Here is a 57,671-nt window from a genome sequence, read left to right on the forward strand (position 1 = left end):
CCATAGGTCAATCGTATTGCGACTAATTTGGAACACCTGTGCGGCTTCACTTTTCTTCATGCCGTCTAACTCGATCGCTTGGATCACCTTCTGACGCAGGTCATAACTATAGGAGTTTGCCATGAGCAGCTTGAATAACTTCAGGACAATAGGTGCTCTCTACTCTACGTCCTAACTATCTTGGCGGTTGCTATACTGCTAGTTTTACTGAAGCCCTAGCGACTGGAAGCCACGGCTAAATAAACTAAGTCCGGCTTGCGGGGACTCATGGAATCATAAGTTTTGAACCGGAGAAGGCAGGTTTTGTCTGTATCGCGGTGGTTTCAACCGCTAAGCCAATCTTAAGTTGACACCTGACGGGTTCTGATATTAGACCGAATTTCCGCTTTCTTCCAAAATGACGCATTGGCAACCTAATTCTGGAGGGCACGAGCGAATTGGAATTTTAATCATGAACTCCGCCCCCTGTCCTGGTGCTGAAATACACGTCATCTGACCACCATGTTTGTTGACTACAATCTGGTAGCTAATCGATAATCCCAAACCCGTACCTCTACCCTCTGCTTTCGTCGTAAAGAAGGGATCGAATAGGCGAGCGCGTACTTCCTCTGCCATACCGGGGCCAGTATCCCCAATCCAAATCGTCACAAACTCATTGTCAGTTACTTCGGTACGAATCCGAATCGTGCTGCGGCAAAAGAAAATCTCCTCAGGCGATCGCTTTTTGTCATACTCCTCCAAAGCGTCAATTGCATTCGCCAGTAGATTCATAAACACCTGGTTGAGTTGACCTGCATAACACTCCACCAGAGGCAGATTGCCATATTCTTTGACAAGTTGAATACCTGGATGGTTAGCGCTATCTTTGAACCGACTATGCAAAATCAGCAGCGTGCTATCTAGCCCAGCATGAATATCCACAGGCTTCATTTGGGTTTCATCCATGCGGGAAAAAATCCGCAACGACAAAATAATCTCGCGGATGCGGTCAGATCCAACTTTCATCGAACTCAGCAATTTGGGCAGGTCTTCAATTAAAAATTCTAAATCTATTGCCTCAGCGTGTTCCTTAATTTCAGGTGGCGGTGCAGGAGTGTACTTCATATAGAGGCTCAAGAGGTCGAGCAAATCTTGGCTATAGTGATGGGCGTGAGTAAGATTCCCATAGATGAAGTTAACGGGATTGTTAATTTCATGGGCGACACCCGCTACCAGTTGCCCCAAACTAGACATTTTTTCACTATGAACCAGTTGGCTTTGAGTTTCTTGAAGTTGGCGGAAGGAAAGTTTAAGCTGATGCGCTTGTTCTCGATAGCGTGCTTCTGATTCTTGCAAGGCTGCTTCAGTAGAGATGCGCTCTTGGATCTCCTGTTGCAGATGCTGATTTGATTGGGTCAACAGCTGATTGGATAGGAAAAGTTCAGCCGTCCTTTCTTTTACCCGCCCTTCTAACTCAGATGTAAGTTTTAAAAGTGCTTTCTCTGCCTTAGTTCGCTCTTCAATCTCCTGTTCCAGATGCACATTTTGTTTCTGCAATCTTTTAGTCAGATTTCGCAAGCTTAAATGGATTTTGACTCGGGATAAAACTTCTTCATGTTGAAGCGGCTTAGTAATGTAATCAACCGCCCCAAGATTCAATCCCCGGATTTTATCCACAGTCTCAGAAAGCGCTGTCATAAAAATTACGGGGATGTCTTTCGTTGATTCCTTCGCTTTCAATTGCTGACAAGTTTCAAACCCATCTATACCGGGCATGAGTACGTCTAATAAAATCAGATCGGGCGGGGAATAATCAACCTGAGCAATTGCATCCTCGCCATCCTGCGCTACCAATACTTGAAAGCCTGAATTCACTAAAAAATCGAACAACACTCCTAAATTTGTAGGGTTGTCATCAACGATTAAAATTACCCCATTTTCAATATTTGAAGGATTCATTAATTTTTTCCTACAGCCCTTAAAAATTCGCGGATCTTTTTAACTTGAAAGCTTTTAGCTAATTGACGCAATTCGCCTGAAAAAGGTGCATATTTAATATCTAATTCTTCTAGTTGATCGCTTCGCTCTACAATGCTTTTGAGATCTCCCTTCATTGCTAAATCAAATAAAGCTGCAATTTCCTCTGCTGATGGAGTAGCTAATGAATGCTGATTGCTTCGGTTTTTGGGCTGATAATTTTCTTCTTTATCGTCTTTTTCTAGTTGATTTTCGTTTTCTTCATAAACCCACTCCAGCCCTAAGTGAAGTCGTAACTTTTCTAAAAGCTCTGGTATTCGGATTGGCTTGGGTAAAAAATCATTGCAGCCTGCTTCCTTACTTTTGTTCTGATCGAAATCAAAAACGCTGGCAGAAGTTCCAATCACTATCACATCTTTTAGTTCGGGCGATCGCCTAATACGCCGAGTCGTTTCAAAGCCATTCATTTCAGGCATCATCAAGTCCATTAAGATGCAATCGGGATTAAATTCAGCCGCCTTCTTCAGGCAGTCTTTGCCATCTATCGCTTCCAAAATTTCAAACCCTAAAGGCAATAGCATCTTGAGCAAAATTGAGCGATTTTCTCGCTTATCGTCTGCTACGAGGATTTTCCGCTTATAGCCTTTAAATCCTACGATATTTTTTTGATCTTGTTTGACACTTTCAGCATATTGAAAAACTTCAGGCAAATCTAAATCAAAGAAGAAAATACTGCCTTTTCCTAAAATACTTTGGACTTGAATTTCGCCACCCATCATCTGAACTAATTGGCGGGTAATTGCCAATCCTAATCCGGTTCCCTCAGATTTGCGATGGTTTTCTCCCACCTGCTGAAACGGCAAAAATATCTCTTCTAATTGCTCTGGTGCCATGCCAACGCCTGAATCTTCCACATGGAACCGGATTTTGCCTTTGTAATAGCCGACTTTAAAAGCCACGCCTCCAGTTTCAGTAAATTTGACAGCATTGCCGAGTAAGTTTAGCAAAGCTTGCCGCAATCGTTTCTCGTCAGCCCTAACACCTGTGGGAAGTTGAGTAATCTGCTCGTAAATTAAAGAAATGCCTTTTTGTTCGGCACGGATGTTACAGATTTCGGCAATGCCTTCTAGAAACTCTGGAAAATGAAAATCTGTTGGGTGGAGTTCCATTTTCCTAGCTTCAATTTTGGAAAGGTCTAAAATATCATTAATCAGGTTTAGCAGATGGTCACCGCACTGGTGAATAATACCTAAACCTTCTTTTTGCAAATCGGTTAAATTTTTGCCCCGTTTGAGGATTTGAGCATAACCTAAAATGCCATTGAGCGGTGTTCGCAATTCATGGCTCATGTTGGCAAGAAAATCACTCTTGGCGCGGTTGGCTGATTGAGCGATTTCCTGGGCTTTTTGTAAATGGACATTCTTTTCCTGTAACTCCAGCGTTCGCTCTTCTACTTTCGCCGCCAGAGTATTGCTGTATTCTTCTAGTTGTTGGTTGGCAGATTCTAAATGAGCATAGAGTCGTGCATTCTCTAGAGCGATCGCAGCCTGTCCCGATAACATCCGCAATACTTGCACCCGTTGCTGAGTGAAAGCTCCCACAACCAGATTATTTTCTAGATAAAGTATAGCAGCGAGCTTACCTTGATTGAGAATCGGAGTACAGAGCAGTGACTTGGGTTGATGTTGGCTAATGTAGGGATCGGCGTTAAAGATTTGCTCGTGGCTGGCATCATTTAAAACAACATCTTTTTGGGTTCTAGAAACATAATTCAGTACCGAAATAGGCAACTGCTGACTGGTTAATTGTGCCTGGGATTCCAGCACTTGGATCTCATCTTTAGTCCCCAATGCTTCTAGGAAGAATTGACCGTCTCTTGATAAAATCAACGCTCCAGTTTCTGCACCAGCATTCTCTATCAAAATTTTCATCAACTTATCGAGCAAGTTGGCTAGCACAATTTCGCTAGAAATCGCTTGGGATGCTTTCATCACTGTTGCCAAATCTAGAACCTCTGAAACACCGGAAGTGCTAGAACTAATGGTTTTCTGGCGCGTCTGTTTAATCGTAGTGCCTGTCTTTTTGCTCAATTTTTGGTTAAGGACAGAGGCGAGTAATTGGGAGTAGTGTTTTGCTAAATCCTCAACTTTGGCTGTTGCTCCCCAGCGCATATAAGCGTAGTAGGCATTTGTCATGTAAGTTTGAGCAATAGTTTCTTTACCCCATGACAGATAGAATTTAGCAGCTAGTTCGTGAGCCAATGCTTCTTCGTTGATATACTCGTTTTCTTTAGCGAGTGCGATCGCCCGATCGTACATCTCCATCGCTTCTATTTTTCCGCCTAAAATCCGAAGCCGCTCTGCCTCTACTAGATAGAATTTGTGCAGATGATTGATTGGGGCATGATGCGCCCATTTTTGCATTTTTTCTTGATTAGCTTGTACTCGATTAAGAATATCCTGTTGTTCAGACTGTGAATCAGAATATACAGCTAGCCGTACTAAAGAATCATAGAAATAGAAGATAACAACCGTTAGCTGTCCTGTAGACGAACCGAAAGAACTTTCTATCTGAGGAATAGTTTTTAAGGCTTCCGCGTAATTTTCAAAAACATAACTAAGCGCAAGCTTGTGCAAGTATAAGTAATGAATTGCTAGTTGGTTGTTGGTTTGCTGATATAGGGATAGCATTTTATCTTCGTCATAGGCTTCCCCCTTTAACTGGTATACATTTTGGGTTATTCCCATCATGTTTAAGACGGCTTGCCAACAAATTTTTGTATTATTAAGTGCTGTTTTTTGGCTAATTTTATGAAGGGCATCGGTGTAAGTTGCTATCTCTCGTTCGAGTTGCATTAGTTCCTTGCCAACAAAAAACGAGTAATGACTCCACACCATGATGGCATAGCCAGCATATTCTAAATCTCCGGTTTCCAACCCGCTAGAGAAAGTTGACAGGAAAAGTTCTAGAATATTCCTGACGTGTTCCTTCCAATGTTGAACGGCAGCATAGACCAAGTGGCACGTCTTGGCCTCGATTTCTTTAGCATTTAACTTAGATACTAAACGCAAAGCTAATTGACCGAATTCATAACCCCCTTCAATATCTCCTACAGCCCCGCAAAGAAGAAGACTATATACGGCATATGCAAAGGGAGACACAGAAGCATTGCCATATTGAACGGATAAATCGACCTGTTTACATACTGTTAAAGGCACCAGTGAGGGCATCGCAGAATAGCAAGCAGAAAATATACTTGACAGAATCCTTATCGCTGCTAGTTGATGAGGATCGGTCATTTCAGGGAGATCGATTAATTCCTCAGTTCGCTTTCCGCTCAAAATTGCCGCAGTTTCCCCCAGCGCCTGCCCAATATCAGACGGGTTTGGCGAGTCAGGAAGCTCTACCCCCAAATGCTTTAAGACTTGCAGCCCCGTATTCAGTGCTTCCAGCAGCTTGTTCTGCCCCATATAAGCTTGAATCTGGACTTCGGATATCTTCACTTTGTCCAATAGCGTTTTGGCGCAGTTTTGCACGATTTCAGCCAATCTCTGCATTTGAGCAAAGTCACCGCTTAAGTATGCTGCTTCTGCTGCTTCGGTATGCAGCGCTAATGTTAGGTCATACTGACTCTCCCAACTAGAATCTGCCAACAGTCCCAAACCTACTTGCAAGTATTTAACAGCCGAGTCATACGCTGTAGCTGCTTTGGCTCTCTGACCGGCAATCAGGTTGAGTTGGGCTAGTTCATATTTTTTTGCTTCAGTTTTTAGTAAGTCAGTACCGTAATTGAGTTGGTTAACTAAAGCGAAGATATTTTCTTTTCGTTCTTCTGGCGTTGTGGAGTGTAGCAGTAATTGACCAATCCTCAAGTGTGTTGCTTTCTTCTCTTCATCTGGAATCAAAGAATAGGCAGCTTGCTGCACTCTGTCATGTAAAAACTTGTAGTCAACTTTGACATCACTTAAAGTAAATTCCCCAGATTCTTCTTGACTAAATACCAACGGAATTTTGTACTCATTGCTCAAAGGTAAAATTAAACCAGCCTGAAGCGCTGACCACAACTGTGCCGCTGTAACCAAGGAGGATTCTTCATTGATAACGCTCAAAACTTCTAAATTAAAAGTGTTGCCAATACAAGCAGCCAGTTTTAACACTTTCTGGGTGTCTGAATGCAGCTTGCGAATATTTCTAGCGATCAGTTCGACAACATTATAATCGGTGATGCCGATCGCTTGAATTTGCTTAATATTCCAGCGCCATGTTCTAGAATATAAATCATAAGTCAATAAATCTTCTTGATAAAGGGTTTTGAGCAGTTGATTTAAGAAGAAAGGATTTCCCTGAGTTTTGTTGAAAAGTAGAGAGGCTAAATTTCGCGTCTCTACTGATTCATTTAAAGTATCGGCAATTAATTCTTCGACATAAACCAGTTTTAAGGGTTGAAGGACAATATCATTTACTGCCGCCCCAGTTTTGCGGATCTTGTCAATCGTTTGAATTGTTGGATGCGTGGGGAAAACTTCGTTATCTCGATATGCCCCAATCAGCAATAAATACTTGTTATCGGTATCTATCATTAGCAGTTCGAGCAATTTCAGCGATGCTGAATCCGCCCACTGCAAGTCATCAAGGAAGATAACTAGGGGATGTTCAACAGTTGTAAATACGCCAATAAATTGTTTAAATACACGGCTGAAACGATTTTGAGCTTCAGTCGCCCCTAGTTCTGCTACGGGTGATTGTTTGCCGATAATCAGTTCAACTTCGGGAATTACATCAACGATTATTTGCCCGTTAACGCCTAAAGCACCTAAGAGTTTCTCTCTCCAAAGTTGAATTTCTGCTTCGCCTTCGGTTAGAAGTTGTTGAGTTAAGGATTGGAATGCTTGAATCAAGGAAGCATAAGGAATATTGCGCTTAAACTGGTCAAATTTTCCGGTAATAAAATATCCCCGTTGTCGAACAATGGGTTTGTGAACTTCATTAACTAAAACAGTTTTGCCAATGCCGGAATAACCAGAAACAAGCATCATTTCCCCAGTACCATCGGAGACGCGCTCAAAGGTATTTAACAGGGTAGTAACTTCCGCCTCACGACCATAAAGCTTTTGAGGAATCAGTAGTTGACCTGCCTTGTCAGCACTGCCGGAAATAAAGTCAGAAATCGTTCCGGTAGTCTGTAGCTTCATTAGACAGATTTCTAGGTCAAACTTTAAGCCATCTGCACTTTGATAGCGGTCTTCAGCATTTTTAGCTAACAATTTCATTACAATATTGGAAATTGCCTCTGGAATTTCCGAATTTAGTTGATGAGGTGGAAGTGGCATTTTAGCAATATGGCTGTGTACCAATTCCAGAGGTTCGGTAGCATTAAAAGGCAATTCACCTGTGAGCATTTCATAAAAGGTAACACCTAGAGAATAGAAGTCGGTGCGGTAGTCAAGCGACCGATTCATTCTCCCGGTTTGTTCCGGTGACATATAGGCGAGAGTGCCTTCGAGTAAGGTGGGGTTGCCAAGGGTTTGGTTTTCTCTTTCTAGACGAGAAGCAATGCTAAAGTCGATTATTTTAACTTGCTTTGTCTCTGGATTAATGATGATATTTTGAGGTTTAATATCTTTATGAATAATTTGGGCTAAATGCAGTTGAGCAAGTGTGGATGCTAGCTGAATGGCTATGTTTAAAAATTCGCTTAAGTCTAAAGAGCGATCGCTAATATAATTTTTTAGCGAGATTGCCCCAAAATCTGACAAGATAAGTGTTAGACCATTCTGATAATTTTCTAAAGCTAGGGGCTTGACAACTCCTTCTATATCTACTAGCATTTCTAAAATTTTATATTCATGTTTTAGCCGGGTCAGCTCTTCTAAGGTGGGATACTCGGCTTTGATCGCTTTAACGATCGTTGGTGTTTTATCCAACTGCCTAGAAGCACGATAAATAACGGTATCGGTGCCTTCATGTAGGGCTTCAACGAGTTCGTAACCGGGAAGGGGAAGAATCATTTTTATAAGAGTGTGGGTAGCGTTAATTGGGAATAAATTTATGGGAATCCCTAAAAATAAGGATAATTCGCCAGTCGATTTATCGTTCCCAAACCCCCCTACAAATTCTCGAATCCTAAATAAAGCTCAATATTCAGACATACAAGTTAGTATTTCCACACTACCCAGCTTGATGACGCAAGGGATTGGATAAGATGAACCACAAAGCTACTCAGACACTCAGGAAACACGAAGTTCTTCATCTTGGTGTCTGAGTGCCTTTGTGGTTTAAAAAAGCAATTTTTTGGTAAAAGGATTTAGAAATGGAGTTTCTGCTCGCTTCTAAGTCGTTACTTTACGTAGCAGAGTTTACCGCCATAAATACAAATCTCAGTACAAATACTCCAGCTAAAATCCACACAGCTAAACTGACTTCGTGCGCTTTTCCTTGAAACGTTTTTACCAGTGGATAAGTCATAAACCCAATTGATAAACCTTCGGCAATTGAGTAAGTCAAAGGCATCAGGAGAATCGTCAAAAAAGAGGGAATTGATTCGGCAGGATCGTCCCAACGAATTAGACGGACATTTCCTGCCATCAAGACGCCAACAACGAGCAGTGCGGGTGCTGTAGCAAAGGCGGGAATTGCTGCCAACAAAGGGATAAAAAATATTGACAGAGTAAATAAGGCGGCGACGACAACGGCAGTAAACCCGGTGCGTCCTCCTTCCGAGACGCCAGCGGCTGACTCGATATAGGTGGTGACGGTGGAAGTTCCCAGAATTGCCCCTACCGTAGTTCCCACGGCGTCTGCCATCAGCGCTTCACTTGCGCGGGGCAGTTCCCCATTTTCATCAATGTAGCCTGCCTGGATGCCAACACCGGCGAGAGTGCCGATGGTGTCGAAGAGATCGATGAACAGAAAGACAAAGGTGACAGCGATCAAATTCCAGATGTTGGTTTGGTTAATCTGACTCAACCCCTGAAAAGCTTGACCGAGCAAAGCTCCTGGCCACTGGGGAAGTGCGATAATTCCAGAGGGCGGGGGTGTAATGCGAAGAATCCATCCCAACAAGGCAGTCGCGAGAATTCCCCATAATAGCGCTCCTTTGACACGGCGAGCGACAAAAGCAAAGGTGATGAGAATCCCCGCGATCGCTACCAGTGTTTGCGGCTGTTGCAAGTTTCCCAAGGCGGTTTTCGTGACGGGGTTCGCCACAATAATCCCCGCACCCCCCGTTTTCGGATCGCCAGCCAAGCCAATATAAGCGATAAATAAACCAATTCCCGCCGCTGTCGCTTGTTTGAGGCATTCAGGAATGGCGCGGATAATTTGGCTGCGAATACTTGATAGGGTCAAAGCAATGAAAATTAGCCCCTCGATCAAAACGGCGCTGAGGGCAACTCGCCAATCAATTTTCAGTGCCAAAACGACAGAAAAGGCAAAAAAGGCATTGAGTCCCATTCCCGGTGCCAAGGCAAACGGATAATTAGCCGTTAATCCCATCATCAAGGTCGCAATGGCGCTGGAAATCGCGGTTGCGATCGCCAACTCCCCAAATAAATCTTGCGGTTTTTCCAGAAAAATGGCATTTGACAAAATTCCCGGATTGACTGCCAGAATATATGCCATTGTCATAAACGTGGTCACGCCTGCCAACACTTCGGTGCGAAAGTTGGTGTGGAATTCCTCAAATTTAAAAAATCGCGCGATCGCACCCTGCCACCCGGTCGGCGGGGGCGAAGATCCTTGACTGGCAACGACTTCAGTTTTGCTCAACTCATCCTTGTTCATTTTTTTGTCTGACACGCACTCTACTCAGAGTAAAGTTTTATTGAGAAATTTTTGGGATGATGCTACACAGTTTGGAAATGCCTTGAAGCGTTTGAGCAGGTTTTTATGTTCTTGTTTAACAAACGTTCTATCAGCCAACGGTGGTTCTGGATTGGAATGGCTGGCGTATTCTTGGTTTCGCTTGCCCTGCGTTTTTGGGGGCTGGAACGATTTAATACTTTAGTGTTTGATGAAGTTTACTATGCAAAGTTTGCCAACAACTATTTAACCCGGACTCCCTTTTTTGATGGGCATCCCCCTTTGAGCAAGTACATCATCGCTGTGGGGATGTGGATAGGCGATCGCTTACCCTTCGGGAAAGATACGATGAACGGGCTGACGGGTTCTCTACATTCGCCTTGGAGTTACCGTTGGCTAAATGCGCTGACTGGCTCATTTATTCCCCTAGTGCTGGGGGGAATCGCCTATCAACTCACTTATCGGCGCAGCTATGCGTTAATCGCTGCTATCTTTGCTGCCGCCGATGGTTTATTTCTGGTAGAGTCGCGCTATGCCCTGAATAACGTTTATCTGGTTATTTTTGGACTGCTGGGGCAGTGGTTTTTCTTATTAAGTCTCGCGAATCAAGCGATGCGACGCTGGTTTTGGCTAGCGCTAGCCGGTATTTTTTTCGGGGCGTCAGTGGCTATCAAGTGGAATGGCTTGTGGTTTCTGTTAGGTGCCTACTTTATGTGGGGTTTTGCCTGGGCGATGCAATGGGTGCAACAGGCATCCGACAAAGCGAGCAAAAAAACCGGAGAACCTGGGAGTCAAGGATCGGAGGAGCAGAGGCGATTTTTTCCTAATTCCTCAGTCCTGGCTCCTGACTCCTCAGTCCTCAGCCCTCAGTCCTCAGTCCTAAATCCTAGCTCCTCAGCCCTGACTCTGACCCCGTTACAAAACCTGACGCAGCTAAATTTACTGCACATTTTAGTGAATTTAGCAATCATCCCATTCCTTTTTTACGCCGTTATTTGGATTCCTCACATTCAACTCAACCCAGAATTTGGATTTTGGGAGGTGCAAAGACAAATTCTGGCATACCATCAACGAGTGGGTGATGGGCCGAAAATTCATCCTTACTGCTCTAGATGGTATACCTGGCTGTTGATGCTGCGCCCGGTGGCGTACTTTTACCAAACGGCTCAAAATACGAATACGACGGTACCCGCACTTCCGCCTTTACCGAAAGGGGTAGGTAACGTGATTTACGATGTGCACGCGATGGGGAATCCAGTGCTGTGGATTCTTTCAACGGCGGCAATTTTACTGCTGCTGTTTTTGCTAGCTCAATACTTTTTGACTGGGAAAGGGTGGAAATTTACTCCAAGCGTTTCAACTTGGATTGCCTTGTACTTGGTTCTAAACTGGTTGGCGAATGTGCTGCCTTGGGTGCGGGTAACTCGCTGCACGTTTTTGTACCATTACATGGGAGCGTCTGTGTTTGCGGGGTTGGCGCTTGCCTGGATTGTTGATAGGTGGCTGCAAAGTCCGGCGCGTGAATTAAGAGCGATCGCACTGACGGTAATTTTTGCGATTTTGGCAGCTTTTGTGTTCTGGATGCCAATCTATTTAGGTTTGCCCTTATCTCCCAGAGATTATCAAATCTTGATACCGCGCTTCAATATTCGGTCTGTGCCACCTTGGTTACGCCAGTGGGTGCCGAATTGGATTTAGGAAAGTCTGAAAGGTTTAGGGTTGAGTAATGAGTTTGAAAATGCTCTCTTTTTCTAATCATTAAAAACTCAACCCTCAAAATTCAAATTCTGATAAATAAAGAGCGATAAACGGGTTCGCCGCGAGAAAGAGTAGTGATTTCGCGTTCAGTTGGCACTGGCAGGGGATTCGTGTCTAACCAAACGTCACCTCCCTGTCTTTGGAAAGCTGGGGAAGAAGAGAAGCGATCGCGCATTTCCACTGCGATCGCCTCAACATCTGACTGAACAAAAACCACTCCTCCAGTAACCAGGTACTTTGCCAAAACTTCGAGCATTTCTGGCTGCACCACGCGGCGTTTGGCGTGTCGATTTTTAAACCACGGATCGGGAAATTGAATGGTGACGCGCTGCAAGGTGCCGACTGGCAAAGAACTCAAAATAGGATTTAATGAGTTATTGGCATTACAAAATAAGTAGTGAAGATTTTCTAATTGCGCCTGCTGTTTCCATTCATTGGCTTCTTCTACTAAGGTTTCTCGAATTTCCAAACCCAGATAATTCCAATCGGGTTCTACCGTCGCCATTTTCAATAAAAACCGCCCCTTAGCACACCCAATATCTAAATGCAGCGGCTTTGTCGGATCGACATAAATAGTCTGCCAGTCGGGAGGATTTACCGGCGTTTGATACTTGGCGGAAAGTGGATTAACGTGTTGGCGAACTCGGACGGGTGACAATATGAAACTCCTTTTTTGGATGTTAGCGATTTAGTAACTAATATCATTCAACACAAAGTTTTTCCCTCTCCCTAACTCTCTCCTACAAGGAGAAGAAACAGGCATATTTTAGCCTCCAGAGCGCATTTCGCTCCCTTTCCTGGTAGGGAAGGAGGTTGGGGGTTAGGTTTTGATGCGAACTTGGCGCACTAACTGCTTCGCGTGCGGAAGAGAATGTACCAAAGGTTATGATCGACGGGGATTGCTATTATCACATTCCCTCATCCATTTTTGCGTTGGCGCTATGAGTCTCAATTTTCGTTTTGCTGTCATCAGCGACTTACACATTGCACTTCCTGACACGATTACGGATCATCCCAGCCGTTTTCACATGGTAGAAGTCAGCATCCCAGCATTGGAGATTGTACTGAGACATCTGGAACAACTTAACTTAGATTTTCTGTTGATACCAGGAGACTTAACGCAGGATGGGGAACCAGAAAATCATGCTTGGCTGCAAAAACGCCTCTTGAAGCTCCCTTTTCCCGTCTACGTGGTGCCGGGGAATCATGATGTACCCAGTTTACTCCCTACTGATAGCGCCATTGGACTCCAAGAGTTTCCCCGCTATTACCAACAGTTTGGCTACGAGCATCCGGAGCAACTGTATTACACGACTCAAATTCTACCCGGAGTGCGTTTAATTGGGCTGAATTCCAATAATTTTAGCGATCGCGGGAAACAGATAGGGCGTTTGGATGATGCTCAGTTGGCATGGCTGCAACAACATCTCAAAGAGGTTGATGATGAGTTAGTGATGGTGATGGTGCATCACAACGTCGTCGAGCATCTACCCGGACAATCCACCCACCAGCTAGGGCGTCGGTATATGTTAGAGAATGCGCCAGTGCTGCTGCAAATGCTCCGCGAGGCGGGGGTAAATCTAATTTTTACAGGGCATTTGCATATTCAGGATATTGCTTGCGATCGCGGTGTTTATGAGATCACCACAGGTTCTCTGGTTAGCTATCCTCATCCCTACCGGATCTTGAACTTCCGCACCGATAACCAAGGCAAAAAATCCTTGCAGATTGAGTCGCATCGGGTGGAATCTGTCCCTCATTTCCCAACGCTGCCACAATTCTCACGAGATTGGATGGGCGATCGCTCGCTTCCCTTCATGCTCAAGTTGCTGACTGAGCCACCCTTAAATATCCCGATGACAGAGGCAGAGGGACTCGCCCCCAATTTACGCTATTTCTGGGCAGATGTTGCCAAGGGGGATGTTTTATTTGATTTCTCCCACTTCCCCCCAGTCGCAAAGCGCTATTTCGAGTCATTTGGCGCGATCGCTCCCGATGGCACCCCCGCCCTCATTGACAATTACACAACTTTATCTCTATAACCTAATTCATCAGCTCTTTGATCTATCTTTAGTAAGATGCTGTTCAATCTTTACCTTCAGTAAAGTGTCTCTAAAGTGCCATAGCATTGCTTAAGCTCATTCTCAGTCTAGATACAAGTCTCTAAATCCACGCTCTACATCGTGACCTTAGTAGTAGACCAACGAAACTGGATAGAAGAAAGTCGTCATAGCCATCGCGGAAGTGCCATGTTGTTTGCACCGATGGTGGAATTTAATGTGATGGCTGAAGTTGGAGATACTCCTCCTTAGTTAAGGCGGTTTAGAGGCGAAGCCAGACGATTAGGCGATCGCAGTGAAAAGAAACTAAGCTAGTTTCCTAAAATTTTCAGGATTTTGGCAAGCATAGATAAAAATTTTGCTTGCTCATAGTAACTATCTTTAAAGCCTATAGCTTAGGCTTCTAAGCTTCCTTGGGTTTGGAGGCATTGAAACTAACACGAGTAAGAGTCTGTTGTATCGAGCAGGTATTACTTTTGAAATGGCTGTAAGTTAACAACAACTCCAGCTTTTTTGGAGAATCTTGCCTCTAATCGTTGCCTTAGGTTGATGGCTTGAAGTCAAAGACAAGCTTGCTGAAGCTGTACTGATTTCGCTCAAGAGATAGTTACTCCTACAAATCATCAAATGTTAGTTTTCCTTAGGATGATTTTGGAGTGCATTTGCCATGACTAATAACATAAGTGCGGAAAAATCCCAACCTTTATCACAAAAATATTTAGAACCTTCCCGATGGTCGCGGATGAACGAATTCCTCTTAATTACCTTAATAGGGGGAATTCGGCGACCGTTGGGTACGATGCTGCGAAGACTACTCTACCCAACAATTTTAGGTCGGGTAGGTAAAGCTCTATACATTCAAAGTGGAGTTGAATTGTTGAATGCTTCTTCTATTGAAGTTGGAGACAATGTCAAAATTCTTCGAGACGTTCGCCTAAACGCTAGCGGCGAAAACAGTAAGATTTCTCTGGGAGATTTAGTATGCCTCGATCGAGGCGTTGATATTAATGTTACCGAACGAGGTAACTGCAATATTGTAATTGGGGAACGAACGCATATTTCTCCCTACACCTGTTTAGGTGGCCCAGGTCATATCAAAATTGGCAAATTCTGTTTAATCGCATCACACGTAGGAATTTATGCCAACAATCATAACTTTGCAGATCCTACAGTTTATATCTGGAAGCAAGGTATCACTTGCAAAGGAATTGTGATTGAAGATGACTGTTGGCTAGGCAGTGGAGTCAAAGTCCTCGATGGAGTCACCATTGGGAAGGGAAGCGTCATCGGCGCAGGCGCAGTTGTAACCAAAGATATTCCCCCTTACTCAGTTGCCGTTGGTGTCCCTGCTAGGGTTATTTCTCAGCGAAATAGCGTTTGCGAACGCGAAATAAAACAGGGAATTTTAGTTGCAGAATCTTAACAATTGAATAGAGAAGGCTATTTTAAATAGCCTTCCTGCTGCTGAGCAAAAACTCAATTCCTGTTACAGAGCGCTTGATATCTGTTATTACCCAAATCAGACTTGACAGAAACAGCAATGGACATTCAAAATTACCGTTATCCTTCCCAATGGAACCGTCAGAAAGAATCTTTATTCATTACATTTTTTGGGTGGTTCCCCTTATCAATCGGTTTAAAACTGCGAAACTTTTTTTACCGGAGTATTTTAGGACGCATAGGTACGTCTGTTTTGATTCAACCAGGTGTTGAGTTTATTCGCGCTTGTTGTATTGAAATTGGAGATAAAGTTAAAATTTTTCGGGGAACTCTCTTAGAAAGCGGCGACCAGAATAGTCGAATTTATCTTGAAGAGGAGGTGTCCCTAGGCAGAAATATTTATTTATATGCTGGTGGTCAAAACAGTAAAATTTGTCTGAAAAAGCGGGTTAGGCTCGACCGTGGTGTTGATATCAAAGTTATGCCCGGAGGTTGTATTGAAATTGGAAACAATACGTATGTTGGTCCATACACTTGTTTATCTGGCAGTCAAATCAAAGTTGGCAAAGACTGTTTAATTTCCTCGCATACCACCATTTATGCTAGCAATCATAACTTTGCCGATGCCACAAGTCCGATTGTCAGCCAAGGTGATACCTGCAAGGGAATTGTGATTGAAGATGATTGTTGGCTGGGAAGCAAAGTAACCGTCGTGGATGGAGTCACGATTGGGAAGGGTAGTGTCATCGGTGCAGGCGCAGTCGTAACTAAAGATATTCCTCCTTATTCGGTTGCTGTAGGTGTACCGGCTAAGGTTGTTTCCAAACGCAATGGTACGGCTGAGAATTTAGTAAAAGTTGGGGGTCTTAAACTTACCGATTCCAGCAACATTTAATCTAACTGTGCCGGAATTGTGAAACAAATAGTTTGGGAACTGGTAATCGGTAATTGTTTTTTCAGGAATTACCTGTTCCCCGTCTTGAGGTATAAAGTTTCCAAACTGTAATCAATTTATTTTTGGCGACAAATACCAAAGACTGAAGTGTATCCATGCAGGAAGGTACTTCCTCCTACAGGGCCAATTTCACCATTACAGAAGAAACCCGCCAGGGGGATGTCTTTTAGATAGCGACGAAATAGCTCGGAGTCAAAGTTAGGCTGCCCATAAAGCCCTTCTCCTCGCCCCAGGCAGGAGAACATCAAAGCACCGGCAGATGGAGAATCGTTAGGTGCCTGTTTTTGATAGCGCTGGAGGAGGAGTTCTAAGTCTTCTGCGGAGGTTAGGGCGTCTCGGAGGTGGAATTGGATGCGCTGACCGGGGCGGACGCGATCGCCAATTGCGATCGCCCCCACTCTAGGATCTACGCCCAGTAAGTTGCGGATCAAAAAATCTCCCGGCTCCAGGTTTAACTTAAATTCGTCCCGCACTAAGCCTACAAACAGCGAATGCTGTGCTAACTGTCGGTCTGCCTCGCTCAAATTCTCGATTAAATCCTGTAAGATTTCCAGAGGCGTCCCAGACTTTCCGACACAGTCATTCACCTCGGCACTATCCTCTTGGGGAGCCAGTTCCAAAAGAATATTCCGTTCTCCTTTCGTGATTCGATAAGGCTTCCCAATCGGGCGACAGCCCTGTGCCACAATTGTTTCCAGTACAATATTGCCACTTAAAGCGACGCCAACCGTTCCTTCGCGGTAGAGCTGGTAGTTACAAAATAAACCCGTGTTGTTACCCAAACTGCCAGTGCTAGCCAGTCCCCCCACTTTCACCGAGCCTGGATAAGCAAAATCCAGTCCTTGAAGTAAGTCATTAATCTTGGAAGAGAAAGGATCGGCTAACAAGATGAACTGGGGTTCATCAGCGGGTGATACGCCAATCAGGTCAACCCAATTATCCGGTGAGCTATCCAGGTCAGGCAGAGCATCACTAGAAATCTCAAATGCGCGAACATTGACTCCAGGAAGATGAGCCAAGCTAAGGCTTAATGCGGCTTCTTGTTCGACTTCTTCCACTTCGTCCTGCGAATTCATGCCAATAATGCCGCCGCCACCACAGCCAATCAGCGCTTTGATATTAAGTTGTTCTTGTAACAATGGCATCAGCCGTGAATATTCACTCGCATAGGCAGACGAGATGAACACCAGCCCCAAGTCAGCCGGTGCCTGCAACGCCAGAGTCGTACGTTCAACCACTTCTGCCACTGCCGCTTCTAAAGACGGACGGGTTGATAAGGCGTTCGTCCACTTGATCTGCTTAGCCATAGGGATTACACAAAAATGCGCTTTTGTAAGCCAATGCTCTTGGGCGGATTGGCAGGGTATCAAAGCCTTATCATTACCCTAACACTCGCAAGGCACAGGTTGTAGAGTCCCTTACTTCAACCCTAGGGGAGGAGTTGGCGAGTGGCAGTAGCGCCTTAACATTAGTTAATATGGTGAAGATAACCATAGATTAGCCGGTTAAGTGTATACTGGCACCTCGGTGAGTCAGAAACGACCAAATCTTAAAAGATAAAGATCGATCCTGTTCAGGTGCTGTCACTTGCTGATATGACAAAGAAAGAACGACTGAAAACTTAGAGTCAGCGAGCAGAACACCTGATTGGAGATTACCGATAACGGTCGAAATTCACCAGGTTTCCTGAATTAAAACAAGAAACGGGGACGAGAATTATGAGCAACATCCAAGACCAAATTGAACAAGAGCGCGAGCAAGCCCGGACTGTGTGCGATACAAAGGGCGCAGGTTCCGGTGAGTGTGCGGCTGCCTGGGATGCCGTTGAAGAATTGCAAGCAGAAGCATCCCATCAGCGGGAAACCAAGCCGAAGAATTCTCTGGAGCGGTATTGTGACGCTAATCCAGGAGCCGATGAGTGCCGGGTCTACGAAGAATAAACTTAATTGAGTGCTAAATGCCGCCAGTTCAAGCTGGTTTTCGCTGCACGAATTCACCGGATAAATTTCTGGCACTTACAAGCAACAAGAACCTGATTGAAGTCGTTCGAGTTGCTTGTTTTTTCGTTTTGCGTAGCTATCTATACCGATATTTGTTTTGATGCGACAGATGCGATCGCTCTGAAGCGGCTTCTCGCGTAAGCCAAAAAAGTAGCGGAGGGGCTTCCCTGCCCCTACTGAGCAATCGGGAAACGAATCTAAGCTGCCTGCCCCCACAAGTAAAAGAGAAGCAGTTTTGGAGCGGGAAAGTAAAGATAAGGGAAAGAGGTAAAATTTCCCTTTCCTCAAGTGTAGGGAGCTGTTACAGACAATTAGAGTAATGAGATTCGTTGAGTGGCAGTCGCACCTAGACAGTTAAAATGAGTGGGTAAAATTTCCCTTTCTGCCATACACAGCCAATGGACAATGACAACCTCTGGTTTCGACCGTTAGTTTGGATGGACTACCGACTAGCGCTACTATTTACTGTTATCATTCCGCTGATTCTGCTGATCTGGGCTTTTATCCAGAAAGCGGATGCAATGGTGCGCTTGTTAATCATCTACTGGCGGGTTTCTAGTCTACTGGCGATTACAATTTACTTGATGATTGCTGGATGGCCTATTTCCTACGTGTCTTCTTTCTTTGCCCGCCTGTTGATTCCCATATCACTCTGGTTTTGGGTAGATATCAACGATGAAATTGACGATCAACCACTGCGTCCTCTAAAGCTAGTGCTAACAGCGTGGCGTTGGGCTGTCAGTGTTTATTTAACATTGGGCGCTTTAGCTTTCCTTCCTTTCCTGTCTTGTGCATTTTCCCCAGGAGCAATCCAGAAACCATTTTGTGACGTTTGGTTAGAAGCACCTAGGATGTACAAACAGTATTTCCATCCCAGTTATACACCTCGATTTTTAGGCTTTTTGGCGATGGTGGGATTGGTGATTTATGTACTTTACTTGAGTTATTTTGTCTTGATCCGGCTGGGCAAAGAGGGACGCTCAGCAATGGAACAGTAAAAACAATTAAAAATTAAAAATTAAAAAATATTGATTTTTTAATTTTTAATTTTGGCTTTTTAATTGTTTGTCCTTAACCTTTTACACCCCGCATCAAATATGAGTAATGCTGTTGGGCAGCGTCTAGAGCGATACACCGCCAAGCGCCCTCATGAAGTCCTGGTTGTTACGGCTGAAATTGCTGGTGAAGAAGACAAAATTGCCATTTTCAAAGGGTATTCTAGTTCTTTGATGCGCCCAACAGCGTTCGATCCGGATGTGCCGGTGCTACCAGATAAAGCATCGATTATCTCTATTGATAGAGTTCTTTCCCCTTACAATCCCGAAACTCCCCATTATATAGAGCAAGGATTAACTTGGGAGACAATCCAACCCTTGTTGTTAGAGGCGGGAGTTTAATCGACCAGTTAGTTTAGCTTTGCGAAAGCTAAGGAAGTAGGTAAGAAATAAACATTAGCGGCTTAGGTCAGACAAAATCTAATATTTATCTATTGTTAGATTAAATATTTTTAAGGGAAAACTATCATTGAGTATCCCACTGGAATTTCGACTATGCCATCTCCAGACGCTAGCTTTACCCCACACGAACGGGTCGTTGCTGCTAAGTCTGAGCCACAAAGCCAACTCAGACCCCCAGAACCTTCTCCAGACTGGGCAAACCGATTGCTCCATCGTCTCAGTATCCGAAAGAAAATTGGTTTTGGATATGCCCTAACTCTTGCTGTGGCGATTGTAGGAACTGCCATAGGACGTACGGTAGGAGATTATTACTATGAAGATCAATCTAGGGAGAATCTAGAAAGGGTACATAAGGAAACACTTCTTTTCAATGACTTGAGGTTTAACGTCCTAGAGGCACGAAACCACCAGCAACAATTTATTTCTTTAATATCGCAACCAGAGGTATTTAGGGAACACTATGCTCATTTCATGGAGCATAAAGCGGAGGTTGAGAATCGGCTATCTGAAATCAGAGCTTTAGCAGATAGGACTAATCGCCGGGATTTGAAGCAATTTCTTCAAAATAACCAGAATCCGGTAGAAAGTTACTTTCAGCAAGTAGAATCTCTCCTTAAAAAAATTAATGAGTTGAATTTAAAAACGCAGGATGTTTCAGCCGCACAGCAGGTACTGATCGCTTTTACGAATAATAAAGTAGCTACTGAGTTTGACAACTTTTCAGAAGACGTAGAAATCTTAATTACAAATGCTCACAAGGCAGAAGAAGAAGCCTATGAGGGTCTAGAAGAGGCAGAAAAGGTAGGAACCCAGGTTACGATCGCTGCCATGCTACTGTCGAGTGCGATCGCAACCGCGATCGCCATTTATACCAGTCGCGCGATCGCACATCCGATTGAAGCAGTTACTAAAGTAGTGACTCAAGCGAATGAGGAAGCTAATTTTGACCTGCAAGCTCCTGTCCTTACTCAAGATGAAGTTGGAGTATTAGCGATTTCCTTCAACACCCTCATTCAACGAGTTGCAAATTATACTCAAGAATTGGAGTTCGCTCGCCAGACTTTGGAAAGACGGGTAGCAGAACGGACTGAAGAACTAGAGGGAAAAAATCAGCAGCTAGAAGCAGTTCGTGCTCATTTGCAAGAACTGAATGCTGAGTTAGTGTCTCAAGCTGGTGAACTCAGCCACACTTTACACGATCTCCAGCAAACTCAAGCCCGTTTGATTCAAACGGAAAAAATGTCTAGCTTGGGTCAAATGGTAGCAGGAGTTGCCCATGAAATTAATAATCCAGTTAACTTTATCTACGGCAACTTGAGCCACATCAGCGAGTACACGCAGGATTTACTCGCGCTGATCGATCTTTACCAGCAACATTATCCCAATAGCGCCCCAGAAATCCAAGCTCAAATTCAAGCATTTGACATAGATTTTGTCGCTGATGATTTGCCGAAAATACTCTCTTCGATGAAGATGGGAACTGAGCGCATCCGTCAAATCGTGCTGTCTTTGCGAAATTTCTCTCGCTTAGACGAAGCGGACATGAAACCAGTTGACATTCATGAAGGAATTGACAGCACTTTATTGATTCTCAACCATCGCCTTAAACGCGGCATTGAAGTAACTAAGCAATATGGAGAGTTGCCTTTAGTTGAGTGTTATCCAGCACAACTTAACCAAGTATTTATGAATATCTTGAGCAATGGAATTGACGCCTTGCTTGAGCAAAGCCAGCAAACCAGCCCGCAGATTTTGATTCAGACGGAAATAGAAACAGAAAATCCCGGGTTTGTACGAGTGCGGATTAGAGATAACGGTCTCGGTATTCCCCCAGATATTCAAAACAAACTGTTCGATCCCTTCTTCACGACTAAGCCTGCGGGAAAAGGTACCGGGCTAGGACTGGCAATTTGCGCCCAAATTATGGAAAAGCATCAAGGCAAAATTGAGGTGAATTCGCAGCCGGGGAAGGGAACTGAGTTTGCACTGGTCTTGCCCAGCAAACATCCGAATGCGATCGCACTCAGCAGCCGCCTTGAGCTAGAGCAAGCCAACGGCAGACCCTAAGAGAGGTTTGGGTTATTCCGGAAGGTGCTATCCTCCACTGTAAGTGTGTTGTGTGTTGGAGTGGTTTAAAAATATGGTTTCATCCCCAAGCCGTCCTCAGCTCTCCAGTCCTGTGACTGAGGTAGAGCAACCAGGCATCCGGATTGGTAATAATCCTGCTTCCAGTTTCCTCGCGTTGCCAACGACTCCCCTGTTTGGCACCGATGGCATTCGCGGAAAAGCTGGAGAATTGTTGAGTGCATCCCTAGCCTTGCAAGTGGGCTTTTGGGCAGGTCAAGTGCTGCGGGCATCGGCAACCACCTCAGGGCCGGTGATTTTAGGGCAGGATTCTAGAAACTCTAGCGATATGCTGGCAATGGCGCTTGCCGCTGGTTTAACGTCAGCGGGACTGGAAGTGTGGAATCTAGGGCTATGCCCGACTCCCTGCGTGGCTCATCTCACCAGCGCCTCCCAAGCCGTAGGCGGGGTGATGATCTCTGCTAGCCACAATCCGCCAGAAGATAACGGAATCAAGTTTTTTGGATCGGATGGTACAAAGCTACCCCCCGCATTGCAGCAGGACATTGAAGCGGCTTTAAGAGGAAGGGCGAATTTCGCCACGTTGAATGGTAGCTGGGGACAGCATTATCATCGACCGGAGTTAGTGACAAATTATCTGGACTTGCTGAAGCGATCGCTCGCACCAGGGATCGGGCTAAAAGGGTTGCGAGTCGTGCTGGATCTGGCTTGGGGCGCAGCGGTTCATCTAGCACCAGCGGTGTTTCAAGAGATGGGGGCAGAAGTCATCTGCTTGCACGATCGTCCCGACGGCGATCGCATCAATGTAAATTGCGGTTCGACTCACCTCGGTTCCCTCCAGTCAGCCGTCAAGCAGCACGGTGCCGACTTAGGCTTTGCTTTTGATGGAGATGCCGACCGAGTCATGGCAGTCGATGCCCAAGGTCGTGTCGTTGACGGCGACTATATTCTCTATTTTTGGGGCAACACCCTGAGGCAAGCTGGACAGTTGCCTGGAGATTTGATCGTGGCGACAGTCATGGCAAATTTGGGCTTTGAACGCGCCTGGAAACAGCTAGGCGGTTCTTTTGTCAGGACAGCCGTCGGCGATCAGTACGTACAGGCGGAAATGCTCCGGACTGGAGGAAAGCTGGGCGGCGAGCAATCAGGACATATCCTCTGCCACCATTACAGTCTCACTGGAGATGGCTTGCTAACCGCTTTACATATAGCAGCACTGGTGCATAGCACTGGTCAATCCCTCTCGGAACTGATCGATGGAAGCTTTCAGACTTATCCGCAGCTGCTGCGGAATGTGCGGGTGGAAGACCGCGAAAAGAGACGGCGTTGGCAAGAGTGCGACGCTGTGACAAATGCGATCGCTCAAGCGGAAGCAGCGATGGGAGACCAAGGAAGAATTTTAGTTCGCGCCTCTGGCACCGAACCCGTCATCCGAGTTATGGTGGAAGCCGCCAGTGCCGACTTAACAAATCACTGGACAGAACAGCTGGTTCTCGCCGTCGAACAACATCTGGCGTGATTTTGAGAAAGAGATGCGTGGATAGGTGGATGCGATCGCTAATCCACGCATCTCAAATCATGTATGCCAAAATCGATGGGTACCGGCAGCTTCAAGCTCCCCCATGCCGAAATCAAAGCTAAAATCCAAAAAGTCTAAAAATACAAAACAGCAGTCTCAAACGCCAACCCTAAGTCTTAAGGAGCAGTTAGCCCAAAAGCGCAAGGCGCAGCTGGCGCGAAAAGAATTCACTCAATTTGCCTTTGCCAGCGTGGGGATTGCCGCCGTTCTTGCTATCTTCCTATTTCTCGCCGCTGGACCAAAAGCAGCCTTAGCCTCTTTAGCAATTCCGGCTCTGGGATTTTCCTACAAATATCCCCGTAAAGCCCTATGGGCATTCCTCCTTTACCTACCGATTAATGGCACCGTCACCTACTGGATTGGCGGCGGGAATCCTGTATTCCAGCTGGCTAAAGATGGAATCTATATTCCCGCATTGATTGCTCTAGTAAAGGACTGTCAAAGGAAAAAGCTACCCATCCTGATTTCCAAAGAGATCAAGCCGAGCTTGTACATTCTGTTAGTCTTTTCTGGGCTGACGCTGTTTCTTGTTAACGGCTTCCTACAATTTTCGGGCGGTAGGTCGGGACAACCCTTTTTGCAGGGAGTTTTGGGTCTAAAAGTTTTTCTGGGGTATGTTCCCCTGGCTTTTTGTGCCTACTATCTGATTCGGACAAAAAAGGAATTGCTCTTCCTGACACGAATGCATCTGGTTCTCGCCATCATCTGCTGTATCCTTGGCTTTATTCAGTACTCGATGCTGACTAGCGGTAGATGTGCTGGTACCAGAGGACTGGTTGCGGATGCTTTATTTAAGGCAACCCTGGATGCCAAGTGTTTTGTCGGTGGCGCTTTGGTTTACAGCCCGGAAGTCGGGATGATTCGCTTACCAGGTACGTTTGTCTCTCCTTGGCACTGGGCATGGTTCCTGATTTCCAACGCCTTTTTTACCTTTGCAACTGCCTTCTGTGACACTTCGTTTTTCTGGCGGATTGGTGGTTTAGTCGGTATGGCACTTGTCTTTGCCAATGCGGTGATTTCTGGTCAAAGAATTGCCCTGTCGCTGGTTCCCGTTGTCTTCGTACTGCTGCTGGTGCTTACAGGACAAGTAGCGAACCTCAAACGGTTTATCCCCGTTGGAGTCGGGCTAGGTGTGGTGTTGAGTATCGCCGCCGCTGCCAACCCAGCTTTAATTCAGGAGCGGATCGATAGTTTTGTCAGCCGCTGGAATGCTTCACCTCCCCAAGCATTTATTGTGGAGCAATTTAATTGGGCAATGAAGAAACAGCGGGGATTTTTGGGACGCGGTTTGGGAACGGCTACCAATTCCACCCGAATTTTTGGTGATGCAGCGCTGGTTGAAACTTACTACCCTAAGGTTCTATACGAAATTGGCCCGGCAGGCACGTTGGCGTTTCTAGTTTTCGTGACTTGCTTGACAGCGATTACTTTCAAAATTTACCGCTCGGTGAAAGACAAAAGTTTACGCAGTTTTGGTGCCAGTTTTTGGGTTTTGATTTTAGTGCTAAGTTATAACACTTACTGGTATCCCTTGGATACCGAGGTGGCAATTTATTACTGGTTTTTTGCCGGTGTTATTTTTAAATTGCCAGAAATAGATAAGCAGGAACAAGAGAAGCGATTGGCAGAGGAGGAAAATGATGAGGCTAAAACGAAGAAGAAAGGACGCCGCAAATCATCTGGAAAGCGTACTGTCGGCAAAACAAGCCCGGTACCTGCCACATAATTAAGGCAGCGATCGCTCAGTATTCAGCGATCGCTCACTATTCAATTGCATTTCGGAGCAGTAAACCGTGAAGCCTTTGATTTCGGTTATTATCCCCACTTACGGACGTGAAGAACCTTTGCGAGACACGCTCAAAGATGTCTTGCTGCAAGACTACCCAGCCTTTGAAGTGCTAGTGGTCGATCAAACCGCCACGCACCAGCCCGAAACTCAAGCGTATCTTGAGGAGTTGGCAAACAGCGGTAAAATTCGTTGGTTTCGCGTAGATTGGGCAAGCTTACCGGGTGCCCGAAATTATGCGGTACGGCGGGCAGTTGGGGAAATTGTGTTATTTCTGGATGATGATGTTCTGCTAAAGCCTGGATATTTAGAGGCTCATGCTCGCAATTATTTAGAGCGTCCGGAAGTGGGTGCGGTGGCAGGGCGAGTATTTGACCGGATGAAGTTGGAAGATTCCGGCAATAAGTTGACGATTGAGGATTTGCCCCCAGAAGCGATGGACCCTGGAATTGCCTGGTACCACATTGACTTAGTGCATACCGTGAAGCCGCAGCGCGTTCTGACTGCCAGAGGCTGCAATATGTCTTTCCGGCGAGAAATTTTTACGAAGCACGGACTGCATTTTGATGAGCGGTTTCGAGGGAGTGCGGTGCGCGAAGAGTCAGATTTTTGTCTAAGGTTGCGGCAGACGGGGTATCAGATTTGGTACGACCCCGATGCTGATTTAGTTCACCTAGGAGAAGAAACTGGCGGCTGTCACGATATTAGTACGCGATCGCTCCAGTACCAACTTACCTTCTATCACAACCACTTTCTATTAGGCTTCAAAAACCTCACCCCAGCTCAATGTCTGCGATTCTTTGCCAAGCTATTTGACTGTCACGTTTTAGGTCATCCCCCTTGTTACAAAAGCGGTTCTCCCATCAAAATCCTTAGTCGCGGTGTTTCCTACACTCTCGGATTCTTTAAAGCATTGGGTACAGTTATTCAATCTAACTGGGCAGATGGTCAAATATACACCCAGCTCGACAAAAAGGAGGCGTAGCTATGGAAAATAAAACAACACCCGATCTTCATGTGCTTCCCCTTTTTCTAAAAGCTTTGCTCATTCTCTCTTTGGTTTTAGGCATTTTTTTGAGGTTTTATCACCTCGACCAAAAAATTTATTCAAATGATGAGACTTTTAGCACCACCTACATATTCGGTCAACGATTCTTAGCGGTTGATGATTCGGTAGTTGGAGTTGACGAGCTACAGAAGTATCAGTGGATAAATCCTGATATAAGTTTCAATCAATCTATTCAAAGATTGGTATTAGAACCCTATGTATTTCCACCTGTTTTTTCAGTGGGAATGCGAATCTGGTCAGAATTGGGAACCCATATATTTAGTAATCCGTTAATCATTCAAAGAAGCTTTTCAGCATTTATTAGTCTTTTTGTTTTAGTAGGTATTTATTGGCTATGTTGGGAATTATTTGAATTTCACCTTGCCGCCTGGATCGCCACAGCTCTAGTCGCTGTCTCTCCATTTCATTTACAATATGCTCAAGTGGTGCGACCGTATAGTTTACTGGCAGTCGTCACTTTATTATCCAGCGCGGCTCTTTTGAGAGCGATGCGAACCAAGACAAAACTTAGTTGGGTAATATATGGAATAACTGCTATTGGTGGTTTATATTCTAATGTACTATTTGGATTTGTTTTAATTGCACACGGGGCCTATGTTTTTCTTACCGAAAGATTTCGATTTTACAGAAATTTAATATGTTATCTACTTGCCTCGGCTTGTAGTGGATTAATTTTTTTGCCGTGGTTTTATCTTTTTATGGCATCGGGTATGTCTTCGTATTCAGTCGATCAGGTATCAAGCCGCATCCCTTTGCTATCACTGATTAAGGTCTGGATAGACAATATAGTAACTACTTTTGTTGATTTTTACGATCCTTGGGCTGGTCTTACTCAAAATTTACGATATTTACAATTATTTTTTACTCCTTTAATCTTAATAATTACTGGCTTTTCTTTTTATCTACTTTTCAAAAAAAATCCAGAACGGGTATGGTTATTTATTTTGACATTAATTGGGATGACAGGGATCCTACTAATGCTCAAAGATATAATTACCGGAGGTTCTATTTCGACCCGTTTTAGATATTTAATTCCTACTGTTTTAGGTTTAGAAATAGTAGTTTCGTACTTTTTAGCTAATTGGTTAAGTTCCAAACAATCTTGGCAAAGAACATTTGGAAAAGTAGCAGCATCAGCCATACTTATAAGCGGAATTATATCCTGTGGAATCATTGCTCAAACTCCTTCCTGGTCGGCTTTTGGAAGCCCACACTATCCAGCGGTAGCTCGTACAATCAACCAAGCAACTCGTCCTCTAGTAATTACTGATAATTTAGGCCGTGCATTCACGATTAGCTATCTACTAGATTCAAAAGTGCAGTTTAAAATACTGACTAAAAAAGCTAACACAGTCAATGTACCAGACGGTTATAGCGATGTGTTTTTATTGGAAGTGTCTAAAGGACTGCTTCAGAAACTCAAGCAAGAGCAGAACTATAAAATAGAGCCTGTTTTGGTAGCACAGAATAATTCACCTAAAATACAGGATATTTGGCGTTTAGAAAAAAATTAAAGCTAATAGCCGAAACCTAAAAATTCAAAAATAGTTCTTGATATTCGCAATGAAAATTTTAGTTGCCAGTCACACTTATATCGTTGACCTCAACTGCGAGAAACTAAGGGCGTTAGCTCAACTGGAACCCGGAATTGAAGTAACTGTCGTTGTGCCGCGCCAGTGGCAACCTGGGGGTGTTCAAAATAAGACGATTGAAACTCAGCTGCGTCAAGAAGGCTCTTTTCAAATCGTGCCAGTTTCTAATTTCAGCCAGAACAACCAGGGAATGCTTACCTTTGGGGCTGACTTGATTTCTTTGTTGCGCCAGTTTCGACCCCAGATTATTCAAGTGGAACAGGGTTCAAAAGCTTTAGGTTATGCTCAGCTGATTACGCTCAATCGACTGTTGGGGCTGAAGGCAAAAAATGTGTTTTTTACCTGGTGGAACTTACCCTACGAACTAAAATTTCCGGTTTCCTTGCTAGAAGCTTATAACCTACGACACACTCACGGACTGATTGCTGGAAATCAAGATGGTGTGGATATATTGCGGCAGCGTGGCTACGACGGCCCTAGCAAGGTGATGCCGCAGCTGGGTGTAGATGAGAGATTGTTCTCACCAACACCGCAGCCAGAATTGGCAGCAAAACTGGGCATTCAACCGGATGAATTTGTAGTCGGGTTTGTGGGGCGGTTTGTGGAAGAAAAAGGTCTGCTGACGCTGTTGCAAGCGTTGAAAGGCTTGCAGTCACGCCCCTGGAAATTGCTTTTACTCGGTCGCGGCCCCTTGCAATCGGTACTACTAGAACAAGCCGCTGAGGTGGGGATTAAAGATAAATTGATTTTGGTGGAAAGCGTTCCTCATGACGCAGTTCCCTGCTATATCAACCTGATGAATACGCTAGTGTTACCTTCAGAAACAACTTATAAGTTTAAAACTTTGACTGCCGCTGGTTGGAAAGAACAGTTTGGTCATGTGCTGATTGAAGCGATGGCTTGCCAAGTTCCTGTAATTGGTTCTGATTCCGGGGAAATTCCGCACGTCATTGGAGATGCGGGGTTAATCTTTCCAGAGAAAGATGCAGCAGCTTTGCAAAATTGCCTGGGGCAATTGATGGAACAACCAGATTTAGCCCAGAAGTTGGGTAAGCTGGGTTATGAACGAGCGATCGCGCAATATACAAATATTGCATTAGCCAAGCAGCAATTAGATTTTTATAAACAGTTAGTCAAGAGTCAGTAGTCCTTAGCAACTGACACCTGACGCCTGACAAACAAAATGAAAATTCTACAAATTGTCCCTTCAATTTCTTTAGTTTATGGGGGTCCCAGTCAGATGGTTCTGGGGCTATCGGAGGCACTGGCGTCTGAAGGGGTGGAGGTGACGGTACTAACAACAAATAGCAACGGAGATGTCGGTCAGCCACCCTTGGATGTGCCTCTCGACCGTCCGGTGGAACAAAACGGCTATCAAGTGCGTTATTTCCCCTGTTCCCCGTTCCGACGCTATAAGTTTTCCCTAGATTTGTTGCGCTGGTTAGCAGGACACGCGGCTGAATTTGATTTAGCTCATATCCACGCTTTATTTTCGCCTGTAAGCACGGCGGCAGCGACTGTGGCGAGATCGCGTCATTTACCCTATTTAATGCGTCCTCTGGGGACGCTAGACCCCTCAGACTTACGCAAGAAGAAGCAGTTGAAGCAGATTTACGCGGCACTGCTAGAACGTCCCAATTTAGCAGGTGCGGCGGGAATTCACTTCACCAGCCCCCAAGAAGCTAAGATTTCCGAACGCTTCGGAACTTCAACGCCGGATGTGGTAATTCCCTTAGGCGTAAAGCAGCCAGCAATCCTCCCGAAAGGTCAAGCTAGAAGGAAATTAGGCATTCCGGAGACTCAGCCTTTGCTGCTGTTTATGTCTCGGATTGACCCGAAAAAAGGGCTAAATTTACTGATTCCAGCCTTGGAAAAACTTTTAGAAGAGGGTGCTGATTTTCACTTTGTGCTGGCAGGTGGAAATCCGCAAGATCCAGCTTATGAGAACAAAATTCGAGAACAGTTGCAAGCGTCACCTTTACGCGATCGCACTACTATAACCGGATTTGTAACTGGTGAGTCGAAAACTGCCTTCCTACAAGATGCCGATGTATTTGTCCTCCCTTCTTACTACGAAAACTTTGGCATTGCTGTAGCAGAGGCGATGTGTAACGGAACCCCGGTAGTAATTTCTGACCAAGTTTATATCTGGGAGGAAATTCAACAAGCGGAAGCTGGCTGGGTTTGTGCCTGCGATGTAGGTAGTTTAACTGAACAATTGCGCGAGGCCCTGGCTGATGCTTTGGAACGACAGCGGCGGGGAATCAATGCCCAAGAATACGCTTTGAAAAATTACAGTTGGAAAGCGATCGCTCAAACAACGATTAAAGCTTACCAACAAATTCTTACAAGCAAAAGTAGTAGCGCGTCCAGTCTAATTTAGTGGGCTTACTCAGACCTGAAAAGCTTGAAATGTAAGCTTTCGGGCATTTGTTTAACCAAGCATTCTAGGCTAGACGCGCTACTACTAATAAGCGGCGTGACCTAACGCCAAACCAGCAACAAGCATTCCTAGAACTAGGAAAGGTTGAGCGCTTGCCTGATATTTCACATCATTTTTCAGGGGATCGCGCAGAAAATACATATCCTGAAAAGTGATTTGGGGGATGATGAGTAATATCAAGATTGCCGCATAAAGATTTTGGTGGATGCTTATCAAATACGCGGCAATTCCAGCTTGAAAGATATCGATCATCAGCACGCATATCCATGCAGCCGTGCTAACGCCAAACATCACCGGAAGCGATTGTAGACCGAGTTGGCGATCGCCTTCAACACTCTTGAAGTCATTCACTACGGCAATTCCCAACCCCGCCAAACTGTAGAACAGCGTCAGAAGCATAATCGTAGGGTTTAACTCCCCAAACAGCGCGTGACCAGTCCACCAGGGGAGAGCAATGTAACTCGCACCAAGTGCGTAATTACCCAGCCATCCATTTTTCTTCAGCTTCAGTGGCGGCGCAGAGTAAATATAGGCGAGGAACGTACCGCCCAAAGCAATGCAGGTGATGGTAGGAAAATCATGCCCCGCCCATCTATCTAAAACGTAGGAAAGCCCTAACCCCGCAAATAACAGTACCAAAATTTGCGTCACCACTTGGGGAACAGAAATGGCACCAGAGGGAATCGGACGGTAGGGTTCGTTAATCGCGTCGATATCGCGATCGTAAAAGTCATTTAAAGTTTGGGTATACCCAACTAAAATAGGTCCCGACAGCAGCATACAAGTAGCGGCTTTCAGGACATTTTCCAACGTCCAAGTGTATTCACCCGAAGAAGCCGCACCGCAGACAACGCCCCAAATCAAGGGAATCCAGGTAATCGGCTTCATCAACTGCAAGCGAATTTTCCAGATAGAAGTCTCGCCAGGAGCCGCACCTTTCATGCCCAGCAGTTGCCGAGTTTTCGCACTCCGCTCAGATGGGTTGTTATCGGTTGTTTGTTGTTTGTCGGTTGTCATTTGCTAATGGGTAATAGGTAATAGGTAATGGGTAACGGGTAATGGTCATTCTCAAGGACCTATTACCCATTACCAATTCTCAATGACCAATTAGAACGAAATCGCCAAGTAACTATTTTGAAATTTAGCGCCTTTGACGGGTTGACCGCTCAACTGGGGGGGTAAGGAGATATTGCGCCGCTGATCTCCGGCTTCGATGGTGACTTCAGGGCCGTATTGGGTGAGTTTTACCTGCTTTTTATCAAAACCAGGCAAGAATAGACGTACCTGACGAGCTGGAATGTCAATCTCGATAGGTTTGGGCAGCCCCGATACTTGACGCAAATCCGGGAGGGCGTCGATTAGCGGTTGCCAGTCACCCGGTGGTGAGCTGGGAAGGGAGCTGACTGCAAGAGGGGTAAAGTTTGCCGAAATGGCTTCTGTGTCCGACTCTTGGTTGAGCAGAACGCCTCCCACGGTCAGTCCGACTTGTTGGGCACTGCCCCAAAAATACTGGGCAGTTGCAACAGCAGTTGGCGCACTCGTCGTCACCAAATAGGCAGCAACGCGGTTAGGATCAGCAACGGCTGCTCTCCCTCGCTCCAGCAGATTGTTCACCTCATTGGTGGGCTGTTGGGCAAAGTTATCCCCACTCCATGACACATTGAGAACAGCGCTGCTAATGGGTTGAATGAACGGCGAAACAGTTCTCCACAGGTCGGAATCTTCCACGACTTTTCGGAACCGGCGAATATACCAGCTGAGTATCTCTGGCATCCCCAGCATCCGTAGGGTAGTCTGGTCGCCGCTGCCGTCGTAGATGATTACGTCATACTTGCCACTGGCTTCGTACTCGCGGATGGCGTTGAGAGCCAGGGCGCTGTCCATCCCTGGCAGAACGCCCAACTCCTGACCGTAGACATTTTTCAGCAGAGGCGTCCGTAGATACTGCGCTTCCAGTTTTTTGACTTCTTCCCAGCTGCGTTCGAGTAGCACGGCAGACTGGAACTGTACTACCTGTAAATTTTGCTCCAGTTCCTGGGGATCAGGGCTAGGGGACGCCCCCAGGAGCAATCCGAGGGTGGGGCCGGGGTCTTGTCCGGCAAGTAGCACTCGCGCTCCCTTGCTTGCCAGTTGTTTGGCGGCTGCGATCGCGACTGTGGTGCGACCCGTGCCGCCTTTGCCCAAAAACGTTAAAATCAGGGCCATCTGTTCTTATTGTGCGGGTTTCAGTTCATCTTCAAAAAACCAAGTGGTCGAGTTGTCGTCAAATTGCACGACCACCCCAACGCCACTACCATCCGTCATTTTGTAGCCTTTGATGGTGCCGACTTTCCCCAGTTTATTAACAACGGCGGGAGAAACCCTGTCTCTGAGGCGGTATACTTTTACTTTCTGACCGATCTCCATTGCTGCTCCGATGCAAATGAACCATTCCGAATCATTCCACAGTTTAGGGCAAAACCTCGGAGATTGGTTTGATCGAGCAGTGGCGAACCGAAGGTCGTCCTCTTAGGACATCGCTTTCTTTTGGTTCAGCTCACCTCTGAATCAATACCCAGGGACGGTATTTAGACCCAAACTCTTTGCTCTACCGCTTTGGCGTAGCACCAAGATGACCTTGAGGCTGCTAAGCTTTACCCCGGCAGAAGCTGCCACTCGCAAAACTTCTGCTTGTATTGCAGCAAATTTCCTATATCATCTTTAACTTAATAGACTAGACTTGTTACGAAATCCAAACAAATGCCAAAAATTGACAATGGGAACTCTAAGGTTTGACTCAGCTTCATAGGAAAAAATGGCTTCGTGCTTTGGTTGTGAGAGAGTAGTGGGATTTGTTGAAGTCGATGAAAGCAGTTGTTCGCAAAGCTGGCACGGTGAGGCGTTGGCTTCCGGTTAATGACCTGTGGTGGGCAAAGCTAGATTTGTTGAGAACCCTGGTGCGGCGGGATTTGGAAGCGCGATATAAGGGTTCAGTTCTAGGCAATTTTTGGCCTTTAGTTAATCAGCTGTCGCAGTTGCTGATTTATACCTATGTTTTCTCAATTGTCTTGCAGGTAAAGCTAACTTTAAAGGGTTTACCAGCGAACAATATTACCTATGGTTTATGGCTATTTGCGGGGTTGCTTCCCTGGCTTGCATTTACGAGTGGGCTTACCCAAGCAGCAAGTTCGGTGGTGGGACAGCCAAACTTGGTCAAGAAGGTAGTGTTTCCGCTGGCGTTGTTACCGCTTGTACCGATTTTATCGACATTTATTGAAAGTTCATTTGGCTTGATGGCGTTGATTCTGTTAGTGGCGGTGTCGGCTGGAACTCTACACACGACGTTGGCACTGTTGCCCCTGATTTGGCTACCGCAGTTGTTGTTAACCGCTGGCTTGGGTTATTTAGTGGCAGGACTGACGGTGTTTTTGCGAGATATTCCTCAAACGCTGGGAGTTATCTTAAACCTCTGGTTCTACGTAACACCGATTATTTATCCAGCATCAGCGATTCCGGAGGAATGGCGAGGTTGGGTGTTTTGGTTAAATCCGATGACAGCGATCGCAGAGGTTTATAGAGATTTGGTGCTAGTCGGAGAAATAAAACACTGGGGAGAGTGGAGTGCTGTAGCGGTGGTTTCTCTGGTAGTGTTTTTTGCAGGGTTATCATTATACAAAAGATTGCGTCCGGCGTTTGCTGATGTACTCTAGATTCTGATTGAGTCTGCGATTTGTGGTGTTTGAAGCAGTGGCGTAATGAGTGAGATTGCAATTTCGCTGAGAAATGTTTCTAAGTGCTTTAAGCGCTATGAGCGACCTGTAGACCGGCTCAAGGAGTTGTTGTTGCCGGGAAAGAGTAGAGCAGATGAATTTTGGGCACTACGTGATATTAACTTGGAAGTGCCAAAGGGGCAAGCTCTAGGGATTGTGGGGCGCAATGGTTCTGGGAAAAGTACGTTATTGCAGATTATTGTCAGAACGATAACACCCACTACTGGAGAGGTCAGGGTCAATGGACGGATTTCAGCTTTATTAGAACTCGGCAGCGGATTTAACCCTGAATTTACAGGAAGACAAAATGTATTTTTTAACGGACAACTACTAGGGTTAGAGCGAAAACATATAGAAGCAAAATTTGATGAAATTGCTGCATTTGCTGATATTAGTGATTTTATGGAGCAACCCGTTAAGACTTATTCCAGTGGAATGTTTGTGAGGCTAGCATTTGCAGTTGCTATTAGCGTTGAGCCTGACATTTTTATTGTAGATGAGGCTCTAGCAGTTGGCGATGAAGCTTTTCAGCGAAAGTGTTTTGGACGTATTCAAGCTCTTCAGGAAAGAGGTGTAACCATCCTTTTTGTTTCACACTCAGCACCTTCAGTTATAGGCTTATGTAGGTCAGCAGTTTTACTAGATAAAGGAGAGGATCTGCTAGTAGCAACACCTAAGACAGTAATTTCCAACTATCAAAAATTGATATATGCACCTGTAGATGAAGCAGAAAAAATTCGAGAAAACATCCGGAATGGGAAGCATTTTATAAAAAATGAAAAAAATGAAATTTTATTAGAAGCCAGTCAAGAAGAATTAGAGTATAAAACTTCAAGCCAAACTAAAAACGATGATTTTTATGAGACCTACGATCCGAACCTTATTCCAAAAAGTACCTTGTCGTATGTATCTTGTGGAGCGTTTATTGAAAAACCTTATGTTACTACTATAGAAGGTAGGCGAGTAAATTTTCTAAAAAGAAGAAAAGAATACATTTATACTTACTCAGTAAAATTTCTGGAAAAGATACATAGAGTTAGGTTCGGAATGGTAATTAAAACAATTGAAGGATTTGAATTAGGAGGAGCAGCATCTCACACAATAGATAAGCCAATAGAATACGTAGATAAAGGCAAAGAACTCCAAGTCAAGTTTAGATTTTCCTGTTATCTACAACCAGGAGTATATTTTTTAAATGCAGGAGTTTTGGGTAGACTAAATCACTCTGAAGTCTTTATTCATCGTCTAGTTGATGCAGCAATGTTTAGAGTGCACCCAGAAGAATCAGATACATCAAGATCGGGCTATGTGGATTTCTGTGTTGAATCACAAATTTTATCATTTAATTGTGTTGTGGAAGAATAAAAAATTGCCTAAAATAGTTGTTTGTCTAAATTCATTAGTTCACTCTCAATCTCATGCGGGAAAAACTCAGGCAAATAAAAATACCCGTAATTTACACTTTTGCACGTTCTGGCGGCACATTAATTAATCGCTGCTTAGGATGTATATCTGGTAATATTATTCTCTCAGAAGTTAATCCTTATGCTTCACTTGTTCCGATTGAAGTTCAAGCACATGACTGGTTTAAATTAGTTTCGTCTAGTGATTTCTCTGATTTTAGCAAGAGAACATACGCAGATAAAATCCGCTTACTATCAGAAGCAGCCCGACAGCAGGACAGCCACTTAATCATTCGTGATTGGACAACTATAAATTTTCTAAATAAAGCAAGTGATGACTATACACCCAGTATGGTTCTGGAGCAAGAACTATATCTAGAGCGATATAGATTTAATATCTATCCTATAGTCTTAGCACGTCGGTCTGCTGATGTTTATGAATCTTTGACTCGCACATTCAAAAATTTCCACAATTTATCAATCAAAGAATTTGGGAATTGTTACCTGGCTTATGTGCAGAAAGTTTTAACATATCCATTATTTCACTATGAAAATTTTTGCCTAGAGCCACAAAAAGAGTTGAAACGAATGTGTGATGTTCTTGGTGTCAACTATAGTAATGCTTTTGTAACTGAATTTAGCAAATTTACTTATTGTACGGGAGATAATACTTTATTTAAACAATCTAGAGGCGCTCAACTAAGCAAAATAACTGTAATGGAAAGTAACCAAGAATCTGAGTCATACATTGCAGCAAGTCTAGATGAAAATTGTCAGCAAGCAGATAGGTTGTTGGGTTATGAAAATATGGAAATAGAAAAACAAGTCCATGCTTTTTGGAGAATAGTTGAGGTTCGCGACCAAGCCCTCACAAAAGCTAACGATCTAAGACATCAGACTCAGGTAGAATTGGAGCAGCTCCAATCTCAGCTCCAGCAGACTCAAGCTGAGTTAGAGCGATCGCAGTCTCATCTCCAACAAAGCGAAACCGACCGCATAGAACATTTAACTGTAATTGAGCAATTATCTGAGCAACTCCAACAAAGCGAAGCCGATCGTGCCGCCCGTTTAACGCTAATCGAACAATTGTCTGAACAATTGCAGCAGACTCAGACGGAACTGGCGCTATCACAGGCTCAACTCCAGCAGACTCAGACGGAACTGGCGCTATCACAGGCTCAACTCCAGCAGACTCAGACGGAACTGGCGCTATCACAGGCTCAACTCCAGCAGACTCAGACGGAACTAACCCAGTCGCAGAGTATTATCCAAGCAATGGCAAGGAGTAAATTCTGGAAACTTCGGACAATACTGTTCCGCTTAAAGAAAGTAATTGGGTTGCCAACAGATGCCTGATTTGGAGTAAATACAATTTCATCTAGATTAATTTCTTCTAGTGACTAACCTAGGGGCTTAAATATGAGGAAAATCAAGTCAGTTTTGCGGATTGCTGTAGATATGACTCCTATTCTCTCTAACGGTGAAAATGGAGGATCTAAAGTTTTAGTGTTAACCTTATTTAAACGACTGCAAACCTTAGCCCCTAACTATAAGTTCTTTCTACTTACAGCTCCTTGGAATCATGAAGAGTTAATTGAATATGAAAATAAAAATACTAAATGTATATTGATTGAACAGTTGGGAAATGTAACTAATGCAGAAGAACAAGTTTTACCAAATAAATTTACTAGATTTGGGGCAAAAATTGTCAAAAAAATCCAAAAAGAGTGGGGAAATATTTTCCCTACAAAAACGTTTCTAAAAAATCATAAAATAGATTTACTATTTTGCCCATTTTCTGCGCCAAATTTTGCAGAAGATGGTATTCCTACAGTTGCAATTGTTTATGATTTACAACATCTAGATTATCCAGAATTTTTTACAGAGGACGAGAGACTACGTCGCGATCAATTTTTCAGCAATCTCTTGAAACTAGCAGAAAAGATTGTCTGTATATCTGAATTTAGCCGCCAATCATTCATTCAAAAGCTTAATGTTTCAGCCAAAAAACTAGATGTTGTACATATTTCTATTTATGACCGATGGTCTGGGTTACGTGAAGAAACCGAAAAGCAGTATCTGCAAGAACTGGAATTAAAAGATTGTAATTACGCTTTTTACCCTGCTAACTACTGGCCTCATAAAAACCATCGTATGCTTTTAAAAGCCTACCAAATGTATCATCAACAGTTTTCAGGTCAACATTTAGATTTGGTTTTTACTGGAGCGCTTGAACGGGAAGAAAAAGAACTACGCGAGATTGTTGCCAAGATGAACCTTAGCGATCGCGTACATTTTCTTGGTTATTTGAATGAAGAAGCTTTGGAAGCTGTCTGGCGTGGCTGTAAATGCTTGGTTTTTCCCTCTCTTTACGAAGGTTTTGGGATTCCTGTTTTGGAAGCAATGGGATTCGGCAAACCAGTACTTTCCAGTACCGCAGGTAGTTTACCAGAGGTTTGCGGTGATGCCGTCCTCTACTTTGATCCTGAGAGACCCGAAGAAATAGCACAGTGTCTAGCAAAAATTACCAGTGATACAGAGTTAGTGAATGAATTAGTATCCAAAGGATACCAGCGCTTGAAATTTTTCGATTGTGACAAAATGGCACATCAGTATCTTGACATTTTTAAAGCTATGATTTGAAAGATGTCACTTGAAAATAGGCTTGATTTACATGACAAAGTTTTTTTTGAAATACAGTTCAAAACTTGAATTAGTTTATCATGATATGCTAAGAGAGTTTTTAATATGTTGGTCAGAAGGATAGTAATATATAAAAAGAAAAAAGAGAACACCAATTTTTAATAATTTAATTACGGGTTTAAATATAACAAACATATGTTAGAGCCTTATGCACTTCACGCTCAAAGAAAATTATAATTTCCTCTTTCCGCAGTTAGTCCTAAGCCTCTAGTTTTGTATCAGGAAGTAGCCTGTGAGTTTACGATTCAGCGTTGTTACCCCCTCATTTTGTCAAGGTCGTTTCATTGACCGTACCATCCAGAGCGTTTTAGCGCAAGGGATCGCAGATATGGAATACGTTATCTGTGATGGAGGTAGCAAGGATGAGACAATAGATATCTTAAAACTGTATAGTGACAAAATTCGTTGGGTATCAGAACCAGATAAGGGTCAGGCTGATGCGGTGAACAAAGCGATCGCTATGACAACAGGTGATATTATTGCCTGGATTAATTCTGATGATGTTTACTACCCTGGAGCTTTCGAGGCAGTCAAAAGAATATTTGAAGCTAACCCCACCGTTCAGATCATATATGGTGATGCTGACCATATTGATGAAAAAGACGAGATAATAAATTCTTATCTGACTGAACCTTGGAATTATGAACGTTTGCTTGAGACTTGTTATCTGTGTCAGCCAGCAGTATTCTTTCGGCGTAGTCTAGTAGAAAAGTATGGAAATTTAGATGCTTCCTTGAATTACTGCATGGATTACGAACTGTGGCTGCGTTATGGTAAGCAAGTAGATTTTTATTATCTGCAAACAAAATTAGCAGGCTCACGGCTCTATAAAACCAACAAAACTCTTGGTCAAAGACTGGCAGTTTGCACGGAAATTAACGATATGATCCATCGGGAGTTTGGCTTTGTCCCGACCAATTGGATTTTTGGATATGCACATGCCAAAATTGAAGAGACCAAAGGATTAGATAGAACCGATCCTGTTCAAAATAAACAATTTGTCAAAGAATTAGTTTTTACTACTCTCTGGGCATTTTGGCACTGGAAAACGCGGATTCCACCCCGTGCATTAGTAACGCTTGCTAGTTGGTGGGTTGGAGCTAATCCTGTATTGGGTGGAAATAGAACAGTAAAAGTGACTAAAAATTCTATCAAATCTATTTATAAGTTTTTGGTTAGTCCTCTTTACAATCGGTTGAGAAATGAAATCCTTCAAGAAATAGAACAGAAGATTGAAATCGAGCGCATCAACCAAACTCAAAAAAATCAAGATTTAACTCAGGAGTTGCATCGAATTAATCAAGCTTATTTGGAGTTACAAGTTAAGCTTTCTCAACAAGTGGGAGATCAAATGGTAAATATGTATAAGCTGATTACTGAAACTAAGGATGAATGGAGCCATGAAAAAATAAACGATGAGATTATTGAAAAACTAAATAAAATCAATCAGAGCATAGAAGGTTCAAAAATTGAGCGAGATAATCCAGAATAATTCATATCCTAAAGTTAGTATTGTTACTCCTTCATACAATCAGGGTAAATTTATAGAAAAGACTATTCTGAGTGTTTTATGCCAAGATTATCCAAACTTGGAATATATTGTAGTTGACGGTTTGTCTACTGACGAAACCCTGGACATCATTCGCAAGTACGAACATCGTATAAATAAGATAATCCTTGAAGCGGACAAAGGTCAGACTGATGCCCTGAATAAAGGATTTAGATTATGTACAGGGGAGATACTTGCCTATCTTAATTCTGATGATTGTTATGCCGCTAAAAATGTTGTTTCTAAAGCTGTAGATTATTTTAAGGAATATCAGGGATTTGATGTAATTTATGGCCAAAGAAATATTATTGATGAGTTTGGTAAACTCTTAAATTTTCACCCCTATAGACCATTTTCTGAGCCTGATTTTTATTTAAGTGATTATATTCCTCAAGAATGTACTTTTTGGACAAAAAGAATATTTGAGAAAGCAGGCGCATATATTAATGAAGAATTTGACTTTGCAATGGATTATGAGCTGTTATTGCGATTTCTGAAGTTGGGTGCTAAATTCTTGTCTGTAGAAGATGTCTTTGGTCTTTTTAGATATTATCCTGCTCAAAAAACTAGCGATCGTTGGCATTCACACGGATTACCTGAAATAGCTAAACTTCACAAAATGTACTTAGGCAGATATATTGAAGAAACAGAAATGCTTAATTATAACTATGAATATTTATTTAATATAAATCCAAGTATTTATCCAGAAGCATTTGCATTTTATCAGCGTTTTTGGTGGATGGTAATCGAACATAAAATTGAAATTTTCAACAACCTTGCACTTGATACGTGGATGCTTCAATAAAAGGAAATAACTGGCTCTATGTTGTATCTGAGTAAATGCAGCTCTATAGACTTTTAGGAGAACTAAGATTAGCATAATCCTAGTAAGGAGATAATCAAATGGTTAGGATAAGCAGGATAAGAAGTTGGTTGAAAAAACCAGTATTTGTAATCTTTTTTTGCGCTGTTTTTCTGACCAGCGTCATAGGGTTTATTCTCATCAAAATTGAGCAAGCTCACCTAGAAAACTATTCTTACTTCTATGATGCTGTCTCCTACTCTCTAGATAACGCTCGTTTACACGTCCGTTTAGCAAATGAAGGACGTTTTACCCTAGCTATGCAAGAATGGCTGGGCAACAAAAGACATCCATTACGCACAGTGCCATTGCTCCTTTTTGCTCCTAGCTTGTTAGCTAGTAATGTAGGTCATATGGCTACTGTGTTGCCCATGCTCTTCATCTTTTTAGGGCTGCTTGGTTGGACAGTTTACCGCCGAACTGGTTGCACTCCCTACGCGCTCACCTGTATGGCTCTATTCTGTGCAATACCAGGAATATTTCATCCGGGGCTTGGCTTAGGTGCTTACTGGTTGGATTTGCCAGCTGCTTTCCTTGTTGGAGGGGCAGCTTTGTGCCTGTTAAACTCTTCTGAAGGGCGGAGTTTGAAGTGGCTGGTTGGCTTTGCTGTACTAGCCTCATGTGCTGTTCTTAGCCGCTATATAGCCGCAGCCTATGCTTTTGTAATCTGTGTACCTGTCTTAGGGGGCTACCTCATTCAGCGATGGTGGCGCGAGGGCGCTCCTGTAAAGACAATATTGTTGCCACTTAGCGTAATCAGTGTCACAACTGGTGTGTTAGCTGGATACTTCTTAATTTTCCACCTTAAGAGCAACCTACAGTATTACACGGTCTATGGATATGCTTTGAATCAGAGCTTACTAGGATCAATTACTTTTGTCATCCATTTTTTAGTGGGCTACTTCTTTGGAATTCCCGGGATTTTTATTCTTAGTGCTATTTGTTTAGTTAATTTAGTTTTATTCTGGAAAGATGTAAGCCAAAACTGGAAAGACTTGATAATTTCAGTCTGGTACGCCAGTGCCGTTATTCTTTTCTTAGTTCTTGTACTCCGTGCAGGGGAGGGTGGACATGCTACTATGTATGCGGTGCCCTTGGTATTTTTTGCCGTTGTATCACCTGTTACTATTAGCCAGAATTGGTCAAGCCATAAAGTCTTGGTGCGGCTGTCAGCTATATTAATTGCTGTAGCACTTTTGTTAGGAGGACGTGCGGCTCTAGACAACTATTCGCTTGCCACGCATCCCTCTCCTGAAGCTAAAGAACAAAAAGCACTTGATGTTGCCCTAGCTCAAGAATTGATTAGAGCAGGAGGTTCAGTAGTTTTTTGTTCTTATTTTGACGAATATACCGTCATACCTGTCATGGAAACGTTTTACCGCTATGGGAAATTACCCTTAGCAGCTAAAAAACTTTTTACTGTCCACGAATCCTACTGGTCAGGCTTTTATCCCAACCTTTCTGCAAACGCTCTGACAGAGATTGTTTACGCTAATACTACTAAAGAAGTTGATATTGCTGTGGTGTTTAATGACCCAGTGCGGGCAGATACGAATACCAAGTGGCAGGGTAAACCCAGCCCCAAAACCCGTTTAGTCGCTAAATATGTAGCAGAGCAGATACGCAACGATCCGAATTGGAAGCGAGTTTTCGTGCTAGAAAATTCACACTATGGTACTTTGGCGGGCTATCGCAATCTCACAAGGTAGTTTTCAGGTGCAACCTTAGCAAAAGTAAAACTTTGTTAGGTTCACTTTTTATTTCCGCTTATAACAGAAAACCCTCGATGCTTGAGTTAGTTTCTTATTCAAAAACTACAGAGATTAGCGTGAAAGGAATCATTCTTGCTGGTGGTAAAGGGACACGTCTTGCCCCATTGACGGAAGTAACTAATAAGCACTTGTTGCCAGTCGGGAAAGAACCCATGATCTGGCATTCAGTTAAACAACTAGCAAGTTCAGGTATCACAGATATTTTAATAGTGACTTCCACCAACCATATGGGGGATGTTGTGAATTCTTTAGGATCGGGAAAACGATTTGGCTGTGAATTTACATACCGAGTCCAAGAAGAAGCAGCAGGCATTGCTGACGCTTTATCCCTAGGGGAGCAATTTGCACAAGGAAAAAAAATAGTTGTGCTACTAGGTGATAATATTTTCGAGTATTCCATCCGTCAGCACGTTGAAGCTTTTGCGGAACAAACTGAGGGAGCTAGAGTTCTTCTCAAGGAAGTGGGAGATCCAGAACGATTTGCGATCGCAGCTCTTGATGAAAAGCAAATTATTAAAATTGAAGAAAAACCTACAGAACCCAAGACTAACTATGCTGTTGTCGGTTGTTATATGTACGATTGCCAAGTGTTTGATTTGATACGTAAGGTTCAGCCCTCCGAGCGGGGAGAACTGGAAATTACTAATATTAACGAACTCTATCTAAAACAGGGGCAGTTGCAATTCAGCTTTGTAAATGGACGCTGGATGGATGCAGGAACTTTCAATTCATTCAATGAAGCTAACAATCTCATGTTGTTAAATAATAATCAAATCTTGTACGACATCTGAGGTTAGGTAAAAAAATATGCCTCATATATCTGTGGTTATTCCTGTTTATAAAGCTGAGGATTGTTTGCATGAACTCTATGAACGTTTAAAAGATTCTTTAGAAACAATTTCAGAAGATTTTGAGATAATTTTGGTAGAGGATTGTGGTGGCGATCGCTCCTGGGAGATTATTCTGGAGTTAGCACATCAGGATCGGCGAGTAAAGGGAATTCAGTTCAGTCGCAATTTTGGGCAACATTACGGAATTACAGCTGGTTTAGATTATTGTGATAGTGACTGGGTAGTAGTGATGGACTGTGATTTGCAGGATCGTCCTGAAGAAATCCCCCGATTTTACGCCAAAGCACAAGAAGGTTATGATGTAGTGCTTGCTCGGAGAGGTAAGCGAAAAGATCCAATTTTGAAGCGTCTGACTTCGAGGCTATTTTATAAAATATTTAGCTACCTTGCAGATATTAAATATGATGCTCAAGTTGGCAACTTCCGGATGATTTCGCGGAAAGTTTTAGAAAGTTTTCGTCTTATGCGCGAACAATTGAGATTCTTTGGTGGTTTGGTAGACTGGATGGGTTTTCCAACTGCCAGCATTGATGTAAAGCATGATTCTCGCCTAGCCGGGAAAAGTACATACACATTTCGCAAGCTTTGGAAATTAGCATCTGAAACTACAATTGCTTATTCTGATAAACCGCTCCGGTTATCTATTCGCTTGGGATTTATGATATCGTTTTTTGCTTTCTTATATGGAGCTTATATTTTTATAAATGCAGCTATTTATGGTTCCGTTGTTACAGGTTGGACTAGCCTTATTGTTTCTTTGTATTTCCTAGGAGGAATTATTATTTCTAATCTTGGCATTATTGGCATCTACTTAGGGAAAAGTTTTGATGAAGCTAAGAAAAGACCTTTATATCTCATCAGAAATTCTACATTTACTCCTTCAACTTTAAAAACCCTAGCTGATTCCAAGCGAATCCAAGGTGTAAATAATGGACATTTCTGAGTATATTTTGCCGACTCCTTGGGATAGCAAAGTATTTGGCTTCGATACCTTTGAAATTGTTTCTAAATCCGAAGAAATCTTTAATTCAGTTTTTAAGGTGCTCCAGCCTGGACATTACACCGTAAAAGTCAATCCACTTTTCTCTAAAAAAATTTTGCATGAATATGGTTTTTATTACTGTGATACCTTAATTGAACCTTACTGTAATCGCAATAGCTTTGTGGAATATGTAAAAGCAGGAATTCAAATTTCTAAGTTAGTTTCTATAGACGATTTAATTAAAATTTCTCATGGAGCTTTTATTCATGGTCGATTCCATAAAGATTTTAATCTAGATCGGAATCTAGCCGATCTTAGATATGACTTATGGCTTAAAGAAATTTATAACTCTCAAAATGTTTTCGGGTTAATGTCTGATGGTCAGATAGCTGGATTTTGGGGATGTGTTGAAAATAAAATCGTTCTTCATGCGTTAAGTGAAGAATATAGAGGAAGAGGAATGGCTAAGTACTTCTGGAGCGCTGCTTGTCAAGAAGTATTTAGCCAAAAATATCAGGAACTGACAAGTTCAATTTCAGCTTCTAATATTTCAGTTCTCAATCTTTACTCCTCGCTAGGATTTAAGTTTAGGAATCCAGTCGATGTTTACCATATCTTAGTGAAATAATACTGATTTGCCAAATTAACATGAAAATTTGTAGCAAGTGTGGCACGCGATTTGATAGCTTGAACTGGGCATGTCTTTCATGTTCCTATAGACCCAAACGGATTGATGACTTTTTATCATTTGCACCTGAATTTGCACAAATAAATGATAACTACGAGCCTAATTTTTTCCCCCAATTGGCCACTCTAGAGGCCAAAAATTTTTGGTTCTGTTCTCGCAACCATTTACTACTTTGGGCGCTAGGACGCTACTTTCCCCAAGCTCAAAACTTTTTAGAAATTGGTTGTGGAACTGGTTTTGTTTTAGCTGGTATTGAGAAAGCATTCCCTAAACTAACCTTATCTGGAAGTGAAATATTCAGCACTGGCTTGGCTTTCGCTGCCCAACGGCTTTCTAAAGCCGACTTATTCCAGATGGATGCCTGTAAAATTCCCTTTGAGGAAGAATTTAATGTTATCGGCGCTTTTGACGTACTGGAACATATTAAAGAAGATCGCATAGTTTTAGCGGAAATGTATCGAGCAACAAAACCAGGAGGGGGAATTCTACTAACAGTTCCACAGCATCCTTGGCTATGGAGCCAAGCCGACGATTATGCTCATCATGTACGCCGATATCGCGCTCAAGAGTTAAAAACAAAAGTACAACGGGCTGGGTTTAAGATTGTGAGAATGACATCTTTTGTCTCGCTCCTCCTACCACTCATGCTTCTTTCTCGCTCGCAGCAGCAACGGCCTCAGCTAAACTACGATCCTTTATCTGAACTGAGAATAAGCGGTTTAGCAAATTCTATTCTAGGAAAAGTGCTTGATTTTGAACGTGCAGCAATCCGGCTAGGTATGTCATTTCCATTGGGCGGCTCTCTACTATTAATTGCCAAAAAGTGAAAAAAAGCAATTTAATTACAATAATCATTTTACTTATTGGAGTCACTGTACTCTGGGGTCTACCTCTTTCTCGTCTCTACCCAGCCGATCCAACAGGAACTTATACTTTTCACATTGAATTAGCTCAACAAATGGCAGAAAGAAAATTTATTGGAACTCCTCATTTTTTATATCAATTACTCGTTATTACTGTACATAATTTTGCTCCTTTTATTAGTTTTAATATTGCTGGATACTATATTGTTCCTATATGTGCTTGCTGGATTTTAGCTATAATTGCTGAATGTAATATTCGTCAAAACATTCATTTTTCCAAAAAGGAATTTTACTCCATACCGATAACTTTAGCTTTAATGATTATTGCACCTATTAGTTTATTTACATACCCTAGGCTTTATCTTGGGTATATAGGAATAACTATGTATCATAGTGCCACAACGTTGCTTGCTAAACCAATATGCTTATTGATTTTCAATACAATAACTGAAATTTTTAAGCATCCAGAATCATACTCTAAGACTAAGAAAATAAATCTAAGTTTATTTTTTCTAACAATACTGTCTTTAATAACTAAGCCTAATTATATTATTTGCCTGATACCAGCTATATTTTTTGTAATAATATATAAATTATATATGAATAAGTTTATAAACAGTAGGCTAATAATTTGGAGCCTCTGTGTTCCAGCCCTCATAGTTCTTGGGTGGCAGTTCAGCTTGACATACCTAAACGATCCAACTTTTATCAAAGGAGGAAAGAGTAGCATAGTTTTTGCTCCTTTTAAAGTTATGAGCTTCTACTCAAATAGCCTTTTGTATGATTTTATAATGTCAATTCTTTTCCCATCATCTGTTTATATTTTGTTTTGGAAAAAAGCTAAAACTGAGTTTAATCTTAATTTAGCTTGGTTGGTATTTTTAGTCTCTATTTTTTATATTTACTTTTTAGGAGAATCAAGTAGGATGTATGCTGGTAACTTTTTATGGGGGGGACAAATTACTTTATTTATACTTTTTGTTTATTCAATTTTGTTTTTATTTAAGCAACAAAACTTAGAAGAGTTTTACTTTGCTAGTATTTTCTATAAATTAAAAACCAAGTTTTTCTTTTGCTTATTACTTTTTGGGTTGCATTTTATTAATGGTTTAGTATATTTAATGTATGTAACGCAAACGGGCAATTATTAAGTTTTTTAGTAGTAATTTAGCAAGCAATTTTATAAAAGCCGTGAATATTCATAAAGTTCCGTTTAATGTTCCTTTTGCTACGGGTCGCGAACTTGAGTACATTTCTCAAGCCATTCAGAACCAGCACCTTTCTGGAGACGGTGAATTCACTAAAAAATGCCATGCTTGGTTAGAGTCAAAAATTGGCTGTTACAAAGCATTATTAACTCATTCTTGTACGGCAGCATTAGAGATGGCAGCAATTCTCGCAGACATCCAGCCAGGGGATGAAATAATTATGCCATCTTATACATTTGTATCTACTGCTAATGCTTTTGTATTACGTGGGGCTGTGCCAGTTTTCGTAGACATTCGTCCAGATACTCTTAATATTGATGAGTCTCAGATAGAAGCTGCTATCACACCCAAGACTAAAGCAATTGTTCCAGTTCATTATGCAGGTGTGGGTTGCGAGATGGATGTCATTATGGCACTGGCAGATAAATACAATCTTCTAGTCATTGAAGATGCTGCTCAAGGCATAATGTCTAAATACAAGGAGCGACCTCTGGGTAGTATTGGACATCTGGCGGCTCTAAGCTTTCACGAAACTAAAAATTTAATTTCTGGCGAAGGGGGAGCTTTATTAATTAATGATTCTAAATTAGTTGAACGAGCTGAGATTATCCGTGAGAAAGGTACAAATCGCAGCAAGTTCTTTAGAGGGCAGATAGACAAATATACATGGGTAGATATGGGTTCTTCATACTTACCTAGTGAACTTGTTGCTGCATTTTTATTCGCTCAACTAGAATCAGCCGAAGATATTACCCAAAATCGATTAAAAAGTTGGAAAAATTACCATAAAAGGTTTTTGGACTTGGAGGAAAAAGGCATTATTAGACGCCCTATAATACCTAAAAATTGCCAACAAAATGGACATTTGTATTATTTATTACTCCAGAATGGAAAACATAGAACAGCTCTACTAGAATACCTCAAACATAAAAAAATTGGAGCAGTATTCCATTATATTCCTTTGCACTCATCCCCAGCGGGTAAAAAATATGGGAAAGCTTATGGCAACTTGAAGGTAACAGATATTACAAGTGAACATCTGGTTCGTTTACCTATGTGGATACATATGGAGCAAGAACTCGTTACCGATATAGTTTATGAATGGTTTACAACTAAATTTTAGTAAGTTTTTATAAAAGAATCTATATGATTTAACCTGAATGCTAAAAATCACAATTGATGCAACACCCGTACAGCCAAATGCTAGCGGTGTCGGTCTTTACGTTACCAACTTAATTCGCTCCCTTCATCCACTACAGGTTAAAGAAAACTTTCAGTTGAGCATTGCTTACCAACCTGGTTTAAAAAATTGGCTAGGCAGAAATATATGTCCTCCTAAATCTCTGAATATAGATTCTCAGCTTCGTATAGTCCCTATACCAGTTAGGATTTCAGATATTTTATTATCTATCCCCTCAAATTGGATAGTGTCTAAATACTTTGAAAAGTATCTGGATGAACCAGATATATTACAGGGAACGAATTATTGTGTTTATCCGTGTAGAAATACTCTGAAAATTATGAATATTTATGATCTAACATTCATTAAATTTCCAGATTATACTAACTCAGTTGTCAAAAAATACAATAAACGAGTAAAAAAATGCTTAGAATGGACAGATTTAGTGCTAACAATTTCAGAAAGCTCTAAAAAAGATATAGTTGAGTATTTAGGCGTAGATCCTCAACGGATTTATGTAACTCCCCTGGCTAGTCGCTACTATTGCGGATATTTATCTGAAGAACTAGGGCATCAAATGGAGGCATCAAGCGAATATGATTTCTCAAAACCATACTTGCTATTTGTTAGCACGCTTGAACCTAGAAAAAACATTAGTAGCCTCATTCGTGCATTTAATTTATTGAAGCAAAAATACAAAATAGAGCATCACTTGGTTCTAGTTGGTCAAAAGGGATGGCATTACGAGCCAATATTTGCTGAGATTGAAATCTCAGCTTTTAGAAGCGAAATTCATCACCTTGATTATTTATCTGATGAAATGGTGGCTTTGTTTTACTCTAGGGCTGATGCTTTCGTGTATCCATCCCACTATGAGGGGTTTGGTCTGCCTGTATTGGAAGCAATGACGCTAGGCGCACCTGTTATTACATCTAATACTTCCTCACTGCCTGAGGTAGCAGGAGATGCAGCCCTTTTGATTGACCCTAACGATCCGACTAGCTTGGCAGATGCGATCCTGAAAGTAATTGGTGATTCTCAGTTTCGGAGTGAATTAATTCAGAAGGGTAAAGAACGAGCCAAACTATTTTCTTGGGAAAGAACGGCGCAGGAAACCCTTAAGGCATATAAGTCATTGTTGACATGAGCAATTTAGGCAATTCCCTATTCAATCACTTGCTCATCAATCTTTCCTTCATTTTTGCTAAACCTACTGGCATCAGCACCTATGCCATAAATCTTTTTCCTCATCTACAGCCTCTCGATCCAACGTTACTGACCGCCCAAACTTTTCGTGATTATCGCTGTTATCCAGTTCCGCCGAATCTAACCCCTGCACAAGGGTCAAAAGGGCATTTTCGCCGTCTGCTGTGGACGCAGTGGCAGTTGCCCGAAATTTACAAAAAATTGAATTCTAGTTTAATCTTTTCCCCAGTTCCAGAAGCGCCGTTGTATGCGGGTTGCCGTTCAGTGGTAATGGTTCACGATCTCATCCCGCTGCGGTTTCCTAAACGCTTTTCTCCCCTAACGCCCTACTTCCGCTACTATATTCCCCAGGTTTTAGCGCAAGCTGAACATATTATTTGTAACTCTAGCTCCACCGCTCAGGATATTATTGATTTCTTCCACATTCCAGAAGATAAAATTACGCCAATTCATTTGGCTTATGACGTCAATCATTTTCGGTTTCTAGATATTCCTAGAAGCAATTATTTCCTCTACATTGGTCGCCAAGATCCCTACAAAAATATTGCTCGGTTAATTGACGCATTCGCTACTTTACCAAGTTGCCGTGACAATGAATTATGGATAGCTGGATCTGGGGATAAGCGTTATACGCCTGTGTTGATGGCGCAGGTGGAACAGCTAGGTATAAAGAATCAAGTAAAATTTCTAGATTACGTTTCCTACGAGGAATTGCCGACGCTAATCAATCAAGCGATCGCTCTCGTCTTCCCTAGCCTCTGGGAGGGCTTTGGACTGCCCGTTTTAGAAGCAATGGCGTGTGGCACCCCCGTGATTACTTCCAACCTCTCCTCGCTGCCAGAAGTCGCAGGTGACGCCGCCCTTTTAGTCAATCCCTACAACGTGGGGGAAATTGCCGAAGCTATGCAAGCAGTCGTGATGGATTCAGGGTTGCGATCGCGTCTTCGTCAGGCTAGTCTCGCTAGAGCCAGTCAATTTAGCTGGACAAAAACTGGACAAGCGACTGCCCAAGTCCTTCAGCGATATTTGTAAACACAGCGAAAGTTATCAAAATTACAAAGTGGCAAATTGTCAAGTTAAGATTGGGGGTCAGCTCAAGATTCTCCTTCAAGCTTCAATTCCTCTTGCCTCCCCAGGTAGATTTCTTTTTATCAAAGGTTTGTCAAAATAATTGACAATTAATGGAAGAGGCTCAGCATGAACCGGCGAGCATTGTTGCTGCTAAATCGCCACGCACGCCGAGGAAAAGAAGGTCTATCAGAGGCGGTTGCCAAATTGCAGGAGTTAGGATTTGACCTGCAAGAAGAGTCCACACAAAAGCCCCAGCAGATACCAGAAATTATCCGTCGCTACCGCGATCGCGTCGATCTGGTTATCATCGGTGGCGGAGATGGCACCCTAAATGCCGCTGCCGAGGGTCTGATTGACACCCAACTCCCGCTAGGCATCCTACCTTTAGGAACAGCCAACGACCTGGCACGAACCCTTTCAATTCCTGTCTCTCTCCCTGAAGCTTGCGAGGTAATCGCAACAGGTCAAAAACAGCGAATTGACTTAGGTTGGGTGAATGGAAAGCACTTCTTCAATGTTGCTAGTCTCGGATTGAGCGTGCAAATTACTCAGCAGCTAACCAAAGAAACTAAGCAACGCTGGGGAGTCTTCGCCTATGCAGTCACCGCCATCCAGGTAGTTGGGCGATCGCGTCCTTTTCTAGCAAAAATTCGTCTCAATGGCGAATCTATTCAGGTGAGAACCGTTCAGATTGCCGTAGGCAACGGACGATATTACGGCGGTGGCATGACCGTTGCTGACGATGCTACCATTGACGACCAGCGCTTGGATCTGTACAGCTTGGAAGTTCAAAATGCATGGCAGATCGTCCGATTGCTACCTTCCATGCTAAAAGGAAAACAAGCAGAATGGCCTGAGGTGCGAAGTCTTCAAGGGCGGGAAATTGAGGTATCCACGCTAAAACCTCTCCCGATTAATACTGATGGTGAAATCACCACTTACACCCCTGCCAAATTTCGCCTAATTCCTAAAGCAATATCGGTTTTAGTTCCACAATCACCCCTACGCACTCCTTAAAATACCTCCCAGTCACCGGATTTAAGCCCTATGATTAAGTGCTAGTAGGTGTTAAAGCATTTCCCGTGACCCCATCTCCTTCACATTCAAAACCCGATCTAGCAAGCGTCTGGCATACTCTACCAGTGGACAAGACACTGGAGCAGCTAGCAAGCGACCCAGAAGTTGGTCTGACGACCCAGGAAGCCAAACAGCGGTTGCAGCAATACGGCCCCAACGAACTGCAAGAAACTGCGGGTCGAAGTACCTGGGAAATCTTGCTCGATCAGTTCAAGAACATCATGTTGTTGATGCTGATTCTAGTAGCACTGATTTCCGGGATTCTAGACCTGGTGGATTTACGCGCTGGCAGATTAGCCCCTGGTGAAATTCCCTTCAAGGACACAATTGCAATTTTACTGATTGTCATCCTTAACGGCGTCTTGGGCTATCTCCAGGAAAGCCGCGCCGAAAAAGCACTTGCCGCCCTCAAGAAGCTTTCCTCTCCGAAAGTGCGAACGATCCGCGATGGCAGACAATTAGAGGTGGACGGCAAGGATCTTGTTCCAGGAGACATCATGCTCCTCGAAGCAGGGGTGCAGGTTTCCGCCGACGGGCGTCTAATTGAAGAGTCAAATCTGCAAGTGCGGGAATCGGCACTAACCGGCGAAGCTCATCCATCAAGTAAGCAGGCAGCGGTGCATCTGAGTGAAGAAACCGCATTGGGCGATCGCATTAACTTAGTCTTTCAAGGCACTGAAGTCGTCCAAGGGCGCGGCAAGGTCATCGTCACCGGCACTGGTATGAAGACGGAACTCGGCAAAATTGCCGATATGCTGCAATCCGTCGAAGCTGAAGACACCCCGTTGCAACAGCGAATGACCCAGCTGGGCAACGTGCTGGTGACGGGTTCTTTGATCTTAGTTGCCATCGTCATCGTCGGCGGAATGCTGCATAATTTCTTCAGCCAGGGGCGTTGGAACTGGAATGTCTTGCAAGACCTTGTGGAAGTTTCTCTATCGATGGCAGTGGCGGTAGTGCCAGAAGGCTTGCCAGCAGTCATTACAGTGACGTTGGCACTGGGAACCCAGCGGATGGTACGCCGCCACGCACTGATTCGCAAACTCCCAGCGGTAGAAACCCTCGGTTCTGTCACAACTATCTGCTCGGATAAAACCGGCACCCTCACCCAAAATAAAATGGTGGTGCAGCGGGTAGACACGGCAAACCATACCTTCCGCGTTACCGGCGAAGGTTACATCCCTACCGGAGAATTTTATCTCGACGAGCGGCAGGTAGCCGCAGAGCAGTATCGGGATCTGCAAATGCTGATGCTTGGCTGCGTGCTTTGTAATGACGCAATGTTACAGCACGACAAGAATGAGTGGGCAATTCTCGGCGACCCCACAGAAGGGGCATTAATTGTCCTGGCTGGGAAGGGAGGAATTGATAAGGAACCGCTAAGCCGCCAAATGCGCCGCGTTGCCGAGTTTCCTTTTTCCTCCGAACGCAAGCGGATGAGCGCGATCTGCGAAGCGGGCGCTTGGATTCAAAACACGCCTTTTTCTAGCAGCCACCTGATGTTTACGAAGGGTTCTCCAGAGTTAATTTTGGAGCGTTGTACCCAAATTCAGGTAGGCGACCAGAGCGAAGTTCTGCGCGATGAGCAACGAACTCAAATTCTGGAGCAAAATAACCAGATGGCAAGTAAGGGCTTGCGGGTACTGGGATTTGCTTACAAGCCTTTAGAGACCGTTCCGCCCGAAGGATCGGAGGAAACAAACGAGCAAGAATTAGTTTGGCTGGGTTTAGTCGGAATGCAGGATGCTCCGCGTCCGGAAGTGCGGGATGCAGTCGCTAAATGCAAAGCGGCTGGAATTCGAGCCATGATGATTACTGGCGACCACCAGCTAACAGCACAAGCGATCGCCCAAGATTTAGGGATTGCCCAAGAAGGCGATCGCGTCCTCACAGGTCAACAACTGCAAAAGTTTAGTCCAGAGGAGCTAGATCAAGTCGTTGACGAAGTTAGCATCTACGCCCGTGTTGCCCCCGAACACAAACTCCGCATTGTTCAAGCCCTCCAGCGTCGCGGTAGATTTGTCGCCATGACCGGCGATGGCGTCAACGATGCCCCAGCACTCAAACAAGCCGACATCGGCATCGCAATGGGCATTACCGGCACCGATGTCAGCAAAGAAGCCAGCGATATGGTGCTACTGGACGATAACTTCGCCACCATCGTCGCCGCTACAGAAGAAGGGCGGACTGTTTACAGTAATATTCGCCGCTTTATTAAATACATTTTGGGCAGCAACATCGGCGAAGTGTTGACCATTGCCGCTGCACCTCTGCTTGGCTTGGGGGGCGTTCCGCTCTCGCCGTTGCAGATTCTCTGGATGAACCTGGTTACGGATGGTTTACCCGCTCTCGCCCTTGCCGTAGAACCCGCAGAACCCGACGTGATGCGCCGTCCTCCCATGAATCCCCGCGAAAGTATTTTTGCCCAAGGGCTGGGTTCTTACATGGTTCGGATTGGGATTGTCTTTGCGATTATCAGTATTGCTTTGATGGCATGGGCTTACAACTATACTCATGCACCCGGCTATCCGGGAAATCCAGATGTTTGGAAGACGATGGTCTTTACAACCTTGTGTCTCGCTCAGATGGGACACGCTTTGGCGGTTCGTTCTAACAGCCAACTGACGATCGAGATGAATCCCTTTACCAACCTGTATTTGTGGGGAGCGGTGGTTGTTACCACGGCGTTGCAGCTAATGCTCGTCTACGTACCCCCTCTGCGTTCTTTCTTTGGAACTCACTACCTGACTCTTACTGAACTCGGTATTTGTATCGGCTTCAGTGCCTTAATGTTCGTTTGGGTTGAGATGGAAAAACTGTTTATCCGTTTTTTTTACAAAGGCAGACGGTAATGGGTAATAAGTAATGGGGAATTAGGGACTGGTTATTGGAAGAATCTAGGCTGAAAATAATCACCCATGCCCCATTACCCATTCCATTACTAATGATCCATTAGCTATGTATCTCAAAACCCTCCACCTGCGCCAGTTTCGCAACTACTTGGATTGTGGAGTTGATTTCGAGGCTCCTAAGACGATTTTGGTGGGGAATAATGCCCAAGGAAAATCCAATCTTTTGGAAGCAGTCGAGTTACTATCAACCCTCAAAAGCCATCGAGCCGGACGCGATCGCGACCTGATCCGCGAAGGCGCGGCGGACGGTAAAATTACAGCCACGCTGGAACGCGCTAACGGCTTAGTGGATCTGGCTTTAACCCTCCGCACTCAAGGGCGTCGTACCGCAGCCATTAACCAAGAAGCTTTGCGACGCCAAATGGATTTTCTCGGCGTCCTCAACGCTGTAGAATTCTCCAGTTTAGATTTAGATCTAGTGCGAGGTGCCCCCGAACAACGCCGCAACTGGCTAGATTCCATCCTCACCCAGTTGGAACCCGTCTACGCCCACATTTTGCAGCAATATAACCAAGTATTACGGCAGCGCAACGCCTTATTAAGACAAGAAGCGAGAAAAGCCCAACCTTCTTCTAGTAACAGGCAAGAGGAAATTTCCACCGATGGGGACTTGAATCGGGACTCTGAATTGGCGTTGTGGGATGTCCAATTAGCGATCGCGGGTTCTCGCGTTACCCGTCGTCGAGCCAGAGTCCTGACACGGCTGGCACCTCTCGCTCAGGCTTGGCACGCTAGCATTAGCGGTAGAGCTGAAGTGCTGGAATTAAAATATGCCCCCAATGTCACCCTGGAGAAGGAAGAACCCGAAGCGGTGCAACAAGCTTTTCTAGAGAAAATTCAACAGCGTCGGGTCGTCGAACGTCACCAAGGCACAACCCTCGTCGGTCCTCACCGGGACGAAGTTGAGTTTACCATCAACCAAACACCGGCAAGAATTTATGGCTCCCAAGGTCAGCAGCGAACCCTAGTCTTGGCGCTGAAACTGGCAGAGCTAAAGTTGATTGAAGAAGTCGTTGGAGAACCGCCACTGTTACTACTTGATGATGTTCTAGCCGAGTTAGACCCAAACCGCCAAAATCAACTGTTAGATGCCATCCAAGACCGCTTTCAGACCCTGATTACCACTACTCACTTAGGTTCCTTCGATGCCCAGTGGTTGAATTCTTCTCAAATTCTCTCTGTTCAGGCAGGACAAATAAAACGATGAAGTTTGTTAGTTGCATAAGGACGGATTGAAGCCAAATATTTGTAAATAGCCAACTAAATGGATAAACCTGCACCTATAACAAGTCGTTCTTTCTCTTTTAGTGTTAATCGCTGGCTTGCAGCCTATAACCTTATTCTCAAATCCGGAGTCACCCTCAGAAGTCTCGTATCCACCAATATGTTCTAAAGAGAGAATCCGTGCCTTACTTATTTAACGAACTGTCAACCTACGCCCAGATTGATTGTGACGTAATTAACCTTGCTGCTATGCGAAAAATGGATATGGCTATGGATCGGGATGAGATTGCAGGACTGGGCGCTTCGTTGCGACGGATCAATCAGAAGCTATTGACCTCAGCCAAGGGAGATGGCGTCAAAAGAGTATGGTATCAGGGTGGAGAACCTTATTTCGATCTGTTTATTGACCTGCGAGAAGATGATATCGAGTGGTTTCAGTTGACTTTACGTGGGAAATCGCTGTCGTGGAATCGAGCAGGTTGGCAAACAGGGATAACGAATGAAGGCATTGTCAATGACATTACTTTTTATCCTGCTAGCAAACTGATTAAAACAGACAATCGCCCTGATTTTGCGTTCATTGAATTAGCATATTCCATCCTGCAAACCCGCGCTGGTGATGCGATTGTTGATAAAATACTGGTGCTGTTTAAGCCTGAATAACGAATGGCTAGTCGCTAATCAAAGCCCTTTTTTGCCCAATTAGCAATTAGCCTATACCCTAATCATTAAGCTTATTTGTAAATTATTTTAGGTGCAATATACCAGCACGAATTTGGGTTTAATGTATTTGTTCTTGCTCGTTATCCTAATTTTGAGTCGTTGCTGGAGCCTTTTTATTATTCTTTTTTGATAAGAAAAATTACCCTCGATTCCTCATTTTTGAAGAGCTAAGAACTATTGGACTCATTGAACTCTATTCTAGAAAGGGAAATATTTTCTCTTAGGTTACTGTACGGATTTTATATAGACAATTTATGAATTAGCCCTCTATCTAGGGATTTATTTTCTTTCATAAAACATAAATATTTATTGCAATCAAGTAATGATTTATTGCACATAACTAAGAATTAGCAGAAGTTTGGGTGTATCACAGTTTACAATTGCCAACAGTACCCCTGTGGAAATTACTGGATGGGTTCACAATGCAGCCCAACGCCCTGCCGCTTCCTTGCCTATCTCTAGACCCTGCCATTGACCGTCAGCCTCTGACTGTAGCGCCTGACACACCTCTCCTTGATGTATTGGCGCTCATGAGCCAGTTACGGAGTAGTTGTGAGTTGCCCAGAGGAACCCAAGCCAGAGGGACACAAGCAGACACCAGTGCAGCGTCAGAAGACCCAAGCTGGGAGGCGAGCGAGGGAATGAACGCCGCCTTGCCGCACCCTGCATCCTGTTGGTTGTCACAAGAGGAGACCGATTTTGACACTGCCGATGCCGCAGGTCATTGTGTCTTAGTCATGCAAGGATCGCAGCTTGTGGGAGTCTTTACAGAGCGCGATATTGTTAGACTGACTGCCGCCAGAGCTTCCCTAATTAACGTCAAAATTGCCGATGTCGTCACGCAACCAGCCATTACCCTCAGACAATCAGAAGCTCACGATGTTTTCACGGCTCTTTCCTTGTTTCGTCAGCACCGAATTCGCCATTTGCCAATCATTGACGATAATGCAGGGGTAGTCGGAATTGTCACGCACGATAGTATTCGCAAAGCGTTGCAACCCGTTAATCTTCTAACGCGATTGCGATACGTCGCGGATGTGATGACATCCCAAGTCGTTCATGCGCCTATGACGGCTTCTGTTCTCGATTTAGCCCAAATCATGGCGAGTCAGCTAGTCAGCTGTGTCGTCATTACAGAACAGAGGGAAAACCAAATTGAGAACAAGCCAATAAAGACGCTTAATTCTCAATTCCCAATGCCCGTAGGCATTGTCACAGAGCGAGATGTGGTGCAGTTTCAGGCGATGGAATTAGACTTGTCGAAATTGCAGGCAAAAGACGTAATGAGTACACCCTTATTTTGTCTGCAACCCTCAGATTCCCTATGGGTTGCCCATCAAGAAATGCAGCGGCGGCGCGTGCGACGTCTGGTAGTTGCTAGCAATCAGGGCGAATTACTCGGCATTGTCTCCCAAACCAGCCTGCTACAAGTGCTGAATCCGGCAGATATGTACAATGTCATTGAGGTATTGCAGCAGGCAGTAGAAGAGCGTACCAAAGCATTAGAGAATAGCAACGAACGATTGCGTTGTGAAATTGCTGAGCGCAAACGAGCTGAAAAGGCATTGCGACAAGCGCACGATAACTTAAAAAAACAAGTAGAGGAACAAACTGCCGAATTAGCTCAAGCGAATGTGCTTCTCAAAAAGGACATTATTGAGCGTGTCG

44 protein-coding genes (1 of these 44 running past the window's edge) are annotated in these 57,671 nt (G+C 43.7%); 35 read left to right on the plus strand and 9 right to left on the minus strand.

All coding sequences use genetic code 11. The features are described from left to right. The 4 genes from NDA03_RS10745 to NDA03_RS10760 form a co-directional block, all read right to left on the minus strand. On the minus strand, positions 1–123 hold a 123-nt coding region (locus NDA03_RS10745), incomplete at its 3' end, for an IS630 transposase-related protein (protein WP_348238073.1). 246 nt (positions 124–369) lie between these two features. Further along, positions 370–1,938, minus strand: coding sequence for a response regulator (locus tag NDA03_RS10750; protein WP_348238001.1), 1,569 nt, complete (start codon positions 1,936–1,938; stop codon positions 370–372). After that, positions 1,938–7,964 carry an AAA family ATPase gene (locus tag NDA03_RS10755; RefSeq protein ID WP_348238002.1) on the minus strand — a complete coding sequence of 2,009 codons (6,027 nt, stop codon included), beginning with the start codon at positions 7,962–7,964 and terminating at the stop codon, positions 1,938–1,940. The genes NDA03_RS10750 and NDA03_RS10755 overlap by 1 nt, the downstream gene beginning before the upstream one ends. A gap of 334 nt (positions 7,965–8,298) precedes the next feature. Next, the gene (locus NDA03_RS10760) at positions 8,299–9,738 is read right to left on the minus strand and encodes an NCS2 family permease (RefSeq protein WP_348233317.1); all 1,440 of its coding nucleotides are present in this window, start codon (positions 9,736–9,738) and stop codon (positions 8,299–8,301) included. Positions 9,739–9,843: 105 nt separating this feature from the next. On the opposite strand from NDA03_RS10760, the gene NDA03_RS10765 reads away from it, so the two are divergent. Continuing rightward, the gene (locus NDA03_RS10765) at positions 9,844–11,454 is read left to right on the plus strand and encodes a phospholipid carrier-dependent glycosyltransferase (RefSeq protein WP_348238003.1); all 1,611 of its coding nucleotides are present in this window, start codon (positions 9,844–9,846) and stop codon (positions 11,452–11,454) included. An 82-nt stretch (positions 11,455–11,536) separates the two neighbouring features. On the opposite strand, the gene trmB is transcribed toward NDA03_RS10765, so the two are convergent. Next, the gene (trmB, locus tag NDA03_RS10770; protein ID WP_348233298.1) at positions 11,537–12,172 is read right to left on the minus strand and encodes a tRNA (guanosine(46)-N7)-methyltransferase TrmB; all 636 of its coding nucleotides are present in this window, start codon (positions 12,170–12,172) and stop codon (positions 11,537–11,539) included. A gap of 283 nt (positions 12,173–12,455) precedes the next feature. Between trmB and NDA03_RS10775 the strand changes: the two genes are divergently transcribed. The 4 genes from NDA03_RS10775 to NDA03_RS10790 all read left to right on the plus strand — a co-directional run bounded on the left by NDA03_RS10775 (position 12,456) and on the right by NDA03_RS10790 (position 15,909). Next, a complete protein-coding gene (locus NDA03_RS10775; protein ID WP_348238004.1) occupies positions 12,456–13,556 on the plus strand; it encodes a metallophosphoesterase in 1,101 nt (366 codons plus the stop codon). 141 nt (positions 13,557–13,697) lie between these two features. Next, the gene (locus NDA03_RS10780; protein ID WP_277877460.1) at positions 13,698–13,826 is read left to right on the plus strand and encodes a hypothetical protein; all 129 of its coding nucleotides are present in this window, start codon (positions 13,698–13,700) and stop codon (positions 13,824–13,826) included. Positions 13,827–14,241: 415 nt separating this feature from the next. Beyond that, a complete protein-coding gene (locus tag NDA03_RS10785; RefSeq protein WP_190410419.1) occupies positions 14,242–14,997 on the plus strand; it encodes an acyltransferase in 756 nt (251 codons plus the stop codon). 102 nt (positions 14,998–15,099) lie between these two features. Beyond that, on the plus strand, positions 15,100–15,909 hold the full coding sequence (locus NDA03_RS10790) for an acyltransferase (RefSeq protein ID WP_277877459.1): 810 nt from the start codon (positions 15,100–15,102) through the stop codon (positions 15,907–15,909). 116 nt (positions 15,910–16,025) lie between these two features. Here the strand turns inward: NDA03_RS10790 and NDA03_RS10795 are convergent, their stop codons facing one another. Continuing rightward, complete coding sequence (locus NDA03_RS10795) at positions 16,026–17,276, minus strand: FIST N-terminal domain-containing protein (protein WP_348238005.1); 1,251 nt, start codon at positions 17,274–17,276, stop codon at positions 16,026–16,028. Between the two features lie 411 nt (positions 17,277–17,687). On the opposite strand from NDA03_RS10795, the gene NDA03_RS10800 reads away from it, so the two are divergent. The 10 genes from NDA03_RS10800 to hpsP all read left to right on the plus strand — a co-directional run bounded on the left by NDA03_RS10800 (position 17,688) and on the right by hpsP (position 29,920). Then, positions 17,688–17,909, plus strand: a complete 222-nt coding sequence (locus NDA03_RS10800) for a Calvin cycle protein CP12 (protein WP_190410417.1) — start codon at positions 17,688–17,690, stop codon at positions 17,907–17,909. A gap of 458 nt (positions 17,910–18,367) precedes the next feature. After that, a complete protein-coding gene (locus NDA03_RS10805) occupies positions 18,368–18,967 on the plus strand; it encodes a DUF3177 family protein (RefSeq protein ID WP_190410416.1) in 600 nt (199 codons plus the stop codon). A gap of 99 nt (positions 18,968–19,066) precedes the next feature. Then, the gene (locus tag NDA03_RS10810) at positions 19,067–19,366 is read left to right on the plus strand and encodes a hypothetical protein (protein WP_348238006.1); all 300 of its coding nucleotides are present in this window, start codon (positions 19,067–19,069) and stop codon (positions 19,364–19,366) included. Between the two features lie 153 nt (positions 19,367–19,519). Beyond that, positions 19,520–21,493, plus strand: a complete 1,974-nt coding sequence (locus NDA03_RS10815) for an ATP-binding protein (protein ID WP_348238007.1) — start codon at positions 19,520–19,522, stop codon at positions 21,491–21,493. A 73-nt stretch (positions 21,494–21,566) separates the two neighbouring features. Next, positions 21,567–23,030 (plus strand): phosphoglucosamine mutase, encoded by a 1,464-nt coding sequence (glmM, locus tag NDA03_RS10820; protein ID WP_348238008.1) that lies wholly within the window; start codon positions 21,567–21,569, stop codon positions 23,028–23,030. Positions 23,031–23,133: 103 nt separating this feature from the next. Next, a complete protein-coding gene (gene hpsL / locus NDA03_RS10825; RefSeq protein WP_348238009.1) occupies positions 23,134–24,816 on the plus strand; it encodes a hormogonium polysaccharide biosynthesis protein HpsL in 1,683 nt (560 codons plus the stop codon). A 67-nt stretch (positions 24,817–24,883) separates the two neighbouring features. After that, on the plus strand, positions 24,884–25,861 hold the full coding sequence (gene hpsN / locus NDA03_RS10830; protein WP_339380834.1) for a hormogonium polysaccharide biosynthesis glycosyltransferase HpsN: 978 nt from the start codon (positions 24,884–24,886) through the stop codon (positions 25,859–25,861). A 2-nt stretch (positions 25,862–25,863) separates the two neighbouring features. Further along, positions 25,864–27,459 carry a glycosyltransferase family 39 protein gene (locus NDA03_RS10835; protein ID WP_348238010.1) on the plus strand — a complete coding sequence of 532 codons (1,596 nt, stop codon included), beginning with the start codon at positions 25,864–25,866 and terminating at the stop codon, positions 27,457–27,459. A 49-nt stretch (positions 27,460–27,508) separates the two neighbouring features. Then, complete coding sequence (hpsO, locus tag NDA03_RS10840) at positions 27,509–28,684, plus strand: hormogonium polysaccharide biosynthesis glycosyltransferase HpsO (RefSeq protein WP_348238011.1); 1,176 nt, start codon at positions 27,509–27,511, stop codon at positions 28,682–28,684. A gap of 36 nt (positions 28,685–28,720) precedes the next feature. Next, on the plus strand, positions 28,721–29,920 hold the full coding sequence (gene hpsP, locus NDA03_RS10845; protein WP_348238012.1) for a hormogonium polysaccharide biosynthesis glycosyltransferase HpsP: 1,200 nt from the start codon (positions 28,721–28,723) through the stop codon (positions 29,918–29,920). A gap of 84 nt (positions 29,921–30,004) precedes the next feature. Here hpsP and chlG read toward each other — a convergent pair whose 3' ends face one another. From chlG to NDA03_RS10860, 3 genes are all read right to left on the minus strand, one after another. Continuing rightward, entirely contained in the window at positions 30,005–30,997 is a 993-nt protein-coding gene (chlG, locus tag NDA03_RS10850; protein ID WP_190666419.1) for a chlorophyll synthase ChlG, read from the minus strand. A 90-nt stretch (positions 30,998–31,087) separates the two neighbouring features. After that, positions 31,088–32,185: an ArsA family ATPase gene (locus NDA03_RS10855; RefSeq protein ID WP_348238013.1), complete on the minus strand. Its 1,098-nt coding sequence runs from the start codon at positions 32,183–32,185 to the stop codon at positions 31,088–31,090. A 6-nt stretch (positions 32,186–32,191) separates the two neighbouring features. Continuing rightward, the gene (locus NDA03_RS10860) at positions 32,192–32,386 is read right to left on the minus strand and encodes a DUF2862 domain-containing protein (protein ID WP_190410406.1); all 195 of its coding nucleotides are present in this window, start codon (positions 32,384–32,386) and stop codon (positions 32,192–32,194) included. Positions 32,387–32,823: 437 nt separating this feature from the next. Between NDA03_RS10860 and NDA03_RS10865 the strand changes: the two genes are divergently transcribed. The 20 genes from NDA03_RS10865 to NDA03_RS10960 all read left to right on the plus strand — a co-directional run. Then, positions 32,824–33,669: an ABC transporter permease gene (locus NDA03_RS10865; protein WP_348238014.1), complete on the plus strand. Its 846-nt coding sequence runs from the start codon at positions 32,824–32,826 to the stop codon at positions 33,667–33,669. A 45-nt stretch (positions 33,670–33,714) separates the two neighbouring features. Next, positions 33,715–35,094, plus strand: coding sequence for an ABC transporter ATP-binding protein (locus NDA03_RS10870; protein WP_348238015.1), 1,380 nt, complete (start codon positions 33,715–33,717; stop codon positions 35,092–35,094). A 53-nt stretch (positions 35,095–35,147) separates the two neighbouring features. Then, positions 35,148–36,488 carry a hypothetical protein gene (locus NDA03_RS10875; protein ID WP_348238016.1) on the plus strand — a complete coding sequence of 447 codons (1,341 nt, stop codon included), beginning with the start codon at positions 35,148–35,150 and terminating at the stop codon, positions 36,486–36,488. 63 nt (positions 36,489–36,551) lie between these two features. After that, on the plus strand, positions 36,552–37,775 hold the full coding sequence (locus NDA03_RS10880) for a glycosyltransferase family 1 protein (RefSeq protein ID WP_348238017.1): 1,224 nt from the start codon (positions 36,552–36,554) through the stop codon (positions 37,773–37,775). 292 nt (positions 37,776–38,067) lie between these two features. After that, positions 38,068–39,327 (plus strand): glycosyltransferase family 2 protein, encoded by a 1,260-nt coding sequence (locus tag NDA03_RS10885; RefSeq protein ID WP_348238018.1) that lies wholly within the window; start codon positions 38,068–38,070, stop codon positions 39,325–39,327. Next, positions 39,305–40,189 (plus strand): glycosyltransferase family 2 protein, encoded by an 885-nt coding sequence (locus NDA03_RS10890; RefSeq protein WP_348238019.1) that lies wholly within the window; start codon positions 39,305–39,307, stop codon positions 40,187–40,189. Before NDA03_RS10885 ends, NDA03_RS10890 begins: the two co-directional genes overlap by 23 nt. Positions 40,190–40,317: 128 nt before the next feature. After that, the gene (locus NDA03_RS10895; RefSeq protein ID WP_348238020.1) at positions 40,318–41,955 is read left to right on the plus strand and encodes a hypothetical protein; all 1,638 of its coding nucleotides are present in this window, start codon (positions 40,318–40,320) and stop codon (positions 41,953–41,955) included. Positions 41,956–42,074: 119 nt separating this feature from the next. Beyond that, entirely contained in the window at positions 42,075–42,809 is a 735-nt protein-coding gene (locus NDA03_RS10900) for a sugar phosphate nucleotidyltransferase (protein ID WP_348238074.1), read from the plus strand. A 16-nt stretch (positions 42,810–42,825) separates the two neighbouring features. Further along, complete coding sequence (locus tag NDA03_RS10905; protein WP_190410398.1) at positions 42,826–43,812, plus strand: glycosyltransferase family 2 protein; 987 nt, start codon at positions 42,826–42,828, stop codon at positions 43,810–43,812. Next, positions 43,799–44,479, plus strand: coding sequence for a GNAT family N-acetyltransferase (locus NDA03_RS10910; protein ID WP_348238021.1), 681 nt, complete (start codon positions 43,799–43,801; stop codon positions 44,477–44,479). Before NDA03_RS10905 ends, NDA03_RS10910 begins: the two co-directional genes overlap by 14 nt. Positions 44,480–44,655: 176 nt before the next feature. Continuing rightward, positions 44,656–45,366, plus strand: coding sequence for a class I SAM-dependent methyltransferase (locus NDA03_RS10915; RefSeq protein WP_348238022.1), 711 nt, complete (start codon positions 44,656–44,658; stop codon positions 45,364–45,366). Continuing rightward, a complete protein-coding gene (locus NDA03_RS10920; RefSeq protein ID WP_348238023.1) occupies positions 45,363–46,553 on the plus strand; it encodes a hypothetical protein in 1,191 nt (396 codons plus the stop codon). The genes NDA03_RS10915 and NDA03_RS10920 overlap by 4 nt, the downstream gene beginning before the upstream one ends. Positions 46,554–46,599: 46 nt before the next feature. Continuing rightward, complete coding sequence (rffA, locus tag NDA03_RS10925) at positions 46,600–47,733, plus strand: dTDP-4-amino-4,6-dideoxygalactose transaminase (protein ID WP_348238075.1); 1,134 nt, start codon at positions 46,600–46,602, stop codon at positions 47,731–47,733. Between the two features lie 37 nt (positions 47,734–47,770). After that, complete coding sequence (locus NDA03_RS10930) at positions 47,771–48,937, plus strand: glycosyltransferase family 1 protein (protein WP_348238024.1); 1,167 nt, start codon at positions 47,771–47,773, stop codon at positions 48,935–48,937. Then, positions 48,934–50,028, plus strand: coding sequence for a glycosyltransferase family 1 protein (locus NDA03_RS10935; RefSeq protein WP_348238025.1), 1,095 nt, complete (start codon positions 48,934–48,936; stop codon positions 50,026–50,028). The genes NDA03_RS10930 and NDA03_RS10935 overlap by 4 nt, the downstream gene beginning before the upstream one ends. A 165-nt stretch (positions 50,029–50,193) precedes the next feature. Next, a complete protein-coding gene (locus NDA03_RS10940; protein ID WP_190525338.1) occupies positions 50,194–51,084 on the plus strand; it encodes a lipid kinase in 891 nt (296 codons plus the stop codon). 65 nt (positions 51,085–51,149) lie between these two features. After that, on the plus strand, positions 51,150–53,996 hold the full coding sequence (locus tag NDA03_RS10945; RefSeq protein WP_348238026.1) for a cation-transporting P-type ATPase: 2,847 nt from the start codon (positions 51,150–51,152) through the stop codon (positions 53,994–53,996). A 106-nt stretch (positions 53,997–54,102) separates the two neighbouring features. Next, the gene (gene recF / locus NDA03_RS10950; protein ID WP_190433608.1) at positions 54,103–55,263 is read left to right on the plus strand and encodes a DNA replication/repair protein RecF; all 1,161 of its coding nucleotides are present in this window, start codon (positions 54,103–54,105) and stop codon (positions 55,261–55,263) included. A 197-nt stretch (positions 55,264–55,460) separates the two neighbouring features. Next, a complete protein-coding gene (locus tag NDA03_RS10955; RefSeq protein WP_339380271.1) occupies positions 55,461–55,943 on the plus strand; it encodes a hypothetical protein in 483 nt (160 codons plus the stop codon). A 482-nt stretch (positions 55,944–56,425) separates the two neighbouring features. Continuing rightward, on the plus strand, positions 56,426–57,671 hold the 5' portion of the coding sequence (locus NDA03_RS10960; protein ID WP_190531556.1) for a CBS domain-containing protein. It continues 1,043 nt past the right edge of the window; 1,246 of the gene's 2,289 nt are visible here — the first part of the coding sequence; it begins with the start codon at positions 56,426–56,428; its stop codon lies off the right edge, out of view.

The sequence above is a fragment of the Trichocoleus sp. Lan genome (assembly GCF_039961855.1).
GTDB lineage: Bacteria > Cyanobacteriota > Cyanobacteriia > Cyanobacteriales > FACHB-T130 > FACHB-T130.

Excerpts from the sequence above, each read along its gene's own strand:
- NDA03_RS10760 (WP_348233317.1), bottom strand. The coding sequence starts at position 9,738 with ATGAACAAGGATGAGTTGAGCAAAACTGAAGTCGTTGCCAGTCAAGGA.
- NDA03_RS10795 (WP_348238005.1), bottom strand. The coding sequence starts at position 17,276 with ATGGCTAAGCAGATCAAGTGGACGAACGCCTTATCAACCCGTCCGTCT.
- glmM (WP_348238008.1), top strand. The coding sequence starts at position 21,567 with ATGGTTTCATCCCCAAGCCGTCCTCAGCTCTCCAGTCCTGTGACTGAG.
- NDA03_RS10765 (WP_348238003.1), top strand. The coding sequence starts at position 9,844 with ATGTTCTTGTTTAACAAACGTTCTATCAGCCAACGGTGGTTCTGGATT.
- NDA03_RS10865 (WP_348238014.1), top strand. The coding sequence starts at position 32,824 with ATGAAAGCAGTTGTTCGCAAAGCTGGCACGGTGAGGCGTTGGCTTCCG.
- hpsO (WP_348238011.1), top strand. The coding sequence starts at position 27,509 with ATGAAAATTTTAGTTGCCAGTCACACTTATATCGTTGACCTCAACTGC.
- NDA03_RS10815 (WP_348238007.1), top strand. The coding sequence starts at position 19,520 with ATGCCATCTCCAGACGCTAGCTTTACCCCACACGAACGGGTCGTTGCT.
- NDA03_RS10870 (WP_348238015.1), top strand. The coding sequence starts at position 33,715 with ATGAGTGAGATTGCAATTTCGCTGAGAAATGTTTCTAAGTGCTTTAAG.
- NDA03_RS10880 (WP_348238017.1), top strand. The coding sequence starts at position 36,552 with ATGAGGAAAATCAAGTCAGTTTTGCGGATTGCTGTAGATATGACTCCT.
- NDA03_RS10750 (WP_348238001.1), bottom strand. The coding sequence starts at position 1,938 with ATGAATCCTTCAAATATTGAAAATGGGGTAATTTTAATCGTTGATGAC.
- NDA03_RS10940 (WP_190525338.1), top strand. The coding sequence starts at position 50,194 with ATGAACCGGCGAGCATTGTTGCTGCTAAATCGCCACGCACGCCGAGGA.
- NDA03_RS10860 (WP_190410406.1), bottom strand. The coding sequence starts at position 32,386 with ATGGAGATCGGTCAGAAAGTAAAAGTATACCGCCTCAGAGACAGGGTT.
- NDA03_RS10935 (WP_348238025.1), top strand. The coding sequence starts at position 48,934 with ATGAGCAATTTAGGCAATTCCCTATTCAATCACTTGCTCATCAATCTT.
- chlG (WP_190666419.1), bottom strand. The coding sequence starts at position 30,997 with ATGACAACCGACAAACAACAAACAACCGATAACAACCCATCTGAGCGG.
- NDA03_RS10835 (WP_348238010.1), top strand. The coding sequence starts at position 25,864 with ATGGAAAATAAAACAACACCCGATCTTCATGTGCTTCCCCTTTTTCTA.
- hpsP (WP_348238012.1), top strand. The coding sequence starts at position 28,721 with ATGAAAATTCTACAAATTGTCCCTTCAATTTCTTTAGTTTATGGGGGT.
- NDA03_RS10905 (WP_190410398.1), top strand. The coding sequence starts at position 42,826 with ATGCCTCATATATCTGTGGTTATTCCTGTTTATAAAGCTGAGGATTGT.
- NDA03_RS10775 (WP_348238004.1), top strand. The coding sequence starts at position 12,456 with ATGAGTCTCAATTTTCGTTTTGCTGTCATCAGCGACTTACACATTGCA.
- NDA03_RS10875 (WP_348238016.1), top strand. The coding sequence starts at position 35,148 with ATGCGGGAAAAACTCAGGCAAATAAAAATACCCGTAATTTACACTTTT.
- NDA03_RS10755 (WP_348238002.1), bottom strand. The coding sequence starts at position 7,964 with ATGATTCTTCCCCTTCCCGGTTACGAACTCGTTGAAGCCCTACATGAA.
- NDA03_RS10930 (WP_348238024.1), top strand. The coding sequence starts at position 47,771 with ATGCTAAAAATCACAATTGATGCAACACCCGTACAGCCAAATGCTAGC.
- NDA03_RS10855 (WP_348238013.1), bottom strand. The coding sequence starts at position 32,185 with ATGGCCCTGATTTTAACGTTTTTGGGCAAAGGCGGCACGGGTCGCACC.
- NDA03_RS10800 (WP_190410417.1), top strand. The coding sequence starts at position 17,688 with ATGAGCAACATCCAAGACCAAATTGAACAAGAGCGCGAGCAAGCCCGG.
- NDA03_RS10810 (WP_348238006.1), top strand. The coding sequence starts at position 19,067 with ATGAGTAATGCTGTTGGGCAGCGTCTAGAGCGATACACCGCCAAGCGC.
- recF (WP_190433608.1), top strand. The coding sequence starts at position 54,103 with ATGTATCTCAAAACCCTCCACCTGCGCCAGTTTCGCAACTACTTGGAT.
- hpsL (WP_348238009.1), top strand. The coding sequence starts at position 23,134 with ATGCCGAAATCAAAGCTAAAATCCAAAAAGTCTAAAAATACAAAACAG.
- NDA03_RS10805 (WP_190410416.1), top strand. The coding sequence starts at position 18,368 with ATGGACAATGACAACCTCTGGTTTCGACCGTTAGTTTGGATGGACTAC.
- NDA03_RS10785 (WP_190410419.1), top strand. The coding sequence starts at position 14,242 with ATGACTAATAACATAAGTGCGGAAAAATCCCAACCTTTATCACAAAAA.
- NDA03_RS10910 (WP_348238021.1), top strand. The coding sequence starts at position 43,799 with ATGGACATTTCTGAGTATATTTTGCCGACTCCTTGGGATAGCAAAGTA.